Raw genomic sequence first — 57,671 nt, forward strand, 5'->3', positions numbered from 1 at the left:
TTCGGATCTGGGCCGGGGAATTCAGAACAATATGTCCGCAGAGGGAAAGAATCTCGTCAAACTCTTCCTCCCGGTAAGCAGGGGAGAAGATGTGGTTTTCCTTCCCCATCTCCTCCGCCCCCAGTCTGGCCTCATAAAGCCCGCTGGCCGTCGTCCCGTCCAGATATTCCCCGATGAGCGGGTACAGTGAATACATGGAAAATGCCTTCTGGGCCAGCAGGATCCGGCACCCGGTCTCCTCGCGAAGCTGCTTTAATACCCGCAGATTCGCTTCCAGCTTTTCTTTCTGTACAATATAGCACGGCGTGCGAAGTTCTTCTTTTCTCATGGCCGCGCCCTAATCTACCAGTTCCGGGTTCTCACAGATCTTCCACGGCAGTCCCCATTTGTTCAGTGCATCCATGAACGGATCCGGATCAAACTCTTCCATATTGAAGACGCCCGGTTTCTGCCAGGTACCGTTCATCACAAGCATCGCACCGATCATGGCCGGAACACCTGTCGTGTAGGCAACCGCCTGGGAACCTACTTCCTTGTAGCATTCCTGATGATCGCACGTATTGTAAATGTAAAGTTTCTTCTCTTTTCCATCCTTCTTGCCGATAAAGATGCATCCGATATTGGTCTTTCCTTTTGTTCTCGGTCCCAGAGTGGATGGGTCCGGAAGGACAGCCTTTAAGAACTGAAGCGGTACGATCTCTTTTCCTTCGTACATGATCGGCTCGATGGATGTCATTCCTACATTTTCCAGACATTTCAGGTGAGTCAGGTAGCTCTGTCCGAATGTCATGAAGAAACGGATTCTCTTGATACCCGGGATGTTGAGTGCCAGAGACTCGATCTCTTCATGGTGCAGAAGGTACATATCCTTCTTTCCTACTTCCGGGAAATCATACTCTCTTTTGATTTCCATCGGCTCGGTTTCTACCCAGTGTCCATCCTCCCAGTAGGAGCCTTTTGCGGACACTTCCCGGATATTGATCTCCGGGTTAAAGTTGGTTGCGAACGGGTATCCATGATCTCCGCCGTTGCAGTCCAGAATATCAATGTAGTTGATTTCGTCAAAATAGTGTTTCAGCGCATAAGCGGAAAATACACTTGTCACGCCCGGATCGAATCCACTTCCAAGAAGGGCCGTGATTCCTGCTTTTTCGTATTTCTCGCGGTACGCCCACTGCCATTTATATTCAAACTTTGCCGTATCTTCCGGCTCATAGTTTGCTGTGTCCACATAGTGTACGCCGGTTTCCAGGCAGGCATCCATGATTGTCAGATCCTGATACGGAAGCGCCAGGTTCAGCACGACGTCCGGCTGTACCTTCTTGATCAGCTCCACAAGTTCCGGCACGTTGTCCGCGTCCACCTGCGCGGTTGTGATTTTTGCTTTTGTCTTTCCTTCCAGTTTTTCTTTCAGCGCGTCACACTTGGATACTGTACGGCTTGCAATGCAGATCTCGTCAAACACCGCGTCATTCTGCGCACATTTCTGAATTGCTACTCCTGCGACACCGCCGCATCCGATTACAAGTACTTTTCCCATGATAAGTTCCTCCTTCTACTTTTACCTGCCGATTGCCAGCAGCATTTCTCTGATAATTTTACATGCCACGGCTGTGGACACCCCGCTTGCATCATACGGCGGGCACAGCTCATTGACGTCACACCCTACAAGGTTCACATTGCTGCAGACAGCGGTCACTGCCCTCTGCAGCGTTATATAATCGACTCCGCCCGGTTCCGGCGTTCCTGTCCCCGGAAATACCGACGGATCCAGGACATCCAGGTCCACCGTAAAATAAACCGGCTTCCCTTTCAGGTTTTCGATCGTTTCTTCCAGCCCTTCCAGATCAAAGGGATGCAGGTTTGTATGTCCCTCTGCCGCCCAGGAAAACTCTTCCTTTTCCCCGGAGCGGATTCCGAACTGATGGATCCTTCCGTCTCCCAAAATCTCCCAGCAGCGCCGGATGACGCAGGCGTGGGAAAGTTTCACACCCAGATAGTCCTCTCTCAGATCCGTGTGGGCATCCAGATGGATGATATGAAGATCCGGGTACTGCCCTGCCACGGCCCGGATGCTTCCAAGGGTCACAAGATGCTCTCCTCCGATCAGAAACGGAAGTTTTCCGTCCTTTAAAATTTCACCTGCACGCTCCTCAATGGCAGCAAGCACCTTTTCGGAATCCCCGATGGCAAGTTCCAGATCACCGCTGTCAAAGACATGGCAGTCCAGAAGATCTTTGTCCTGATACGGACTGTATGTCTCAAGTCCGTAAGACTCATTCCGGATGGCCTGTCCTGCAAATCTTGTTCCAGGACGGTAGGATGTGGTAGAGTCAAACGGCGCACCGTAGAGGACGACCTTGGCATCCTCATACTCTGCATCACATCCGATAAAATTAATTACGTTTTTCTTCAACATCTTTTAACAGTTCCTCCACATACACCGGAAGGGCAAACACACCCGCGTGAAGCCTCGGTGCATAATATCTCGTACTGATTCCCCGAAGTTTCCATGCTACGCCGTTTAAGTCATCCAGCGGATGATACCGTTTTGACGCAAATCCGAAAAGCCAGTGTCCGGACGGGTAGGATGGAATGTGTGCCTGGTACACCCGGCAGATCGGAAAGGTTTCCACAATCCGCTTGTGCATCCGCTGGCACTGGTACGCTTCTTCTGCATAGAACGGACTCTCGTTCTGATTGATCATGATTCCGTCTTCATGAAGGGCATTATAACAGTTTCCGTAAAATTCCTTTGTAAACAATCCTTCGCCCGGTCCGAACGGATTCGGGGAATCGATGATAATCAGATCGTATTCATCGGTCCGGGAGCGGATAAACCGCAGACCGTCCTCATGGTAGATTGCCACCCTCGGGTCCGTCAGGCTGCAGGCGATCTCCGGGATATATTTCCGGCAGACCTCTACAAGAAGCGGATCAATCTCCACCACATCGATGGTCTCGATCGTCTCGTATTTAATCAGCTCCCGGACAACGCCTCCGTCGCCTCCGCCGATAACGAGCACCTTTTTCACATCCGGGTGGACTGCCATCGGTACATGGGTAATCATCTCATGATAGATGAATTCGTCCTTTTCCGTCAGCATCAGATCTCCGTCCACCACAAGAACCTTGCCGAATTCCGTCGATTCCAGCACATCGATCCGCTGGAATTCGCTCTCGGCGCTGAACAGCTGCCGTTCCACACGAAGGGACAGTCTGGCATGGTCCGTATGTTCATCTGAAAACCACATTTCCATTTTTTATTCCTCCTTCAGTACGTTGAGCCGCTCGATCTTCTCATCCTCCGGCCCGGTCATGGAACATCCTTTTTCCTTGGCATAGACAATATAGTCAATAATCTCATCGGTGATCTCCTCGCCCGGTGCGAGAATCGGGATTCCTGGAGGGTAGCACATCACAAACTCGCTGCAGATCCGTCCTCTCGTCTCTTCCAGAGGGAGGGATTCTTTCTCTGCATAGAAGGATTCCTGCGGAGTCATCACAACTTTCGGCGGAATATATTCCTGTGAAAGCATTCCTGTCTTGTCTTTCTGATACCGTCTCTTAATGTCCGCAAGGGCGCTGACAAGCCGCTCCACTTCCTGCTTCCTGTCTCCGATGGAAAGGTATGCCAGAATATTTCCAAGATCCCCGAATTCAATCTGAATATCATATTCATCCCGCAGAATATCGTACACCTCGATCCCCGCAAGGCCGATGTCCAGCGTATGTACCGAAAGTTTGGTCGGATCGAAATCAAACACACTGCTTCCGTTTTTCATCTCTCCTGCAAACGCATAGTATCCTCCGACCTGGTTGATCTCTTTTCTCGCATACTCGGCAAGTTCCGCCACCTTTGCGAATGCTTCTTTCCCGCGAAGCGCCAGATTCCTCCTGGAAATATCGAGGCTTGAAAGAAGCAGATAGGACGCACTTGTCGTCTGGGTCAGATTGATGATCTGGCGCACATATCCTGCATTGACATTCGGTCCTGTCAAAAGGAAGGAACTCTGCGTCAGGCTTCCGCCGGATTTATGCATACTGACCGAAGCCATATCCGCTCCCGCTTCCATGGCAGAAACCGGAAGTCCGTCTCCAAAATAAAAATGGGTTCCATGTGCCTCGTCGGCAAGTACGAGCATATTGTATTCATGGGCAAGCTTTACGATCGTGCGCAGATCCGAACAGATACCGTAGTAGGTCGGATTATTCACAAACACTGCCACCGCGTCCGGATTCTCCCGGATAACCTTTTCCACCTGGGATACCTTCATTCCAAGAGAAATCCCCAGATGATGATCCACATCCGGATTCACATATACCGGCTTTGCTCCGCAGAGCACAAGCGCATTGATGACGCTGCGGTGGACATTCCTCGGCAGAATAATCTTGTCGCCCTTTTTACAGCAGGACAGCACCATGCTCTGCACTGCCGATGTCGTCCCGCCAACCATCAGAAAGGCATGCGCCGCTCCAAATGCATCCGCTGCCAGCTCTTCCGCCTCCTTGATGACAGAAACCGGGTGGCAGAGATTGTCAAGCGGCTTCATCGAATTGACGTCAATACCGACACACTTGCTTCCCAAAAGCTCCACCAGTTCCGGGTTCCCACGTCCGTGTTTGTGGCCCGGAACATCAAACGGCACGATTCTCATTTTCCGGAACCGTTCCAGCGCCTCGTAGATCGGCGCTCTCTTCTGTGATAACATCTCCATTTCCACTTACTCCCTTACGTATTGATATGCCTGCCCTGATCCAGGCCGGAACTCCTTCTGAGAGAAAGTTTTCCGCAAAACAAAAAGACACAGGCAGACGGCATACATACCATTTACTTGTGTCTTCTCTATCTTCTTTCCACACAGTCAAAGAAACTGTGCGGATACATATACAGTTTTATCGCATATTCAGACAGATATTGGCGTAGAGTCTATATAGCAAATATTTTTACTTTTACTACTCTTATTGACCGTTTCACAAGTTGTGTATGCTGTTGCACACCGGTTATAAAGTAACCAACTTATAAAATTTGAGCTTCTAACTCAATCAATAATGCAGCCTCCGGCCGCTAAGAAAATATTTGCATGGAGAACTTTACGAATATCTGCTTTCCATACGCGTTTATTCTAACACGCTAAATCTGAATATACAATAGTTATTTTTATAAATTTTCACTGTTCTGTCTCATGTTTTTGTATTCGGCCACGGAGCGGTCAAATCCCTTGATATGGCGGAACAGCCAGTCTGTCACGGTCTCATTGAGCGCTTTGACAAACGCATCTGTCGGGCCTTCCTCTTCTTCCAGCATTTCATGCAGATCTTCTACCGCATGCTTGAATTCCTCGTGTTTTGCCTTGTGCTCTTCCAGCCCCGGATAAGCAATCTCTTCCTGAAGCTTTTCTTCCGCTGCAAAGTGGAAATCTGTGTAGTCAGCAAGGTAATTAAGAAGCTTCACTGCTGTCGCCTTGTCTCTGTGTGTCTCGCAGGCTTCTTCCAGGTCTGCGATCTTTCCGATCAGTTCCTTGTGCTGAGCGTCAATCATCTCATTTCCGGTTACAAGAGTTTCATCAAATACTGCATACATCTTTTTTTCCTCCTTTTTGATTAATCCAGTTTGGACTCTCTTCTTTCTACATCCATGATCATATCGACTCTTCTCTGGTGGCGGCCGCCTTCGAATTCAGCGCCAAGAAATTCGTCGATAATCATCTTAGCAAGTTCAATTCCAATTACACGGGAACCAAACGCAAGAATATTTGCGTTGTTATGCTGTCTTGACAGTCTGGCGGTGTACGGTTCGCTGCAGACGGCAGCCCGGATTCCGTGGACCTTGTTTGCCGCAAGGGAAATTCCAAGTCCGGTACCGCAGATCGCGATTCCAAAATCCACTTCCCCGGATGCCACCGCATGTCCGATTTTCTCACCATAGACCGGATAATCACAGCTCTCAGTGGAGTCCGTGCCATAATTTACTACATCATATCCTTTTTCTTTTAAATATGCCACAACCTGCTGTTTCATCTCTACAGATGCGTGGTCATTTGCAATTCCTATTTTCATACTCGTTCCTTTCTGTTCTGGTGATTTTCCTCACTCTGGTTCTATTATACTTGTTTTGTATTTTTTTGACAACTGTACCGTCCTATCTTTTCTTCCTAAAACTCGAAATTTCATAACTCTCCCGAAACCCGACAAGAGCCGCACGTATCTTTTCCGTGCAGCTCTTGTCTTCATGAAGCTTTATTGTGCCAGTCTGTAGATTGCCTCCAGATAGATTTTCATCCACAGATCCAGTTTGTCCAGTTCCAGATATTCATTTTTCTGATGCATCAGATCCGGCTGTCCAGGAAGAATAGCCCCAAACGCTACACAGTTTTCCAGTGCTCTCGCATAGGAGCACGCTCCGTCCACCTGTGGTTCTGCGTCATAATCCTGTGTTATCTCCCGGTAAACATCCATCAGTGTGGTTACAAGGAAGCTGTCTTTTGGCACATAGATTGCTTCTGTAATCTGAGGATTTTCAAACCGGAACCGGCTTCCTTCCAGATTCTTTTCCAGCAGATCCTGCACTTCTTTACATTTGTATGTAACCGGAACCCGGTTATCAATGGACAGGATCAGTTTTCCATCAATGACTTCCACTTTCCCCACATTAAAGCTTAGAGCCCCTGAGATCTCGTCGGAAAGAGCGATTCCAAGACCTTTTCCCTGAAGGTCAAATCCAATATTCTTCATATACCACCGGGCAATCTCTGAAAGTTCCCCTTCCAGTCCCAGATCGGCAATCATGTACATCATCCCGCTGACCGCATTGATCCCTTTAGCCGGGCTGGCCGCATGGGCCGCAAATCCCCGGACAGACAGCCTCACACCCTGCTTTTCTGTCTCACAGCTGATTTTACAGCTGGTTGCTTCTTCCCACTTTGGCATCCGCTCCCGCACCGTTTCTTCCAAACCTGCCGGAAGGAGAGCCGATGCTGATTCCGCTACCGAGTTGTATGCATTGCCTCCGGAAAGTTCGATCTTTTCCTTCAGGTCTGTCACAAGCTGGTACTGGAACACCCCTTTTTCCGCATGATTCAAAGGGAACTCCGCATCCGGCGTGAATGAAATCTGCGGAGGAGTCATTTTCTTTACTCCAAAATAATAATCCATGCATTTCCAGTCTGTCTCTTCGTTCGCTCCTACAATCAGACGGATCTTTTTGCTCAAAGGAATCCCCATTTCCTTTAGAATTTTTACTGCATGGAGACATACCACCATTGGTCCTTTATTATCCAGCACACCTCTTCCATATAGTTTTCCATCTATAATCCGAGGCCGGAAGGGATCACAGATCCATCCTTCCCCGCACGGGACAACATCCACATGTCCCAGAATTCCGACTGTTTCTTCCCCGTTTCCATAATCCGCATGTCCTGCATAATTATCAAAATTTTCTGTCTGAAGACCTGCTGCCTCCGCCAGGCCGAGATAACATTGAAGTGCCTTTGCAGGACCTTCTCCAAACGGCATTCCCTCCGCCTGTTTACTTTCCACACTGTCTATGGAAACAAGCTTCATAATATCCCGGATCAGACTTTCTCTGTCATCTTTGATCTTTTTTTCAAAATCCATCTTGTCCTCCCTATTCCATCAGGGGACACTCTTGCTGTCCCCTGACTTGGTCATCCGCTACAGGAACAGCTGAATTACAAGCATTACCGCACTGAATCCTGCCATGATTCCCATCAGCGGCATAATAAATTTCAGCCATTTATCGTATGTTACATCTACCATGGCAAGAGAAGCCAGAATCAGTCCGGCCGGCGTAATAAAGGAAATCAGTCCGAGCCCGTATGCATAAGCAGAAACAATCGCCGCTCTGGATACACCCACCGTGTCCGCAAGCGGTGCCATAATCGGCACAGAAAGCACTGCCAGTCCCGATGAAGAGGAAATGAAAAATCCAAGCACGATAAATACAAGCATCATCAGGATAATAAACAGAACCGGATTTATTCCGCTGATTGCTCCGGAGAAGAATGCCAGAATTGTATCCGACACCATCCCATTTTCCAGAATGATATTAATTCCGCGGGCAACACCGACAACGAGTGCCACGCTCATCAGGTCGGCTGCTCCGCCGATGAACTGATCCATGAAGTTCTTTTCTCCGATTCCGGAGGTGAAGGCAAGAATGATCGCGCACGCCAGAAAGAGTGCGGTCATGCTGTCAAACCACCACTGCTTTGCAACCAGTCCCCATACAAGCACTCCAAAAGTAATTCCAAACACGGCCAGAGAAAGTTTCATGCGTCCTGTAAATTCCGGAACCTCCCCCTGATGCCCGAACTTTTTCATATGATATTCGTACTGATCATAGCAGATGGATTTTGTCGGATCCGCTTTTACCTTTTTCGCATAGCGCAGAATATAAACCAGTGTAATAATCACACCGATGATCAATGCCGCGAAACGGAATCCCATTCCGTCCGCCAGGCTGATTCCCGCCGCATTGGATGCGTTTCCTACTGAAAACGGATTAATCGTCGGGAACATGGTTCCGATCGATGATCCCATATAGATCGCTGCGATACACACGATGACATCATACCCCGCCGCCAAAAAGACGGGAACCAGAATCGGATACAGAGCGATCGTCTCCTCCGCAAGTCCGAACGTTGTTCCTCCTGCCGCAATAATAATCGTAATCAGGACAATCAGAATGTATTCCTTTCCCTTTGTAATCTTTGACAGAACCGCAATCGCCGAATTGAATGCTCCCATATAATTCAGGACACCGATACATCCACCAAGAACAAAGATAAAAAGAATGATATCAATCGAATCATATACCCCGCTGATTGGTGCCAGAAGAATTTCAAAAACTCCCTGCGGGTTTTGTTCTACTGTTTCATAAGTTCCCGGAATCGCAACCGGTTTGCTGATGGTTCCATCCAGAAATTTGTCCAGATTTCCGGTAACTCCCAGTTCATCCAGCGTCTCCTGGGTAGGATCCATTTCCGTGATTTCGCCCTCCGGGTTTGTAACTTCAAACATTTCCGTCTGTGCGTTATAAGCCAGCTTGGAATACAGACCCGCAGGCACAACCGCTGTCAGGATCGCCGCAAAAATCAAAACAATAAACAACACGGTTAATGCTGACGGGAACGACAGCTTTTTCTTTTTCTTTTCCATATCCTGTTTTCCTCTACTTTTCTGCAAATATTTTTACAAGTTCTACAATAATCTGTACCGCTTTTTCCATTCCTTCTACCGATACATGCTCCAGCGGTCCATGATATCCATGTCCTCCTGTTCCAAGATTCGGACAAGGAAGCCCTTTAAAAGAAAGCTTGCATCCATCCGTACCTCCCCTGATCGGGCAGATGACAGGCACGGCTCCTGCCAGCTCACATGCTTTTTTTGCATTTTCGATCAGATAAAAATGATCTTTTACAATACATTCCATGTTTTTATATTCATCTTTCAGTTCAAGGGAAACAGTTCCTTCACCCCAGATTTCATTCATGGATTTTTCAATATGCCGGAGTGTTTCCTTTCTTGCACGGAAACTTGTCTCATCATGGTCACGTACAATATACTCCATTACCGCATGGCTTTCATCTCCGTGAATGGTCAGAAGATGATAAAAGCCTTCATATCCTTCTGTATATCTCGGCGTTTCATATTTCGGGAGCATCTGATTGATTTCTGCTGCCAGAAGTACCGCATTGATCATCACGTTCTTGGCTGATCCCGGATGGACGCTTTTCCCTTCTACTGAAAATCTTGCTTCACAGGCATTGAAATTCTGGTACTGAATTTCTCCCTCGCCATCTCCATCCAGAGTATAAGCCACTTCGGCATCAAAGGCGTCAAAATCAAAGTATGCCGCCCCTGCTCCGCACTCCTCATCCGGAGTAAAGGCCACACTGATCTGTCCGTGCGGAATCTCCTCCTCAATGATGATTCGGAGCATCTCCATGATCTCAGCAATTCCGGCCTTGTCATCCACCCCAAGAATGGTATGTCCGTCTGAAGTAATCAGGGTTCTTCCCTTCCACTCTTTCAGGTGAGGAAAATCCTCTGTGCTGATTACCCGTCCGCATTCTTTCAGCTTTACGTCTTCCCCATCGTAATTCTCGATACGGACCGGGGTGATTTCTCCTTCACAGAATTCGGATACAGTATCCATATGGGCGATAAACCCGATTTTCTTCCTGTTTTCATATCCGCTCGTTGCCTTTAATGTACCATATACAAAGCAGTGGTCATCCACTTTTGCATCTTCGATTCCGAGCTCTTTCAGTTCCTCAACAAGAATCTTTGCAAGTTCAAACTGACATGTTGTTGTCGGTACACAGTCTGCATTTTCATCACACGGCGTCTTGACTGCAATGTACCTCATAAGCCTCTCTTCTACCTGCATCTTTTTTTCTCCTTCCGTTTTTATCTGGAACTATTTTATAAGCTGAACGTATTTCCTGCAAATCTTCTTCGTTTTCTTGACACGAAAATTTTTCTCGTGATATTATAGGCTCAGTCGAAAAAGCACAAAGATTCCTGCTTAATTTTTTCAGCACCAAGCTCTTTGTGCATTTTTCATAAAATAATCGATTATTATGAAAGGTTTTTGATATGGATGTCAATAAAATCATCGGACAAAATATAAAAAAATATCGTACCGCCTATAATATGACTTTAAAAGAGATGTCCGATAAACTCCATAAAAGCATCTCAACGATTTCCAAATATGAAAAAGGCGAGATTTCCCTGGATATGACAACGTTTCTTGAAACGGCAAAAATTCTCCGTATTTCACCGTCTGCCCTTCTTTCCGGCACCTCGGTTCCTTCTAATGAGCATTCTGAGACTGATCATAATGCCGAGGTTATATATATGTATACATACAGCGGTTCTGAAAAGGAGATTGTCCGCAGCCTTATTGAACAGTATCCTCCGGTTTCTCCTGATGATCCTTACCGCGTTCATCTTTATAATGATGTCCGCGATTTTAAAAATCCCGGAAGCTGCAGCGGCTTTTATACTGGAGACTACTCTGAAAACGGATTCCTCGGAACCTATATCCTTCACAACCAGATTTCTTCTACTGAGCATGTTATGATTTCCTGCGTAAAAAATCTGGTCAACTCGAACCAGCAGCTTGGACTTGTCTCCGGGCTTTCAAACTATACTATGCTCCCTGTTGTTTTTAAAACGGTTCTGTCCCGGAGCGAACTTACGGACAGAAAACATTTAATGGACCTTTTAACATTTTCCAGAGAAGACTTCCGGGAACTGAAGCAGTCACACTGTCTTGTGGTCCGTAATGTCAGATAAGGAGGAATTTGTCATGATACGATTAATCGCCAGCGACCTTGACGGTACGCTTTTGAAAAACGGAGCGCAGGCTCTATCTCCGGAAGTTTTTGAACTGCTTCCTGCCCTCAGGAAAAAAGGCATTCATTTTGTCGCTGCAAGCGGCCGCCAGTACGCCAATATCCGCCGTCTCTTTGCGCCGCTTCAGGATGAAATTTCCTATGTTGCGGAAAACGGTTCTCTTTGTATGCATGAGGGAAAAATGGTTGCTTCCGGCCAGATTGACCGGGATCTTGCCAACGAAATTATTCTGGCAGCACGCCGTCAGCCGGACTGCTCGCTTCTTTATTCCAGCCCGGAAAAGTGCTACGTTGAAAAAGGAAATGACCGTCTTTACGACCATATTAAAAATCATGTCCACTATGATGTGGAGCTTGCAGATGATCTGACACAGCTGGATGCTCTGTGCCTGAAAGTTGCAATCTGTAACTTTGACGGTGCAGACCGTTCGTTCGGATATTTCCGCGAAAAGTATCAGGATCGTATTAAAATTGTCACCTCCGGAAATATCTGGTTTGATTTTATTGCACCGAATGCAGATAAGGGAACCGGACTTGCGGCTATCGCCTCTGCTCTTGAAATCCGTCCGGAGGAATGTATGACGTTCGGCGATCAGTATAATGATATTGAGATGCTTGCATTCACTCCAAACAGCTATGCGATGGATACCTGTGCAAAAGGGGTGGAGCGCTACGCCGCACATCAGACTTCTTCGGTAGAAGAGGTCATCCGAACCCTTTTATAAACCTGTCTGCACAGTTACCGGAATTTGCAAAAAAGAGAGGAATATATTATGACGACTGTACCGCATCCATCCTCCGGGATGGATTTGAAGCTCATGTATCAGGACTGCACGCTCTGTCCCCGAATGTGCCATGCCGACCGGACCAGCAAGACCGGTTTCTGCAGATGTACCGATGAAATCACGGCAGCCAGAGCCGCCCTTCATTTCTGGGAAGAGCCATGTATCAGCGGATCCGGAGGAAGCGGAACTGTATTTTTCAGCGGCTGTACATTAAAATGCTGCTTTTGCCAGAATTATCAGATCAGTCAGGAGGGATTTGGGAAAAAGATTTCCACGGAAGAACTTGCCCGGATTTTTCTGGATCTTCAGGAACAGGGGGCAGAAAATATCAGTCTGGTCACTGCAGACCAGTACCTGCCGTCTGTCGTTTCTGCATTAGATCTGGTTAAAGGCCGGATCCGGGTTCCTGTTGTCTATAACTGCAGCGGCTATGAACGGTTGGAAAGCCTTCAGCTTCTCTCCGGTTATATTGATATTTTTCTTCCGGATCTGAAATACTATGATACAGGCATTGCGCAGAAATATTCCCGTGCAGGAGATTATTTTTTCTATGCATCCAGGGCCATTCCGGAAATGATCCGCCAGACCGGCATTCCCCGGTTTAACCAGCAGGGAGTTCTGGAGAAAGGCGTCATTGTGCGCCATATGGTTCTTCCGGGACAAAAAGCTGATTCGATCCGTCTTCTGCACTGGATGGCGGACCATCTGGAAAAGGGCAGCTTCCTTTTAAGCCTGATGAGCCAGTATACACCTTTTTACCACGCATCCGATTATCCGGAAATCAACCGGCGGATCACAACATACGAATACGAAAAGGTTCTGGACGAGGCCGTCCGCCTCGGACTGACTGATGGATATATGCAGGAAAAATCCAGCGCAAAGGAGGAGTACACTCCTGCTTTTAATCTGGAAGGAATAGAAAGGAGAATCTAAATGAAATATAAACATTCCGGAGACGAGTATACGCTCCATTTCAGCCACAACATACTGGCGTTTCTCTATGTTGTACTTGGAATTGTACTTTTGATCAAGCCAACCGAACTGACCCGTCTGTTCTGCATCTTTCTCGGCATTGCAGCTCTGCTTTACGGCGGAATCAGACTGTTCTCCTATCTGCGCAGAAAAGAATATGAATCCGCCTTTCAGATGGATCTGATTCTTGGCGTGATTCTGATTGTCGTCGGAGTCGTCTGCCTGGTACAGCCGCGGATTATTCTTTCCATTCTGCCATTTGTCCTTGGGATCATTATTCTGCTGGATGCCATCGGAATCCTTCAGCGGTCACTTCGACTGCGGAGACTTGACTATGACGGATGGTGGATTTCCCTGATTCTGGCACTGGTGCTGGCACTTTTCGGACTTATTCTGATTGCCAATCCGTTTGAGACGACGATTCTCTTTGTCCGTTTTCTCGGATTTACACTGCTGGCAGACGGATGCTTCGATCTGTGGGGAATTTATCTGTATCGAAAATATCTCTAATTTGAAATATTCTGAAACTTTAGAACGATTTGAAATTCGGGACAGTTTCTCATCACAATAGAAAAACAGAGGTGCGGACTTCTTCGTACGGGTATTACGTACAGAAAAGCTCCGGCACCTCTGTTTTCTATTTTTGATTTGCTGAGTTTATTGTTCTATTTTGCGGTTTATCCTACTGTGATCGTGTAGGATTTCTCAAAGATTCTGCCCGGTTCCAGCATATTTCCCCATTCTCTTTCTTCCAGCTTCTTACTGAAGTCCGCCCGGTCGCATCTTCCGTACCACGGTTCTATGCAGACAAACGGAGCCTTGCCGCCTTTCGGGGCCCAGATTCCAAAGAGCGGTGCGTCAAACTCAACTGTCACATAGGCATTTCCTTCCGGATCTACAAGAGCTACGTTGTGTGCCTGGTCGTTTTCAATAACCAGCGCGTCTCTTGAAAACAGGTCTTCTGCGATCTGCATTTCTCCATTTTCCAGCTGATATTCGGCCTTTTCCTCTGTCAGAAGGCTGCCCTCTCCGATGAGGCTGGAGACCACCGGACCTTCCGCGTCAAAACGCAGCCGGTAATCCGTCTGTTTTCCCTTCCCGGAAATCGGGCAGACAAACGCCGGATGGCCGCCGATGGAAAAATACATTGTCTTCTCATTTGTATTTTCCACTTTCCACATCACTTTCACACTTCTGCCTTCCAGTCTGTAACCAATGGACAGGCAGAAATCAAACGGATACTTTTCCTTTGTTTCCGGCGTTTCATGCAGCTCAAACCAGATTTCATTTTCCGCTTCTTCCGTCACAGTAAAATCCATATCCCTGGCAAAGCCATGCTGCGACATCGAATACGTCTTTCCCTCATAGATACTCTCCTTATCCCGGTAGTTTCCAACCAGAGGGAAAAGCACCGGGGACGTCCGTTTCCAGAAAGCCGGATCCGCATCCCACAGATACTCCTGTCCGGTCTGATTGTCCTTTAAAGACCTCATCTCCGCTCCATGAGAAGCGATTTCCAGTGTCAGTTCTTCATTTTTCAAACAAAACATAGACTGTTCCTCCTTTTACCGGTCACGACAGACCTGAAAAATATAAAACTTCAGGCTGATGCCCTGCATCCCCCGTCTAGCAAGGCATTTCCATATACTGTGCCCCTTAATACACCACTACTACACCACTTTTCCTATCAACGCCATCTCTTCCTTTAAGGTATGCTCTTCCACATGACAATACAGATCCATTGTCATCTGCAGGGAATTATGCCCCAGAATCTTCTGTAATGTTTTGGGACGCATGCCTTTTTCAATAGCTTTCGTAGCGAACGTGTGCCGTAAACCATGCGGGGTGAAGGGTTCAAAATTCAGATCCGGATACTTTCTGTTTATTTTTTTAATCAGATAACGAAGAGCTCCTCTGATATTTGCCTCATTGATAGGATTGTTTGTCTTGCTGCAAAACACAAGGTTTTCCATTCCGATGCGGGGATTATGGCGAACGGCAATACGCTCTTTTCGCAATTTCATTTCCTGAAAAACATCCCGGACTTCTACTGTCATCGGAATCATTCTCTTCCCGGCTTTTGTTTTCGGCTGATGAAATTCATATATAGCTTTCCCGTCTTCCGGCAGATAACACAGTGTTTTATCTACCAGTATTGTGCCATTTTCCATATCAATACAATCCCAGGTTAGTCCGAGGATTTCTCCCATACGCATTCCGGTTCCCAGAGCGACCACAAAAAACGGATACAGCTGCCCGCCTTTAGACTCTTCCAGGATAATATTTATTTCCGCATCGCTGAGAATTCGCTTTTCTTCTTTATATTCATTTTCGATAATCGGATTTATGCCGACTGCAATATTTTTATGTAGAAGATCCGCTTCCACAGCCCTGTTGAGCATATCTACAAGAAGCGCTTTGCAATCGCACCGCATGGCGTCTGTAGCCAGCTGATTAAATGCATCCTGAAGTATGATCAGATTTAATCTGGTCAGCTTTCTCCAGCCCAGGCTCTCACGAAGGCGGTTGTATTGGATTGCATAGGTCCTTTTTGTTGTATCTCTGCAATGTTTCTTACATGTTGTGATCCATTTTTCATACCATTCATCCAGGGTCATACCGGTCGAAATTACGTTGAGCTGTTTATCATCGTTGAACTGCTCTTCCCGCAACTTCTTTGTGATTTCTGTCACTGTAGAGGCGTACAGCGTCTGGCGCTTTCCGAATCTGTTCGTAAATCTGGCCTGATATATTCCATCCTTCCTTTGTGTGATTCCTTTTCCAAGTTCTTTCCCGTTCAATGATTTTCCCATAAATATTTCCTTTCTTCACATTGAACAGGAACCTGTTTACCCATACTTTACTATACCACAGGTTCCTGTTTATTTGTTTAAATCCGCGATATTTATGCCGTATTTTTTTCAAGCCATCTGTCCAGTTCTTTTTTATTAGCATACCATCTGTTCCCGATCTGAACGCCAAAGCCATTATTCCCTCTTACCAGTTCCCTGGCTTTCGTCTGCCCGATTCCAAGATAAAGACAAATTTCCTTAATATTCAATAATTGCTTTTCTATTTTTCTTTCCCTTACTGGGATATTGGTCATAAATATATCTCCTTCCCTCCTGAAAAATACCTGACAGGAAGAAGCCGTCTTAATACATTATACTTTCAGACACTTCCCAGGCAGTCTTCAGGCAATTTACAAACTTCAATTTTGCTTTATTTTTCAGGGTTTAGGCAGTTCAGGCGGTTTATTTTCACTCTTTAGAGAAAAATAAATTATAAAATAAAAAGTAATTCCTTTTTACCCACCTGGAATGCCTGAAACGCCTGGATTATTTTTCACTACTCTGTACGGATTGCCACATGGATCCCACGGAACCCGCGTACTGTCTTCCCGTTGTTCCCGGGAAGATTCTTATCATAAGTCAGCCCCAGCGGCTGTGCATTCTCATTCAGATACTTCTTAAAGGTATTCTCTGCCCTGGGTCTTTCCAGATTATCTTCGCACCACTTGCGATAGGCAAAATAGAGCTGTCTGGAGCTGGCATAGGTTCCTTCTGCCCTTCTCACGTATCCGGAAGAATTCAGAAACGAAATGATGTTATTCTCATTTTCCATTAGATCCTTCAGGTTCTTCTTTGCCCGGTCGCTGATGCTGAATTCAAATCCGTTCCGAATCAGCCTGTGAAGCCCTTCCAGACACCACAGCGCGATTCCTTCTGCCTCCCGGATCAGTTTGTCCCCCAGATACCGGTCGTCCTTCCGGTCAGCAGGACGCTCTTTCGTCGTCAGGAGAATTTGTCTGCGGTAGAATCCATAGGACTGATCATGGAGGGATTTCAGTGAACCATTACCAAAGCAGATAATGCGCACATACAAAATCCCCTGTACACTCTGTTTCCCTTTTCTTTCCAGATCAATCTTATCCTCCATCGTGACGATGCTTTTAATATTGTTTGTGGAAGGCAGGGCTTCTGTCCTCATATCATCATCCATGAACAGAAGTTTTCCTTCCTGGTCGGCACGGTTAAACCGGTCATTCTCTAGTTTTTGAATGCTCCCTGTATTCATGTTGTCTCCTAGAATAGCCCGCAGCACCCGTCCGATCCGGCTTTTCCCTTCACCGCCTTTTCCAATCATAAGAAGCATTTTCTGACCGCGGTTGCTGGGGATCATCACATAACCCATGAATTCCTGAAGTACCGGAATATCCTCTTTTTCCAACAGGTCATCCAGAAAAGCCAGCCATTTCTCCGGCGCCGGAGCGCCCGGATTATATCTGACAGGGAGCCGGTTCATTGTCCATTCTTTTTCTTCTGAAAAATATCCTGCCAGATGATACGTCCCGTTGTGGAAATGAATCCTGTCTTCCCTGATTGGCGGCCTTTCACACTGACACATTAATTTCAGCGTGTTTAGGATACGCTCTACAGTTTTGGCAACATTGGTTTTCTGATAAGGCCGGATCTCATCTAAAATTTCTTTTCGGGCGGTTTCATCTTCAATCTCACCATCCAGATCATAAAGCCTGCCGTGAATACATTTCCGTTCTTTCTTCCGGAGCAGATATTCACAGAGAGCAATCTCATCAATCTTATTTCCATCGAACCAGTCCGCAAATTCGGATGACTCCGCAGTGTCCGTTTTACCTAGAAGTGTTTTCAGAGCTTCCAGCTGTTCCGGTTTCAGGCTTTTGAAGTCTTCCTGCATACCCCGTAATCTCCTTTCCGGCGGACAACAGCAGTTCCACCCGTTTTTCCAGCGGTGAATACAACAGGACATCCATCAGATACTCAACTCTGGTCAGCCTGTCCAGAGCTTCACAGAATCTGGAAACCCATTCTTCATCCGGTCTCTTTGGTGCATAAAGTTCTTTCCAAAACTGAAGCTGCTCCCGATACTGCCCGAGAATAGAAAAACAGATCCGTTCCAGTTTCCCGTAATTCCGCTCCAGTGATGCTGTTGTCACAATCCTTTTGCATTTTCCTCTGTCCGGCGGACGCTGTACCTCATACCGGACTCCGAAATCCTTTGCCAATTTCTCGGCAGCTTGCCGGACAGATAATCCAAAATATGCAGCTGTAAAATCAATCACATCTCCGTCCGCCTGGCAACCAAAACAATGAAACCTCTGATCCAGTTTCATACTGGGATGTCTGTCTCTGTGGAACGGACAGCATGCCATTCCATTTTTCGTCACCTTGATCCCGTAATATTCAGCTGCCTGCCTTGCCGTTACAGTGTTTTTGACTGCTTCAAATACGTTCATTTCATATCCCTTCCTTTCATTTATCGACAGTCTCTGAAAGGAAAAAAATATTTTTCCCTTCACTTAACCCAACGGGGAGGGGGAATTTTACAAGGTGAACTCAAATTTCTTAATTATTTTTTTACGATACAGGAATCAAATATGATCCTCGCTTTTGTCACCCAAATATTTTTCCCTTCACTTATAAGGGAAGAGGATGGGCGTTTTACAAACGAAAAGAATAATTTTTTAAAAATCTATATAGAATTGCAGGAGTAAATTTACGCATATTAAAAGCCGGGCAGTTTCGTGCCGCCCGGCTCATATAGAATATTACTTTCAACATATTTTAACTATTCCAGCATATTTTTGAGAAGATTTTCAAACCGTTCTTCTTTAAAACATAATTCATTTCCTCAAACCGAAAGTTGAGAACTAAAACTCATACCTTGTTCCATGCGAGAGTAACAGCCCGTCTGTTAATTCTATGCATAAAATTATTGTATTCTCATCATCAAAATTATTATGTCCATTGTCAATCCACTCAGAAAATACATTTTTCAATTTCTCGGCAATTTGATAATTTTCCTCTTTCCCAAAATATCCCAAATTGATACTCTTTCCATGTGCTGTAAACCATTCCCCGGCTATTGCAACAGCAGGGTTGTTTTTTATATGCTTCATTTTATTTGAAAGTGCATATGTAATAATATAAAACGCGCCATTCTCATAATAGGCATTTACATAACGCACAAAAGGCACCGCATTTTCTATTGTTGCCAATGCAATAATGGTATCTTTTCCAAAACGTTCCCTCATTATTTTTTCAGCATCTTCACTCAATTTTTTCACAAGACCATCTCCTTTTCTTATTTATTCAGTTTCATAAACTGGACTTTACAGGTTTCTCATATCATCTAACTGTTTTGCTCTTTGATATGCACAAACTAAAAATTCCTGAATAGATAAATCTTCATAATCCCAATTCATAGGTTCCAGAGTTGTCGCACCTTGATAGCCTGTGAGCGTTATTTTCCTCATGACTTCTTGTCAATCAATATTACCATCAAAAGGAAGCTGATGCTGATTATGCTTTCCTCCATTATCCTGCAAATGTAACGCCATTAAACGTTTACCATACTTGTTCAGCAAATCAATATCAGATGCATGGTTTTGATGATGACAACTGTCATAACAGTAGCCTACAAATTTTGACTGAAAAGTATTCAACACACGATCCAGATTATTTATATTTGCTAAATTTTCAAAGGCAATTTGAATCTCTTCATTTTCTGCCTTATGAATAATATTCTGCAATCTATTTAACCCCAGTTCGTTAACCGGATATTGATCATCGGGTAGATGAATCACCATTGTAGGGATATGAAAGTCGACGCAATCTTCTACACACTGGAGATATGTTTGGTAGACGCTTTCTCCATTCAAATCATCTGATGATAAATGATTCTGTTCATGGACTGGTGTGTGCATATTCTCTATTTCCAATCCAGCATTTTGGGCAAGGCGAACGTCCTCCTGATATCCCGTCCCCCTTCCGAACTTGTCGCTCCACCATAACATCACGCAATCAAATCCAGCCCATTTTATTAATTTGTATCTATCTTCAAAAGACACATCAAAACTACCACCATAACCGAAACAATCATAGATTCCTACCATAGTCAGTCCCCTTTATAAATCCGAATTCGTTAATTTGATTATACTTTATTTTTTCATAAATCACTATAATTTTCAAACTGTTCTGATACTTGGATACATCTTTTTATTTTTTCTCAAGCATTCCCCGAATTTTTTCTGCCTTTAGTTATATTAAATGAGAGAGCTTGCAGTTTTATAAGGGCAAGATCCACCCCGGTAATACAAAAACAGATTTTCTGTCTTTTGTATGATCCGTGGTCGGCATCTTGTTGGGGATTACGATTTCCCCAAGCCCTCGTTGATCAGCTACACTTATAACTGATAGCGTCCGCAATAACTTACCCCGGTAACTATATTCAGAAACGACACCGAAATGCTACAAAATCATCAGTTAAAGCAATCGGCAGAATAATCCTAAGCTGACTATACCCGCCGTCAAAAAAGCTCATGTAAACCTACGAAAATTTCAAAAAATGATACCGAAACATGACCCAAATTCCTGCCCTGTCAAGAAACCGACCATCCAAAGAGCGCAAGTGAAACTGATTTGATATTCCTATTTTTTTGCTTTCCTCATCCGACATATTACCCATGCATTTACATGGTTTATTACAATAAGTCCACCGATCAAAATCATCACTTCCCATATCGGCCAGCTGAACACAAAATAGGAAAGCCTCTGTTCCATATAATATCGAACCGGAATCAGCACAGCCATCCCCATAGTCAGTAACAGACCGGCAGTGAACAGACAGTAATAACTACCTTCAGCTATGATCAGTTTTCTTTTCTGTCTTTCTGTCATACCTACACTCTCCATCACAGACAGTTCCCTTTTCCTTGTAAGAAAACCTGTGACCATGATATTGAAATAATTTGTAAAACCTGCCAGCAGAAGAACAACACTTATACTGCCAAGAATCATCCTGTTCCCTTGAATATACGATGCCGCTTCGCTCATGAGATCCGATTTACTGATACAGAAGATTCCGGCTTCTCCGCTTCCCCTGTCATAAGAAGTCTCTGTCATCAAGCTCCGGCGCTGATTCTCTTCTGAAATAATCTTCTGGATTTCAGCATTTACCGCTGATTCTTTTTCCCGGTCAATCTCCAGCTCCATGTACAATGTTTTCTTTTCTGTAGGTATTTTTTCAAACCCCTGTTCGCTAATCAGAAAGTACAGATTTCCTTCTGAACCATGCCAGGTCTGGCGAATATCAGGGAAATCATCCGCCTGGTTATCCAGATAGCCGCACAGGCTGAATTCTTCAGACTGTCTTGTCTGAAAATTACCTTCTTCCCCTTGTTCCATTCGTTCTGTATCGGTCATACTGCTCCACCAGATCTGGTCTGCTCTTGACCGCAAGGTTTCAAAATATACAGGCTCTCCCACGCTTTCCTGCGCAAACTGTTCCTGTCCCTTAGACAACGCATGATCGTGAAGAATCAACACTCCAGTACCACTTGCAAAGGACTCCATATCAACCGCAAGATCTTTGTCATTCACGTATTTTGTAAGTAATTCGATTTCATCGTCCCCGAGGATCTGAACCACGTCTTCAGACCATCCTTCGAGCATTTCCTGATCTTCCTTGTCACCGGCAGAAGATTCGTTCAGAGGTTTAATTCCCTTTCTCGAAATAACCGTATCGAGATAAGCGCCTTCCATAATATACGATTCTTCCAGATTCAAACCATCGATACCCATCAATTTTTTTCTGACATCCGAAGATATCGGTGAAAATTCATCATATTCATTATCATACAACAGAGCAAAGAAACTCCCTTCGGTCAGCATAGGGTCCTGGCCGGCGTCCCGGGTCTGATATTCTTCCCCGTATCCCCTCTCTCGCCCCCATGCACTGAATTGCCCTGCGATCAGAAAATCCGGCCGTTTTTCAATTACATGTTCATAATCGCTTCCGGACGTGATCACAACTGCCCAGATAAACGTTTCCAATCCAAGAAAAAGGGAAAGTACCGTCATGATAAACCGTTTCCTGTAACCGGCAATATTTCTTCCAGCCAGATAACGGATTTCCCCGGCTGGACTGCGTTTCTTTTTTCCGAAAACAGAATTCCTTTTCTGTTGATACCGGGATCCCGGCCGTTTCCCGGCCGATACTTCTGTGTAGCGGATACTTTCCGCGCAGGACATTTTCACTGTTCTCCTGATTACTCCGGCCGACGCAGCCAGAACAATTCCGTCTGTAAAGAAAATCGCCAGTAATAAAATTACCGGATGAAAAATGCGGAGTCCCTCCCCGCCGCCAATCTTCCGAAGATACTCACTGCTCAGGACCGTCGGGATAATTCTTGCCAGCAAAACCGCCGATAATGCAGCGCCGGTCGCTGTCCCGGGGACAAGAATCTGCAAAATCTGATGGGAATAAATTTTTGAAACCTGCTTCTGTGTTGCTCCGATCGTGTTTAAAAGCCCCAGCTGCCGAATGTCTCCCGCCATGGAAATCTGCAGTACATTGTGGCACAGAAAAAAGATGCCGCACAGAACGATCACTGTCCCAAGAACTGCTATTTCATAACCGCCCATAATACCTTCTACAGCCTGATGTACCGCAGTGTCGCTTACAGTAATCTTCTGTTCCTGATTTCTCATCTGCAGATCTTCATATAAACGCGTTTCTGTCTCCTGCCATCCCAGGCGGTCTGACTGGCGGAAAATCAGATCCGCCTCTTCCTTTGACCGAATTCCCCAGTCGGCCAGTTTCTTCTCCGAAATGTACCCCGGCGCATTCTCAATACCATGATCGGCAAACCATCCGCTCAGGATAAAGGTTTCATCTGAAGTTTGAAATAATCCATAAGAAACCGTAAGTTGTATTTCCATCCCTTTCTGTGGATTCCTTATTCCAAAAGCTACCAGAACCTTTTCTGAAAGCATAATCTCCTGTTCCTTTTCAGGATAACTTCCATAGATTTTTGTATAAGCCGGACAGATCAGCTTTTCCCAGGCATCTGTATCCACCCATTTTATTGTACAGACCGACTTTTCTGTATTCTCCTGAACAGTATCTGTTTTTGCTGGCTCTGCCGGTCCTACCGTCATGCATCTTCCTGCCTGCTCTATATAACTCAAGGATTTTAAACGGGTATACTGGGATGTACTTCCTTTTTCCACTGTCCCGGATGCCGCCGTGCCGGCTGTCCGGATTGTGCGCATCTCCTCCGCACGGATCTTTCCGCGGGTGATGCCAAATACCATGGTCAGCGTAACGACAGATAGAACTACAGCCAGAAAAAGAATCCTGTTTCTTCCTTTGGTCGATCCGGCGTACCGGACAGAGAGCATACGAATCACATTCCGGTTATCATTCGGGGTATAATTTTTTCTTTCCATAAGCTACCCCTCCTGTGTGAACTTCCCGCAGTTCTCACAGATCCGTCCATCTGACATCCGGAGGATCCGGTCTGCCATCTGGGCCACCGCCTCCTGATGCGTCACAACGATCATGGTCTGATGGAATCTGGAAGCGCAGGATTTCAGAAGTCCCGTCACTTCCATGCCGGTAACAGAATCCAGATTTCCCGTAGGTTCATCCGCCAACAGAACCGCCGGTTTCGTAAGAAGCGCCCTTGCGATTGCCGTTCTCTGCTGCTGGCCTCCGGAGAGAGTGCCTGGCAGCCGGTCTAATTTATCCGAAAGACCCAAAAGACCAGTAATCTCTTCAAAAAAACCTTCATCCACGCCCTGACCGTCCAGCCTGAGGGGAAGTACAATATTTTCATAAACACTGAGAGACGGAATCAGATTATACTGCTGAAAAACAAATCCAATATTCCGTCTCCGAAAGACTGTGCGCTCCTCCCGGTCCATATCCTTCAGACTGCTGCCCCGGATCCAGACTCCCCCGGAATCGGGTACATCCAAACCACCCAGCATATTCAGAAGTGTTGTCTTTCCGCTGCCCGAGGTTCCGACCACCGCAAGGAATTCGCCGTCCTCAGCCGTCAGCGAGACTCCATCCAAAGCATGAACTTCATAAGTATCTGTAACATAATATTTTTTCAGATTTACTGCATTTATCATATCCATATCAAATCTCCTGTTTTTGTTTTTTCAGTATATACAGTAAATCTTACAAATTACTGACAAAATCCATGATTAATCTTATAAAGGAAGATTTACTTCCATGATCAGTCCAAAATCCGCCCTCTTTGCCGTCAGAAATCCTCCGTGCAAATGGATGATCTCTCTTGCAAGGTAAAGCCCAATCCCAAATCCTTCCTGGATGGTAACACGCCGTCCCCGATAAAATCTACGAAAAATCAGATTTTCTTCCCCCTCTTCAATTCCAATTCCGTGATCCCGGACCTGTAACTTAAAATACAGTTCATTCTGCGCCAATATAACTTCGACAATCCCCCGCTGTCCACTGTATTTCACCGCATTGTCCAGAATATTATAGATCGCTTCACCCAACCAGTTAGGGTCGTGGCTGCAGACTGCCCGTTCCGGCATGTCAATGTGAAATTGAATTTCTTTTTCCTCCGCCCTGTTCTGGATCTGGCCAAAGGTGTTCTGGATCGTCCTGCACAGATCACATTCATTTTTACGGATCTGAATGACATGGTGTTCCAAGCGGGCCATCTTCACGAAACTGTCTACCAGAAAATGCAATTTCTTTTCACTTTCTTCCAGGGAAGATATGTACTGCCCGCTGATCTGTTCCATCTCTTTCTCCCCCGTCAGCACATCCTCGACTGCATTCCCCAAAAGACAGGTATAACTTTCAATATTTGCCAACGGCGTCCTCATCTGGTGGGCAACCTCGGAGATCAGTTTCTGGATTTCATCCCGGCTCTTTTCCGCTTCTTTTCTCCTACCCTCTAACATCTCCTGAATGCGTACCAGCTGATTTTCGATCCTGGATAGCATAAGTTCATCACCCGGAGAAGACACAAAAAGTTTTCTGCCTGCCAGAATATCCTCCGTCATAGACGCTGCTTTTTTCAGTTCCTCCATGCGCAGTTTCTTCTGGCGGATATATACGGCACATCCGCCCATGATGATTCCGATCAAAAAAGAAAGCAATGTTGTCAAATACATTTTTTTATTCCCCCATGCGGTAACCTAGACCAAAAACATTCTTTATATGCGACCGATCGCCGCCCAGCTTTTTCTTCAGCCGGCTGATCGTGACACTTACAGTATTCTCTTCTATAAACGCTCCGTCAAGTCCCCAGATCCTGTCCAGAATATTTTCCTTTGTCAATACCTGTCCCTGATTTTCCATAAAGAGAGTCAGCAGATGATATTCTTTTGCTGTCAGGATAATTTCTTCGTTTCCTGAAAACACTTTCTTTTTTTCCGGATATAAAGTAATGTCGCCGCAGGTAAGCATGCTGCCCTCTTTATGCCTCTTAAGAACCGCTTCTATTCGTTTCAGAAGCACCCTCATAGAAAATGGTTTTACGACATAATCATCCGCTCCGCTTTCAAAGGCCTCGATCATATCCTTTTCTTCGTCTCTAGCCGTCAGAAAAATCGCCGGAATTCTTCTCTCAGAAGTCAGTTCACGATATAAACTGATTCCATTCCCATCCGGAAGTCCAATATCTATTACAAACAAGTCCATGTCTTCAACAGATATATCCAATGCTTCTTTTTTGCAATGAACAGAAACAGTGGAATATCCATTATCTGTCAAATACTGATTCAATGCCTGATTCAGAAGGCGGTCATCTTCTATAATTCCAATCATCATACTTATAAACCTCTTATTTTATCTGCCAGTCAATCTGATTATACTTCTCTGCCCGTTAAATGACCACTCATTTTTCTTCTCACATATTTCCAAAAAGCTGAAAAATACCCTGTCAGGCATCCTGTGCTTCAAAGACCTGTCAGGGTATTTCTATATGTTCTTTTACGATGAATTATCAGGTTTCAGGTTCCTGTCAATGTACTACACCATTTTCATTTTTACATTCTGGCACTACACCATTTACTACACCATTTTTCTAAAAAATTGCACCATCCGACAACAGGTTACGATATTTTTTCTCCATTGCCACATTACCTTAAATCCTTATAAATCAAGGATTTCCGGATGCCTCTGCACCCTATTTCTCATCGCATACCTGGAAGATGTAAAACTTCAAATAATACGATTCATCCGCCGCCCACAGGATCGGATGATCCGGAGACTGCGTCCTGAATTCCACCTGACGAAGCCTTACATGCACATTTTTCGCAGCCTGAGCGATTGTCTTCGTAAACAGCTCATAGTCCATGAAATGAGAACAGGAACAGGTTGCAAGAAAACCACCGTCTTTTACCAGCTTCATGCCACGCAGGTTGATTTCCCGGTAGCCTTTCACCGCATTTTTAATCGAACTTCTGGACTTCGTAAACGCCGGCGGATCCAGAATCACAACATCATACTTTTCTCCCTGCTTCTCCAGCTCCGGAAGCAGTTCAAACACGTCCCGGCTGATAAATTTCACCCGGTCAGAAAGCCCGTTCAGATCCGCATTCTCCCTGGCCTGATTTACCGCCAGATCCGACGCATCCACACCAAGCACACTCTCCGCGCCCGCAATTCCCGCATTCAGTGCAAACGATCCGGTATGTGTAAAACAATCCAGCACCTTTGCATTCTTGCAGAGCTTCTGAATCGCCAGACGATTATACTTCTGATCCAGGAAAAATCCGGTCTTCTGGCCATCCTTCACATCCACAATATAACGGACACCATTCTCCACGATCTCAACATTCGTATCAAATTCCTCTCCGAGGAATCCTTTCACCTTTTTCAGTCCTTCCTTCTCTCTCTCCTTCGCGTCACTGCGCTCATACACACCGCGGATCCTGATACCATCCTCCAAAAGAATCTCCCGGAGCAGCTCAATCAACAGTTCCTTATATCGGTCAATTCCCAGAGCAAGCGCCTGAAACACCAGCACATCCGAGAACTTATCAATCACCATGCCCGGAAGAAAATCCGCCTCGCCAAACACAATCCGGCAGCTCGATGTATCCACCGTTTTTTTCCTGTACTCCCATGCATCTTTCAGGCGCATACAGAAAAACTCCTCATCAATCTCCTGATCAATATTCCTCGTCAGCATCCGCACACGAATCTTTGAATGCCGGTTAATAAATCCCCTGCCCATCGGATACCCGTCAAAATCATGGACAAGCACGATATCCCCATCATCAAACTCACCCAATACACTATCGATCTCATTATCAAAAATCCAGGCACCACCGGACTTCAACATCCGGCCCTCCCCCTTTTTCAACGTCACAACAGCAAAACTCATATCTCAATCTCCCATCTTTCACTTTCAATTCTCCCTTATCATATCACATCCCCCTGATCCCGTCTCCCATTTCCATATATTCCGAATCTTCTGAAAATTCACCATCGGGGACAGGTCAAAATCCATTAAAAACCACCCCAATCCCAGAAAACACAACACTTTCAAAAACATTCTACAATTTCGCCAACGGGGACGTGTTCCGATGCATCGGAACACGTCCCCGTTAATGAAAAATTATATAATTTCTACTACTTCGTAGCCTGCTTTTTTGACGGCGTTCCGGATGTCGTCGTCTGAGATCTGGCGGTCGTAGGATACGATGGCCTGTGATTTTTTGAAGCTTACTTTGGCGGCTGCGCCGTCGATTCTGTTGATGGATCTGGTCACGTTTTCTGCGCAGTGTTCGCAGTGCATGCCGGAGATTTTTACTGTTTTTTCTCCGATTTTTGGATGCTGCAGTTTCTTTTCTTCGGTTTTGATCAGTCCTTTGCTTCCTCCTCCGCAGCAGGCTCCTTCGCCTTTGAAGTGTTTAATAGTTCCTTTGACTGCGAAAATGATGATAACTAATACGATGAGTAAGATAATGATGTCTACCATATTTTTACTCCTTTATTTCTTCTTTTACATTTTGGGAAAAAATCTCCGTAATAACTTTAAATATCCGTACTGAATATCTGTAATCTGCTGTCTGTTCTATCGGTTTTCCGTTTTTTTCTGATCCAGAGAACCAGCTGGTAAATTCCCATCGCAATGAGATAGATGAGAATGAATGCGCCGATGGCATAGAGCATGGAGTTTGTATCGCCCATTTTTCTACCTTCTTTCCTGAACAATCGGGCTGTTTTCATTCGGCTGTTTATTTCTTTTTCTGATAGAGGGAAGCGCTGCAGCCCGCGCAGGAACCGGAGCAGCCGCTGCATCCTGCGCAGCCTCCTTTCCCGCTCTTTTTATCCTGATGTTTTCTGTAAATAATGTATCCGCAATATCCAAGTACCAGTGCAAGGATAATGATATCGGCAATACCTGCTATCATGGTTTTGTTCCCTCCTTCTATTCATATGTGTTTGTATGTTCTTTCTGAATTGTTTAATAATAATTTCTTGAAATGTTCATGAAAGCCGGCCATGGTAAATCATAGCCAGCTTTCTTTATTATACCTCTTATCTTGCTGCCTGAACAGAAGTTTTGGTATAGACTTTCTGGTTTTTGTACGGATCCGGTCTGAACAGTAAAACCAGGAAAATGATTGCTACGATAAATCCGGCTGCTGTTCCGATTCCGAATGCTCCACCCATTACAAAGCTTCCGATCTGGTATACGCTTAAGCATACAAGGTATGCGAATATATTCTGGAATGCGATTGCAAACCAGAACCATTTTCTGGACTGCATCTGCTGCGCCATTGTGGCAATCGCTGCAAGGCACGGAGAGTCAAGCAGGTTGAACAGCAGGAAAGAGAATGCCGCGATGGTTGTCGGGAACCATGCTGCCACGCCCTGTGCAACGTTAACTGCATCTTCGGTATCCCCTGCTACGTTCGCAAGAACACCCATCGTGGATACGATCGCTTCTTTTGCTGTGAATCCGGACAGGGATGCTGCCACCGGCTGCCATTCCCCAAAGCCGAGTGGTGCAAAAAGCGGAGCGATCACGCCGCCGATTACCGCAAGGAGACTGTTGTTGCTGTCCTCTACCATTCCGAATCCTCCGTCTGCAAATCCGAATCCTCCGAGGAACCACATCACTACACATGCGAGGAAGAGAATCGTTCCGGCTTTAATAATGAAGCCTTTCAGTCTTTCCCATACATGCATCAGTACTGTCTTTGCAGACGGAATGTGGTACTGTGGAAGCTCCATTACGAACGGAGCCGGCTTTCCGGAAAATGGTTTTGTCTTCTTTAAAATGATTGCGGATACAAGTACCGCCAGAATTCCGATGAAGTACATCAGCGGAGCAACAAATCCGCCTGCCACATAGCTTCCTGTCGCATAGCTTGCCATAACCCCTCCCATAAGGGCAATAACCGGAAGTTTTGCTCCGCATGGGATGAAGGTTGCTGTCATAATAGTAAGTCGTCTGTCATTATCCTGCTCGATAGTCTTGGAGGCCATGATTCCCGGGATACCGCATCCTGAAGAGATCAGAAGAGGAATAAAGCTCTTTCCCGAAAGCCCGAAGTGACGGAAAATACGGTCCATAACGAACGCGATACGAACCATGTATCCGCAGTCCTCAAGGAGAGACAGGAACAGGAAGAGAATTGCCATCTGCGGTACAAATCCGAGTACCGCGCCGACACCGCCGATAATGCCGTCTACAACAAGCCCTGTCACAAGATCCCCTGCGCCGATCGCGCCAAGCCCGGATGAAACCGCATCCTGAATTGCCACTACAAAAACGTCATTCGTCCAGTCTGTTACAATCGTACCGATTGTCGTAACGGAAATGTAGTACACAACCGCCATAACTATAAGGAAAATCGGAATACCGAGAATACGGTTTGTCACAATCCGGTCGATCTTGTCAGAGACGGTAAGCTGTCCTTTTGCCTTTTTCACAGTAGATGCTACAAGCTTCTGTATGTAATTATAGCGTCCATCGGTAATGATACTTTCCATATCATCATCGTGTACTTTTTCCAGTTCTTTTGCCTCTGTCTCTGCCTGATTTAATACTGCATGTGGAAACTTCTTGCTTTCTTTGACTTTGCTGTCGCGCTCCAGAAGTTTCACCGCGTACCATCTTTTCTTGTTTTCACTGATAGAATCCGGCAGCATTCCCTGCACGTCAGAAACCGCTTTTTCAATATCTTCTTCAAAGATTTCTCCCGGAAGCTTGTGTTCGGACTTTTTCGCAACTTTCACGGCTTCGTCAATCACTTCATTCAATCCTGTGCCTTTTAAGGCGGATGTTTCAATAATCGGGCAGCCAATCAGCATGCTCAGTCTTTTTACGTCGATTTTAATATTGTTCTTTGCCAGAAGATCGCTCATGTTTAACGCGATTACAACCGGAATTCCTGTCTCGATGAGCTGTGTTGTCAGATACAGGTTTCTCTCAATGTTTGTCGCGTCTACCAGATCAATAATGACATCCGGATCTTCATTCAGAAGATAATCACGGCTGACAACTTCCTCCAGTGTATATGGTGAAAGAGAATAGATTCCAGGAAGGTCTGTTACGATCACTTCCTCCTTCCCTTTTCTGCTCTTCACCTTTCCTTCTTTTTTCTCAACGGTAACGCCAGGCCAGTTCCCAACGTATTGATTCGCTCCCGTCAAGGCATTGAACATCGTCGTCTTACCACAGTTCGGGTTTCCGGCGAGCGCAATTTTTACTGCCATAAATCCTACCTCCTAAAGTTAGTTTATGTTAACTCATGTTTAAAAAAATATTGTTAGTTTTACTTAACCTGTACACACTCTGCATCATTTTTTCTTACAGAGAGTTCGTATCCCCTCACGGTAATTTCTACCGGGTCTCCAAGAGGCGCTACTTTTCTGATATAAATTTCGCTCCCTTTTGTAATTCCCATATCCATGATCCGGCGCTTATATGCCCCGTCTCCTTCAATTCTGGTTACTACTACTGTTGAACCAACTTCAGCGTCTTTTAATGTCATATTTCTTCTCCTTCCTATAGGTTAAAAACAGCCGGTGTTTTCCGTCAGACTATACCATTATGCGTTTGGCCATATCTTCATTGATCGCGACTCTGGAATCCTTGATATTTACAATCAGGTTCCCGTTCAATTTGGAAATCACACTGACTTCCGCGTTTTCAACAAATCCGAGTCCCGCAAGAAAGCGTTTTGTTTCCTCAGCTCCGCCCACGCGTTTAATCCAGGCCTTATCACCCTGCTGTAAAAAAATCAATGGCTGCATAGAATCCCCTCCGCTTATTAGAATCTTTTTCCTTCCGGAAAATGGTTAGCATTTTCTAACTGTTATCAAGTTTACTACCACTAACTTCCTTTGTCAAGCATGTGTTTATACTTTTTTAATAATTTAAGAATTTTATGTTTCCTGTTCAATCGGTCATGAATCCGCTTTCTCTTCGGGGCTGTCAAATACATGGTATTTATCAAAAAGACGCTGTAATTACAGACTCCTGTCCATGATTACAACGCCTTTTCCACTGTGTCTGTTTTCTTTGCGGTATCTATCCTACCAAAACGTGGATCGCTTTTTCCAGATCATAAAATTCGGACTGTACTTCCAGATTCTCCACAATCTTAACCTGTGCTTCCTCTGTCAGTGCCAGCACCTGATGCCAGATCCCTTTCTTCAGGCATACCGGCTTGTCCAGTATAAATGCTTCGTATTCTTCCGGATTTTCATGCGTTGCTACCACAAGAACTGTCAGCCCATGCAGCGGTTCAAAACTTTCCCGGGATGTCGGGTGACACTCCATCCGTTGGATTTCTTTGTTTGTATACCGGAACACGGCAAGCCGCCATGGTTCCTTCTCTTCTGTAGTAATAATACAGAATGTTTCTTCTATGCCGGCCGGAAATTCCAGGACCTCTCCATATGGTAAAAATGTTTCTCTTTGAACATACTGTAATGTTTTCATTCTTCTCCTCCTTCTATTTCAAGGTCATTTTCCGGTACATCCGTGCATTTTGATGATTGGCATCGTATGACAGCGCCTTGTCAAAAAATCCTTCTGCCTTTTGAAGTTCGCCCAGTCCCAGAGAAGAAAGCCCCATTAAATACCAGCAGTGAGCCTTGTTTTTCCTGTTCAGGTCATCTTCAAAAATCAGAAAATCCGGAAGGGAAACCGCAAAATACTCAATCCGCATTTCATCATTCAGATGTTGTTCCCCGTAATCAAGCAGCTTAAAGAACCGTGATCTGGCTTCCTTTTCCTTACCCAGCTCCCGTTTTGCCAGTCCTTGATACAAAATCATATCCGCCGGCTGATCATAGTAATACATTACTCCGGCAGGTTCGATGTCTCCTAGAGAAGCCCGTTCAAAGTATCCGTGCGCCTCCTGCTCTTTTCCAAGCGCCTTATTGCAAATTCCCAGATAATAGTAAATATGATTATCTTTCGTTCCCTCCAGACGTCCTTCTCCAAGATTTTCAGGATACCTGAGCGCCTTCTCAAGATAGTCCTTTGCCTGTCCGTATTCTTTTACATCAATACATTCTTTTGCCATCTCAAGAAGTGCAATCTTATACTGAGTCGTAATTTTTCCTTCTGCTCCTTCCCATGGACGAAATGTGTGGGACATAATTGATTCATATGCTTTCTTGTAGTTTCCGAGCAGATTTTGTAATGTAATATATTCAATCCGTACGTCATCTCTTTCTTCTATGACTTCCGGATGCTTTTCATAATTCTGGATCCGCTGTTCAAACGGGACTTCCAGCTTTTTATATAACTGATCCAGTTCCAGGAACACCCGTGCATCTGTCTCGTCCAGTTCATATGCCCGCTCCAGCTCTTCCTGTGCTCTCGCCGGATCCTTTTTCTTATTATAATAAGCAATCGCCAGATTTCTATGAACCGTCGGGAAACTGTCATCCCGCTTTTCTGATTCCTCCCATAAAGCAACAGCCCGATCAAACTGCAGCTTGTCATAATAAAGATTTCCCAGATAATAGTATGCTTTTGCTCCATCACTGCAGGCTGCGATCGCATCCTTCAATACTGCAATATCTTCCAGCTTGTTCGGGAAACAGTAAAGCGGACTGCACGTTTCAGCTGTTTCATAAACCGCTTTCGCTTCCGTGGTACTGCCCATGCAGTGCAGATAATACCCTTTGTAATAGTAAAGCATCGGCTTTTCTTCCGTACATTGTGCCAGAATCGCAACCGCTTCCTCATAATTTCCGGATTCTGCATAGTCTCTGGCTGCCTGCAAATAGGATTCCCCAAAGTTTCTCATCCGCTTATTCATCTCAGCGAGTGCATCCGGACTGTCCTTTTCCAATAAAGCATTCTCAAACATAGACACAAAGTCGAACGGATCCACCTTCAGATTTTCTTCGATCTGCCGCTTTGCTTCTTCCTGTTTCCCAAGCTTTCGCAATATCACTGCTTTCAGACCTCTTGCTTTGATATTATGCACATTTTTCACCAGCCCCTTGTTGACGAACTCCAACGCAGCCTCATAATGCCCTCTTCCCGACTCAATCGCCGCCAGATAATAAAAGGACATTTCCTGCTGTTCATTTGACCAGGTTGCCTTATAAAATGCGTCAAAAGCTTTTTCCATTTTCCCCTGATAAAACAATGCCAGTCCCAGATTATAGTACGGCTCACTGTCATATGGATTCGGATTTTTCCAGGTCAACCTCTGCAACGCCTTCCGGAAACAGGATTCAGCCTCCTCAAAACATCCTCTTCGCATCAGCAGAAGTCCATATGCGTTATTGATTCGTATATCACCCGGATCCCTTTTTAATCCTTCCAGATAGTATGGATCCGGCAGATACGTCGCATGCCGGTACTGCTCAATGTGCTGTCCGGTGAGGAACAGTTCCTCATTTGTCATAATCTCTTCCGGATCTTTTGCCGCCTCCGCCGGCTTTGCAAGCTCCGGAATTCCAGCATCTTCCGGCCGGTACTCAACAAGCAGCTCTTCTCCTGAAAATACCTGTACTTTGAGATCTGATTCTTTTTCCACCGTAATGTCCAGCACCTTCTCATAAATATCTACCGGCGAGATCATACAACGTTCCGAATAGATTCTTTCTCCTTGTTTTGTCACCACAATTTCCGCGTCATCATATGGCTGTGTACCATATACGCAGACATACAGGCCCTCTTTTCGTACTTCCATATTTAAAGCTGCATGAATCGACGCATTTTTTACCGGTCCGACCTTCTTGTACGGCATGAAATACTGGCAGAATGTCTTCTCTTCAAACGGCTTTAACCATGTAAAATCCGGCTGATTGTCCGTATATACTCCCGTCATCAGTTCAATATACGGTCCATCCTCGTCCGTCAGATTCCGGTCCCATGCTTTTCCGAATTCCCCGCATCCCCAGGTCCACTGCTTCTTGCCCGGCGAAATGTGGTGGTCTGCCACATGCAGAATTCCAGCCTCTTTCTGATAATCATAGCCTCCCACGAAATCATAGTCAGACTTTTCTGCCATATAAGAAGTTGGCACAGGAATATTTTTATATCGTGAAATGTCAACTCCCTCACTGTAATCGTGTTTATAATACACCCCGTTGGCAATCGGGAAACGGGAAACATCTCTTTTTCCATGATCCATTACCGAATGTACATCCGGCGGAAAGATTGACTGCGTGTAGTCGTTAACCGCAACGGCCGGATTTGCCCACCACAGAAAGGTCTGCGGCAGCGCGGTCCGATTGTAAAGCTGTCCTCTGATTTCAATGTACGCCTTATCCGGATACAGCGTAAATCCTGCAATTCCTTTTGTCCCATACATCTGATCCACATCATTGACAAGAAGCGTCTTACTTCCATCTTCATGTTCCTGAATCAGATAATCTACCGGCATGAATGTCGTCGGCCGGTGATGCTGCGGCCAGTTGAATTCAATTCCTCCGGATATCCATGGTCCCAGAAGTCCGACTAGCGCCGGCTTAATGACACGGTTATAATATACAAAATCATATTCGTTCGTCTTATCATAGGCCCTCTGGATCCGTCCGCCAAGTTCCGGAAGAATCATCACTTTAATATACTGATTCTCAAGAAATACTGCCTTGTAAACTTTATCTGTCTTTTCCTGACTGATCTTTTCTATCGTCGGATAAGGATACACCTTTCCACTGCTGCCCTGATAGACTCTCTTTTCCAGAAACATCGGGTTTTTATCCGGTTCCCCAATCTCGTAGGTAGGAATGACTACCTCTTCTTCCCAGATCTTTACTTCCTCCATATTGATACTCCTCGTCTGCATTTATTATTTTAAGCATATTGTAATATGCATTTTCCGCGAAATCATTATTGTTTCTTGTTCATCTATTTAAAAAAATTGCTGTTTCTTTTGCGTTTTACAGATAATTGCTTTACAATAGCATTAAAAGAAATGGAGGTATCATATGCGTTCTACCGAATTCAAAGTTTCACCTCAGTCAGACTACTATGTCTACACCCCAAGCGCCCTTGCCCGAAAGCTCTACCTCTATCCGCTCCTGACCGGATATTTTATCTATGAGCCGGGTTATTTCATAGAAAGAAATCATTTTGACAATTTTCTGATCATGTATATTTCAAAAGGAACCTGCACTGTTTCGGCTGGCTCACAATCCTATACCGCCTCAGCCGGACAGTTTGTTCTGCTGGACTGCTACCACCCTCACAGCTATGGCAGTGAGGATTCCTGGGAGGCTGTCTGGCTGCATTTTGACGGTCCTCTCGCCCGCGCTTACCATGATGAAATTCTGTCTGAATGCGGTCCTGTTATTGCCCCTGCGCATCCGGAAGTTCCAGGCGGCCTGCTCTCCCGGATTTATGAAATATTCTGCACTTCTTCTCCGCTGGAAGAACATGCTCTCTCCGATTATATTACCCGTATTTTAAACAGTCTTCTCTTTTCCGGGCAGAGCAAAAAGAGAAGCGCCCTTCGCACTTCCTCTATTACGGATACCATCACCTATATAAATGAACACTTTCATGAATCCCTCACGCTGACTACACTTGCAAAACAGGCGAATGTCAGTCCATACCATTTCACAAGGATCTTCGCAAAAGAAACCGGGATGACACCCCACCATTATCTGATCGCCACCCGGATTTCCGCAGCAAAATTTCTTTTAAAATCTTCCGGCACTTCCATAAAAGAAATTGCGTTTCGTACAGGATTTCAGAGCGAAACCAGTTTTTGTAATACCTTCAAAAAATGGGAAGGATGCACTCCAAGCCAGTATCGCTCAAGCGGCACCCTCTCCCCTTCCGCCTTCTGAACATAAAAATCGGGAATGATTCCAATAAACCATTCCCGATTTAATAAAGTTTCTTTATTTTATTCTGCCTGAGGCACCTTTTGTTCCCCTGCTTTCTTTTTCCACAGGTTCACGACAATAATTCCCGTACATACCAGCAACAGTGCCAGCAGATTTTTTGCGGAAAATGCCTGGCCACCTTCTCCAAGAAGCAACGCTGATAAGAGTACCCCGATTACCGGATTGGTGAAGCCGTAAATCGCTACGCGGGACACCGGATTGTATTTCAGAAGAATACCCCAGAGTGCGTAAGCCATGGCGGATAAAAATCCGAGATACAAAAGCAGAAGGGATGACTGCAAGGTAAATCCTGACAGACGTCCGCCTGTTGCAAATCCAAGCACGGAAAGGATCAGTCCTCCCACAAGGAACTGATAGCCGCTTAACATGACCGGATCATCCTGCTGCGAATATTTCTTCAGATAGATAGATGAGATCGCATAAAATAATGCCGCAATAAAGACAAATCCCTCTCCATTAAGGTGCATCTGTGTTCCGATGGAACCCCCTCCAAGATTTGCTACAACGACACCGGCAAGACCGACCACACACCCAATCATGGTCGGAAGCGTCATTTTTTCCTGGCGGAAGATGAAGCAGGCAATCAGAATCGTCAGAAGACTGTTTGTTCCCGTGATGATCGATCCGGTCACCCCGCTTGAGTGTGCCAGTCCAACATAGAAGAAGAGGTACTGGATGACCGTCTGCATCATACACAGCTTCAGAATATTTCCAATGGAACTTTTTTTCGGAAGCAGTACTCTTCTTTCTATGATGCTTTCAAATACAATGCTCAGCACGCCGGCAAGTGTAAATCTCACCCCCGCAAATAAAATCTGTGTGCTGACATCATCCGCGGCGATATTCAACAGCTTATATCCGATTTTAATGCACGGAAAAGCACTTCCCCACAACGCACAGCTGATGATGGCCCCGATGGCCACCACCCATCCGTTGGTCAAAAGCTTTTCTTTTTTCATGTTGTTTTTTCCTCATTCCTATTTCTTTTTCTTCAGCATTTCCTGTACCTGCTTTAACGCTTCGGCATATCTCTTCGATACCGTATTCGGATTTCGGTGCAGCAGTCTTGCGGAACGTCTTGCCGCCCGGTTCGTCAGCGATCCGATGTTCTTAAATTCCTGCTCGATCTGTGTTTTAATTTTCTGAAGCTCTTCCCGCTTCTCCAGACCGGCATCTATGGACTCGTTGACTCTGTCAATAAGCTCCACAAGCATCATACGACGGTTTTCTCTCTGCCGTTCGATCATTCCTTCCAGGAATTCTTTCCGGGACATCTTTCGTTCTTCCCGTTTCATCTGATACTGCATCAGTCCATCCTCCGCAAATGCGGAAACAACTTCGAGACGCTTCTGCAGTCTTTGGATCTTTTCGTTGCTGTCGCTTAACCGGATCAGCATATCCCGCAGGTCCATTGCCTCGCTGAAGGACAGAGTAAAGTCCACAGCAAACGCGGAGGAACAGACAACAGATACTACTTCTGCAATCCGTTCCGGAATCTGGAGAACCAGATTTTCAATCGGTACATGGATCACCCGCACAAGAAGCACAGAAAACACACCCCAGCCAAGCGAAACCGGGAGACAGATATAGCCCTTCAGATTCAGCGGCATATGGTTGTAGTCCCAGTACCGTACCCGGAAAAGCCGCTCCATGCAGGCCCCTGTCACGTATTCCAGAATGGTTGCCCCTGTCATTCCGAAAATAAATATCAGAATCACCTGATCTCTCACTCCAATTGTACATAAAAGCACGATAATCGCACCGCTTCCATAAATGGGCAGCATCGGTCCGTGCAGGAATCCTCTGTTAATCCATTCCCTCTTCTTTATGGAAACATAGCAGCTCTCCCATACCCATCCGAGAAAACAGTAAATGAAGAAAAACAGCAGCCACTGAATAAAGGTATATTGATAGGTCAATCGCATTTTCCTCCTTATTAATTGTCAACCCCGTTTTTTCCGCACAGATCACTTAAACAGCATTTGTCACAGTACGGCTTTGTTCTTGCTGTACAGACATCCCGCCCATGGTAAACAAGACGGTGGCAGAAACTGCTCCCCTCTTCCGGCGGCACCAGTTTCCAGAGCTCCATCTCTACTTTTTTCGGCTCCTTGATGCCATCCACAATACCGATTCTGTTTACCAGACGAATACAATGCGTGTCGGTCACAATGGCAGGTTTTCCGAAGACGTCTCCCATAATCAGGTTTGCACTTTTTCTGCCGACACCCGGGAGTTTCAACAGGGCGTCAAAATCGTCCGGAACCTGTCCGCCGTACTCGTCTCTCAGGATCTTCATACAGGCGCTGATATCTCTTGCCTTACTCTTTCCTAATCCACACGGACACACAATTTCTTCAATCTTTTCCACAGGTGCATCCGCCACTGCGTTGATATCCGGATATTGGGCATACAGATCCTGCACCACCACATTGACTCTCGCATCGGTGCACTGTGCCGCCAGCCGGACACTGATCAGAAGCTTCCACGCCTCATTGTAATCCAGCGTGCAGTCCGCGTCCGGATATTCTTTTCTCAATCTTTCAATTACTTCTAATGTCAGCTCTTTTTTGGTCATTTTTTCACTCCATTTTATTCTTCTGTCGTTGAAAAAAGAAGAGAGAGATGTTCCGGATTTTCATAATCCTTGCTGTATCCGTCATCATGATAATATTCATAAGATGCCATCTCATTTTGCACAAATTTCAAAAGCTCCAGATGCTCAAAATCAATGTCCTGCGTACACTGTGCCGGTTTTGCCAGCGGAATCAGCGTATCCGGACGCATGAAAAATACAACATCTGTCAGTTCCACATCGATGTACTGATGTCCTGCCGGACGGATCTCTGTCTCCATCGTTCCGTCCTCCTTAAAGCGTACCATCTTCATCGTCTCAGGCAGGTAAACATAACGCCCTCTCGCGTTCTGCTCATAGACCGGGGCAAGCATCAGCTCATTGCCAAGAAGCAGCTGATCCTCCACCTGAGCGGCATACTTATCGTCCGGATAATCAAAGGCCAGCGGGCGGAACATCATTTCGCCGCGGAGCGCCGCTTTCATATATTCACTGTAAAGATACGGGATAAGCCGGTATCTCAGTCCGATCACATGCTGGAATCCTGCTGTATTTCCAAACCGGTAGACTTCCTGCTCCCTTGTTCCCGCGGCGGAATGGTTCCGCATGAGCGGCGTGAAAATGCCGAACTCCAGCCAGCGCATCAGAAGTTCCTCTGTCGTATCTGCGCCGAATCCGCCCAGATCCGCTCCTGTATAGAGGAAACCGCACATATTCAAAGACGGCATCATCTTGATATTTAAAAGCAGGTGGGACCACCAGGACTTGTTGTCACCCTGCCAGATTCCGCCATACCGGTGCATACCGATATAGGAAGAACGAGAAAACATGAGAATTCTCTTGTCCGGTTCCAGACGTTCAAACGCTTCTCCTGCCGCCTTTGTCATATTGTATCCAAACAGGTTGTGCACCCGGTCATGGCGCACCCGGACACCGTCCATATCATGGTAAAATGCTTTATAGTCTTCCGGATTGTTGGAAAGGCCTCCCACAAGCCCCTGGAATTCAGAGAAACTGTCCAGATCCAGATTTTTTCCTTTATAGGTATCGATTTTTTCCATGACCGCCTTCAGGCTGTCCTCCGTATAAAAGATGGACGGCTCATTCATGTCGTTCCAGAAGCCCTCGATCCCCTGATCCAGAAGAAAACGGTATTGATCTCCAAACCAGTTACGCGCCTCGGTATTGAGCATATCCGGGAATAAGGCTCTGCCCGGCCAGACTGCTGCCACAAACGGAGTCCCGTCTTCTTTTTTGCAGAAGTATCCCTTCTCGATTCCCTCTTCATATACCGGATATCCCTTTTCTTCCTTCACGCCGGCATCGATAATCGGTACCAGGTGAATGTTTTCCTTCTTCATTTCTTCTACAAAGTCCGGAAAATCCGGAAATGTTTCCTGATTGAGGGTAAAATCCTTATACCGCTCCATATAATCGATATCCAGATATACGCTGTCCAACGGAATCTGAAGATCCCGGTACGCTTTCACCACTTCCCGGACATCATCCTCACTCCGGTATCCCCAGCGGCTCTGTCCATATCCAAATGCCCACAGCGGCGGAATGTAACTGCGTCCGATCATTTTCCGGAACTGCTTTACAATATCTTTCACATCCATGCCTGTAATCACGTAAACATCCAGATTCCAGTCCGATGCCTGAATTTTCAGTTCCTCCATCTTCGTATATCCAATATCAAAACTTACAATTCCCGGATAGTCCACGAAAACGCCAAACGTCTCCGAACCGTCCACTACAAAAAAGTTATGGGCAGCATAAAGAGAACGCTTTTCTTCCATATGATTCGGGTCATCCGTACATTTGCTTTCATAGATCCATCCACGCTTGTTGATTCCGCGCAGATTTTCCCCCAGTCCGTATACCCGGTCGTGTTCCGCCATCCGGTATGTCAAAGTCATCTGTTCTTCATCTACCACAAAAAAAGGAAGCGCTCCCGCCTCGATCTCTGGCTTTTCCGGCACCGCACCGGTTTCAATGCAACTTCCATATGTATATCTGCTGATCATACTCTTTCTTCCTTTCTTCTCATAATTGCATACTCCTATCTAATCACTGTTTTTTCCTGTTGTCAAACGAAACCTGAAAAAAAATTCAAGCTGTATATATCTAATATTGACAGTAGTGTCAGTTCGTGCTAAACTGTACTTATCAAACAAGTACAGTATTAACAAAAAAGGAGTAAGCTTATGAACAACGAATATATTTCCTTTCGCCATCTATCCAAAAAGTTTCAGAATGACCTCGTTCTGAAAGATATCAGCGCCGTCCTTCACCGAGGCGAAATTCTCGGTTTTCTTGGCCCTAGCGGTGCTGGGAAGACCACAACCATCAAAATCCTGACCGGACAGCTTCTCCCTACTTCCGGGGAAGCCAAAGTGCTTGGAAAACGTTGTCAGGACATTGATGAGTCCATCTATGAACAGATCGGAATTGTTACGGATCAAAGCGGAATCTATGAGCGGCTGTCCGTCTATGACAATCTGAAATATTTTGCAAGGCTTCTGAATGTACCGCTCAAGGATATTGACCCTCTTCTGAGGCGGATCGGGCTGTATGATCACCGGAAGAAACCTGCCGGCAGGCTTTCCAAAGGCCAGACACAGCGCCTCATCCTTGCACGGGCCATCCTTCACCGCCCCAAAGTACTCTTTCTGGATGAGCCGACCAGCGGACTGGACCCGACGACCGCTCTGGAAATCCACCGGATGCTTCTTGAGTTGAAAGAATCCGGTATGGCCATTTTCCTGACCACTCACAATATGGAAGAGGCCTCCAAACTCTGCGACCACGTTGCCCTGCTAAACGAAGGCACCATCGTAGAGTACGGCACACCGGAATCCATCTGCCTGAAATATAATACCCTCAAGAGGTACCGGGTCCGTTTACAGGACGGAAGCCGGCATGAGCTGGAACAAAGTGAAGAAACCAGCCGGAAACTCGCCGGCTGGATTTCGCAGAACGTGATTGAGACGATTCACTCCTGCGAACCGACACTGGAAACTGTATTTTTAACTGTGACAGGGAGGACATTATCATGAAAACCATTCATCTTAGAAAACTGACCGCAATTATGGAAGTAAAAGGCCGCACACTTTTCAGCAAAAACCTGATTATCATGCCGGCATTTTCTCTGGCCTTTACCTATCTGATCAAAATGATATACGGAAATATGGACATCGGCGTTGACACAAGCGGCTATGCACTGTCCATGGGTGTACTGATGAATATCTGTATGACCGGCATCTACTGCGTTGCCGCTCTGCTTGCCGAAGAGAAAGAAAAACATACACTCCGCACCCTGATGACCTCCTCCGTAAACGGACTGGAATTTTCCATCGGAAGTCTTCTACCGTCACTGGCTCTGCTTATCATCGTCAATGTGCTTTGTGTCTTCCTTTCCGGAATGACCTTTGACGCTTCCGAATGGATGGCTTTCCTGGCTGTTTCGACAGCTGCTTCTATGATCAGCTGTATCATCGGCATGATTTTCGGAATCTTTGCACCAAACCAGATGACCGCCGGCACCATCACCACTCCGGTTCTGATTGTACTGATGCTCATCCCGATGCTCTCCGGTCTGAACGAAACGATCGAACGGATTTCCGGCTTTCTGTTTACCGGAACGCTTAACACGGCCATCACCAATCTGGATCTCGGAGCGTCTGTGATCGATACGAAAGGAATTCTGGTACTTGTCCTGGAGGCCCTGCTTTCCATCCTGCTGTTTCTCATCCTTTACCGGAAAAACGGCTTTGAGTCAAATTGATTTTGACTCCTGCCTTTTTATCAGGTAAACTGTACAAAGACAGTGAAACAGATGGAAAGAAAGGTGATTATGTGGAGATCATACTGAGCAGCTCCAGCGACAAACCAATATATGAACAGATTACATCTCAGATCAAGGAGATGATTATGAAAGGCGAGCTGAAACCCGGCGAGGCTATGCCCTCCATGCGCAAGCTCGCCAAAAGCCTGCACGTCAGCGTCATCACGACGCAGCGTGCCTACGACGATCTGCAAAGAGACGGATTTATCATCACAGTTCCTGCAAAGGGGACTTTTGTATCAACCCAGAATCAGGATTTCATCCGTGAAGAAAATCTGCGCAGAATCGAAGAGCTCCTGACGGACGCCGCCACCCTCGGAAGAGAGAACGGACTTTCCCTCGAGGAGCTTCAGACTACACTTGAACTTGTTTACAAGGAGGACTAATTCCATGCAGCAGGCACTGGTAATTGAAAATCTGACAAAACGCTATAAAGACTTTACCTTGGACCATATCTCCTTTTCTCTTCCTCAGGGTACGATTCTCGGTATCATCGGTGAAAATGGTTCCGGAAAATCAACTCTGATCAATGCACTCCTCGGCCTCATCCCAGCTGATTACAGCCGGCTGGAGCTGCTGGGAAAAAACATCGCCGCACATCCGAATCTGATCAAGCAGGATCTGGCCGTCATTTTTGATGATGCAGGGTATGATGAAAACTTTACCCCTCTTCAGATCGGGAAGTTTCTTTCTCATGTATACAAAAACTGGGATGCGGACAGTTACCGTTCCTATCTGAAACGCTTCGATCTTCCCGCAAAGAAACGCCTGAAAACATTTTCCAGGGGAATGAAAACCAAGCTGGAGTTTGCCATCGCGTTCAGTCATTCTCCCAAATTTCTGATCATGGATGAAGCGACCAACGGCCTGGATCCAGTATTCCGGGATGAAATCCTCGACCTTCTCCGGGAATTCAGCGAGGAAGAAAATCATACGGTCCTGATCGCCTCCCATATTACAAGCGACCTGGATAAAATCGCCGACTATGTTGCCTATATTCATCATGGCAGGCTGCTCTTTTTCCAGTCCTATGATGAGCTTCAGAATGAGTACGGCATTATCAACTGCAAAAAATCCTTTCTCGATAACCTGAATCCGGAAGACGTTGTCTATTACCGGAAAGAGGACTACAGTTACCGTGTCCTTGTCAAAAACAGATACAGTCTCAAACAGATTTTCCAGGATGTGGAAATCCATTCTGCCGATCTGGAGGAAATCATGCTATTTTACGCAAAGGGGGAGAAACTGGAATGAAAGGAATTATATTAAAAGATTTTTATGAGAGCATTATCATACGTAAGAACCTGCTGAACTGGATTTTTGCCACGGTCATGATCGTGGCACTGACCCTCGTATTCCAGACCAGATATGTATTTGTTCTTTTCTGCGGCGTGGCGATTCCGATTCTTGGCACTTCCATGCTTCAGTTTTCCATGGAGCAGGATGAGATCGCACACTTTTATAAATTACAGCGTACATTTCCGCTGACTGTGAGGCAGATTGTTCTTGCCAAATATATCCTGGCACTGCTCTGTACAGGATTTTTCCTGCTGGTCTCCCTTGGATTTTCACTGATTTATATTTCTGTCTACAAGGTGGCCTCTTTTACAGAAGGGATGCAGATCTGTGCCATGGGAATCCCGCTTTCCCTCACCTTTATGGCAGTTACCTACTTTGGTTATTTTCTCTTTGGCGCCAAGCTCGGAACAATCCTGTATGTCATTGCCACCTGTATTACCGCAATGACATATGCCGTGTCGGCATTAAATTTCAACATTCTGGACCTGTTATTCCTCAACAGAACCCTGTTGTTTGTGATCGGGCTTCTGATTTCCATTGTTCTTCTGGTCATCAGCTTCTTCTTATCCGTCCATTTCTATGAAAGAAAACTGAAATAAGACACTATTGCAAGAGGCACAGGATCTGACATCCTGTGCCTCAATTTGTCTTTTCAGAATCTTAATGAAAATCTTATTCTTCCGGAACTACGATCAGATCTTTTGTGAAGTGGTTCAGTACTTCGCATCCGTCCTCTGTTACGATAACAAGGTCTTCGATACGAACACCGATTCCTTCGTCCATCAGGTAGATACCCGGTTCGATGGAGAATACCTGTCCAACCTGGATGATGTCTTCGTTTACAGAAGAAACATCGCCGTATTCATGGTCTTCCATACCGATGGAATGTCCTGTTCTGTGTGTGAAGTATTCGCCATATCCTTTTTCTGTGATGTAGTTACGGCAGGCAAGGTCAACGTCACACATTCTTGCGCCCGGTTTTACAGCATCGATACCTCTCTGCTGAGCTTCTTTTACGATCTCGTATACTTCTCTTGCTTTGTCAGATACTTCTCCGATGAAGACTGTTCTTGTCATATCTGAGCAGTAATCATTTAAGATACCGCCGATATCAAGTACAACGCTGTCTCCACGTTTTCCTTTTGTATCATCTGTTACATGATGCGGATCTGCACCGGATTTTCCGTATGCTGTGATCGGGTCAAAGGAAACTCCTGAATGACCTGTAGCCGCATACATTTCGCGAACTTTTGCGTTCAGTTCGTTTTCTGTGTATCCTTTTACTACAAGCGGAATCAGCTCTTCCATAATCTTGTCGTTTGCAAGGGAAGCTTCTCTCATCAGCTGCTGCTCATGCTCGTCTTTTACCATTCTCACATAGTCAACGATCATAGAACCGTTAAGGAATTTGCTTCCTGCGCCTAATTCCTGAAGTCTGAGAAGGAATCTTGCCGGCCATACTTTATCAATTCCGATCGGTTTGTCTTTTTCAACAAACTGGCTTAAGATTTCAACTGCATCCTCTACATCATCATACCAAACAAGCTCAACACCAAGATCTTTTTCCTGTGGGAATAACTTATTAATTACAAGTTTGTGGTTTCCGTTTACATTCAGGTAAAGAGCTAACATTCTTTCGCCCGGATGAATCCACTTACCTGTTAAGTAATAAATTGTCGGAGGATCGGAAATGATCATCTGCGGCATTCCCTGCTCTTCCATCTTTGTTAAGATTCTTCCTAATTTTGCTTGATCCATTGCTAATACCCCACTTTCAATATGTTTTTATCTAGCTGATATTATTATAATCTTGTCATATATAAAAGTCAATCATGGGGATGTCCTGAAAGCACTTTCAGAACAACAAAAGCGTTACTCTTTAAAGAGCTCCACTCCGTTTGTCCGGATTACATTCTGGTACCAGTAGAAGCTGTCTTTTTTATAGCGGTTTAAGGTACCGCCTTCCTCTTCTTCCCGGTCCACATAGACGAATCCATATCTCTTCTGATATCCGTTCAGCCAGCTTAAGAGGTCGGTGAAGGACCAGGTGCAGTATGCAAGAACCTGACATCCCTCTTCAATCGCTTCTCCCAGTGCCTTGATATGTTCTTTCAGATAGCAGATCCGGTACTCATCGTGAATCTCATTTTCTTCTGTTTTCTTGTCAAATGCGCCAAGTCCGTTTTCGGAAATGATAATCGGAAGTCCATAGCGGCTTGTAATTTCACGGCAGCAGAACCACAGTCCCGATGGATCAATGCTCCAGTCCCAGTCGGTTGTCAGAAGATATGGATTTGCCGGATTCTTATAGATTCCCTGAATTCCCACTTCCTGAGCTGATCCTTTGACACCGCTTGTATTCATCGTTCCGTACGGTGTTACACCGTCTATCGGATTGTATTCACAGACACAGCTCTGATAATAATTTACGCCCATGAAGGTGATCTCTTTAGCCGCCTTTCTTAAGATCTCCTCATCGCCTTCAGCCATGTCCGGTGCGAATCCTTTCTTTTTTAAATAAGTAAGAGCAGCAATCGGATAACGTCCATATGCATAAACATCCATCCACCAGTAATTTTTCAGATCATCATAATTTGCTTTTGCCATGGCATTGATTGGTTTACAGTCCAGCGCATAGGACGGGGTGTATGCAAAACTTGCACCGATCTCGCCTTTTCCGCCCATCTCCCGGTAGGCAAGCACAGTTTTTGCATGAGCCATAAAAGCATGGTGATTCACCTGATAAAACATTTTCTGGTCATCAAATTTTCCAGGCGGATGCTGTGCAGTAAGCCATCCAAGGGAAGTGAAAATATTCTGCTCATTCAGTGTAATCCAGTATTTCACTTTATCTCCAAATCGTGTGAACAGTGTCTTTGCATAATTGACAAAGTCTTCAATAATCTGCGGACTTTCCCATCCCTGATAAGCGTCCACAAGTGCCTGAGGAAGATCCCAGTGGTAGATCGTCACCATTGGTTCGATCCGGTATTTCAGACATTCATCAATGATATTCTGGTAAAAGGCAACGCCTTCCTCATTAACTTTCCCTTTTCCTTCCGGGTAGATTCTTGCCCAGGAGATGGAAAAGCGGTAGGTCTTCAGTCCCATTTCTGCCATCAATGCAATATCCTCTTTGTATCTGTGATAATGATCAACCGCCACATCGCCTGTCGTCGCTTTAAATGTCTTTCCAGGAATACGTACGAATGTATCCCAGTTTGTTACGCCTTTGCCGCCTTCCTGCCAGCCGCCTTCAATCTGGTATGCGGCAGATGCGCTGCCCCATAAAAATCCTTCCGGAAATCCGGCTGCTTTCATCTGTTCCATTGCCTTTCCTCCTGCTTTCTTTTCTTATTTAATTACTAAAATCTCATCCAGTTCTTTCACCGGCCCGGTCACGTCAGCCTCCACGTCTTTGAATTTATCTGTGTTGGAGACGATAATCGGAGTCGTAATGTCATATCCCGCCTTGACAATTTCATCTTTGTCAAATTCCAGAATCACTTCTCCTTTTTTCACCTTGTCTCCGGATGACTTTTTCGGGTAGAAATATTTTCCTTCCAGATTTACAGTATCCATTCCAACGTGAATCAGAAGTTCTACCCCGTCTTCACTTGTCATTCCAACTGCATGTCCAGTCTCAAACATCACGTCAATCCGACCGTCGAACGGCGCTCTCACTTCCCCTTTTTCCGGGATCACCGCTGTTCCTTTTCCGAGGATTCCCTGTGAAAATGTCGCATCTTTTACCTCTTCCAGCGGAATACATTCTCCCTGCATCGGGCTGGATACGTGAATTTCTTCTCCTTCTTTAAGGAGTTTCTCTTCCAGTGCTTCCTCTTTTACATCCGCTTCCATTGTCACTTCATCCAGATCATCGTCCTCATCCACAATATCCTCAAATCCGATAATCATTGTTGCAATAAATGTCACTACAACTGTCAGAAGAATCGTAAGTGCTGCGATCAGAAGGCTGGATGCCCGGTCTTCCTCTACATACTGTACAATCGTTACAATCGCCGGTGTTGCAATACCAAAGCATTTCATCTGGAAGAATCCGCCGAACAGTCCTCCTATAGCCGCTCCAATACATGCGCCAAGCATCGGCCGTTTCAGACGAAGTGTTACACCGTAAAGAGCAGGCTCCGTAATTCCGGCAAACAGTGCGGAAAATGCGGAAGAACCGGCAATCTGTTTGAAATCTTTGTTTTTACTTTTGATGGATACTGCAAGCGCCGCCGCACCCTGTGCCATGTTGGAGCAGAGTTCTCCGATACAGATAAAGTTTTCATATCCTGTTGTCGCGATCATTCCAAGCTTGATCGGTGTAAATGCATGGTGCATTCCTGCCATCACGACAAACGGATAGATACCGGCTACAATACCGATTGCGATAAATCCAAGCTTGTCGTGAACAAAGTATACCGCGTCAGACAATACATTTCCGAAAATAGCCCCAAGAGGTCCTAACACGATCAGTGCAATCGGTGCTTCAATCAGTACGACCAGCATCGGTTTTAAGAAGTTCTTTGTCACCACAGGAGTAATCTTGTCTACCAGTTTTTCCACATATTTCAGCGACCACACCGCAAGGATAATCGGAATAACCGAGTAGGAATAAGATGCATACGTTACCGGGATGAATCCCAGAAATTTTACTATTTCGCCTGCTTCATTTGCCTCGCTCATCAGAGAAATAAAATTCGGATGCAGCATAATCAGTGCGATACTTGCCGCATAATACATATTGGTGCCGAATTTCTTGGATGCGGAAATCGCAATCAGCACCGGCATAAAGAAGAATGCACCGTCACCCATTACACTTAACAGATTGTAGGTATCTCCTTCAGTACTCAGCACTCCAATCATCGGAAGGAGCGTTAAAAGTACCTTGATCATTGCCGCACCGATGATGGCCGGAATAACCGGAGCCATAATGCCGGAAATCGTATCCATCAGCATGGAAACCACATTCTTTTTCTCTTTCTTCTCCGGCGCCTTTTTCGGAGCCTCACTTGAGAAATTGCCAAGCTTATTGAGCTCTGCATATACATTGGCTACATCATTTCCAATAATGATCTGATACTGGCCCGCCTTCTTCATGACGCCCATAACGCCTTTTGTCTTTTTTACCGCCTCATCATCTACGATGGACTCATCTTTCAGTGTGAATCGAAGTCTTGTCATACAATGTACAAGACTGATTACATTTTCTTTTCCCCCTACACGCTGCAGGATTTTTTTGGCTACACTTGCGTAATCCATGTCTTCACCTCTTCATAAAATATTTATTTCTCCGGCATTTCCCGGAAAATACAAAGACCTGACCACAAAAGCACGTACATTCCCGGGATGTACGCTCTTTTTGCGGTCAGGTCTTGCTTAACTGAATAATAACAAACCTGTGAACTACTCTTGTTGTTCATCCAATATTCTTTTTATATGAATCAGCAGATACAGCTCTTCATCAATACTAAGCCTGTACCCGTACTGCTTTTCGATAAACTGTGCCACTTTTTCCACGCCGGTATATGCCCGGCTGTTCTGCACTACCATGGCACGGTAGATTTCCTCCATGCTGTCCTGATACACTTCGCCGTCCATAACCCGGGCGGAAAAGAACTTCAAATGTGTCAGAAATCTCTGATAGGATACGGAATCCTCATCGAAATCAATCTTAAAATGCATTTTTACAATCTTGATAATTGCATTGATCAGTTCTGTAATCTTCTGCACATCTGAAACTTCACTTGTCTCGAACTCGGAAGATACGATATGCATGGCAATAAATGCCGCCTCATCTTCTCCAAGATCAATCCCTGTCTTTTTCTCAATCCATTCGATTGCCTGACAGCCGATCCGGTACTCCTGAGGGTAAAACTTCCTGATCTCATGACGCATCATGTTTTTCAGGCTGATCCCGTTCTGATAACGCTCGACTGCGGAATTGATATGATCAGTCAGCGTTACATACAAAGTATCCCGGACTTTCAATCCCGCATTTCTCGCCGAAACCACGACTTTCCCGGCCGTCTCCAGATACTTCTCCGAAATCTCCCGAACCACCTGCTGAAGCCGGTGATTATCTTCTTCACTTTGCAGGCAGTAAATCTTCTCTACAAGAGATTTATCCAGTTCCTCGCCTTTTTTCTTTTTAAATCCAATACCGGCACCGGTGATGATGATTTCCTTTCCCTGCCGGTCTGTCGATACGACCGCGTTCGTGTTTAGAACTCTGACAATTTTCACTTGCTCTCATCCCTTCCGGTAAGCGGCGAAACAGCGAAGTACTTTGATGCAAAATAAAAAACTGCCTACAATACCAGTCCATCAGTATTATAAACAGTCTTGCTTACCATTACGTAATAACAAACTTCATTCACACATCTATATTATCAGCTTCAGCTTCATTTGTCCACTATAAATTTTCTTTTCATCATTTATTATAATTTTATTTCTTTATTTTTAGGCAAAACATCCAAAAAAATTTCCCACAATCTTTTTGGATTTTTCCTATAATATCTAGTATAATCATAAATAACCGACTAAGGAGGATAAACACATTATGAAACTGCTTGCACTTGACATGGACGGAACCTGTCTGAATTCCTACAGTAAAATCAGTCCGACGACAATGGATGCGTTATACCTTGCCCGGACATCGGGGATTGAGATTGTCCCTACTACCGGACGCGCGCTCTCCTGTATTCCGCATCAGCTCAGGAAAACGGGGCTGTTCCGCTATGTCATCTCCTCCAACGGCGCTGTTGCCGTAGATCTGAAAGAACGAAAGACTCTCTTCCGTGCTCTCATGCCTTACGAAGCAGCGGCGACAATTATTGAATCCTGCCAGGGGCCGGATCTGAAAATGGCGGCACATATCCGCCATGATTATCTATTGCAGGGTCAGCTTCTGCCTTTCTTCGGACATCTGATCTATGGCCGTGACGCCTCCCAGGCAAAGGCGGTGCCGGATCTTGCAGAATTTATCCGAAGCCGGCACGCGGACGTGGAGGAGCTGCAGTTTTTCCTTCTCACAAAAAAAGCCAGGGAACGTACCAGACGCATCGTGTCTGAGTTCCCTGAGCTTTCTTCTGCCCGCACATCGTATTATGCGGAAATTTATTCCTCCAATGCCACCAAGGGCACTGCCCTTTCAGCCGTGGCAGACTATCTTTCTGTCTCAAAGGACGAGATTGCCTGCATCGGTGACGGTGAAAATGATATCACCATGTTTCAGGCATCCGGACTGCGCTTTGCGATGGGGAATGCCGTACCGGCCTTAAGATCCATGGCCGATGTTGTTGTTTCCTCCAACAACCACGACGGTGTTGCCGAGGCTGTGCGTTCCCTGCTTACAGCTTTTTTATGAACAGTGCCCGGATCGCATTCAGCACTGCAAGAATCATAACCCCGACATCCGCAAAAATAGCCAGCCACATATTTGCGATTCCTACCGCTCCCAGAAGCAGGCAGATCAGCTTAATACCGATGGCAAATACAATATTCTGGTAAACAATCCGCAGGCATTTCCGGGATATCCGGATCGCCTTTGCAATCTTCATCGGATCATCATCCATCAGCACTACATCCGCCGCCTCGATCGCTGCATCCGATCCCATGGCTCCCATGGCGATTCCGATATCCGCACGTCCCAGAACCGGGGCGTCATTGATTCCGTCGCCCACAAATACCAATGCCGATTTTTCCGGTTTTTCCTTTAAAAGCTTTTCCACTATTTTTACCTTATCCGCAGGAAGCAGTTCACTGTAAACCATATCGATTCCAAGCTCTGCAGCCACTTTATCCGCCACTTTTGCAGCATCTCCGGTCAGCATCACTGTTTTTGTGACCCCTGCTTTTTTCAATGTCTGTACAGCCTCTTTGGCATGCGGCTTCACAATATCCGAAATCACGATATGACCTGCATACGCGCCGTCTACCGCCATATGGATAATCGTTCCGGCCAGATGGCAGTTCTGATAAGGAATTCCCAGATGCTCCATGAGCTTGTCATTTCCCGCCGCCACTTCCACACCGTCCACACGGGCCGTCACACCGTTTCCACTGATCTCCTGAATGCCCTCTACTCGGGACCGGTCGATCGGTTTCCCGTAAGCATTCTGCAGACTCCTGCTGATCGGGTGGGAAGACGCACTCTCCGCAAGAGCCGCATATTCGAGCAGTTTTTCCTCCCCCATGGAATTGTGATGAATGGCATTGACTTCAAAGACACCTTTCGTCAGTGTCCCGGTCTTGTCAAAGACCACGGTCTTTGTCCGGGAAAGTGTTTCCAGATAATTGGAACCCTTTACGAGAACCCCTGCATTACCTGCCCCTCCGATTCCTGCGAAGAAGCTAAGTGGAATACTGATCACAAGGGCACACGGACAGCTGATGACGAGGAAGGTAAGCGCCCGGTAGATCCAGGTTCCCCAGTCCGCCGGAAGCCCCATGAAAAGCATCCGGACAAGCGGCGGCAGGAACGCAAGTGCCAGTGCCGCATAGCAGACCGCAGGCGTATAGACCCGGGCAAATCTGGAGATAAAATCTTCCGAACGGGATTTCCGGGAACTTGCATTCTCCACCAGATCCAGAATCTTCGATACTGTAGATTCGCCAAATTCTTTTGTGGTACGTACCTTCAGAACACCTGTCATGTTAATACATCCGCTGATAATTTCATCTCCGGCTTCCGCATCTTTTGGAAGACTTTCTCCTGTCAGCGCACTGGTATTTAAAGTGGAGGTTCCTTCCACAATGATACCATCGAGAGGTACCTTTTCCCCCGGCTGAACTACAATCGTACTTCCGATTTCCACATCATACGGATCTACTTTTTCGAGTTTTCCATCTTTTTCGATATTGGCATAATCCGGCCGGATATCCATCAATTCACTGATATTGCGGCGGCTTTTTCCGACCGCATAACTCTGGAACCATTCTCCAATCTGGTAGAAGAGCATGACGGCGATTGCCTCCGTATAATCTCCGCTCCTTTCATAAAGTGCCAGAGCAATGGCTCCGATCGTTGCCACTGCCATCAGGAAACACTCGTCAAACACCTGGCCGTTCCGGATCCCTTTGAATGCCTTCAGTAAAATATCATAACCGATCACAAGATACGGGATCAGGTACAGTACAAACCGGAGCCAGCCTTCTGCCGGGACAAAATTCAGTCCGACAAGAAGCAGGGCCGCAATCAAAATCCGCACCAGCATGATTTTCTGTTTTTTTGTCATAGTAATTCCCTTCTTTCATTTTTATATATGCTCATATATTCATATATTATTCTTAAGAAATGCACCGCAGAATTTTTCTTGTAAATCTACGGTGCACTTATTCAAAAACGAACATTTTAAAGAAAGATCTCACAGTCTGCCTCTACCTTTTTGCAGTTTTTGAGGACTTCCTGCATCACTTCCTTCGGATTCTGTCCATCTTCAAACTCAACATTCATCTTCAGCAGCATAAAATTAACAACAGCATCTTTTACACCCGGAGTCTTCTTTGCCGCAGCTTCCATTTTATTTGCGCAGTTCGCACAGTCTACTTCGATCTTATAACTTCTTTTCATGATTCTACATCCTTTCTGTTACTCTTGCTTAATTAAACAACTGTTTAATCGTTTGTCTTTATGATAGCATATCTTCCTTTCAGGTCAATAATCATCTCAAATTCCCTTCCAAACCGGCTAAATCTATTTCCTTTTGGGCAAATTCCTTCTTCTTCACGGAAATTTCTTCTGCCTTGTTTTCTTTCGTTCATGCTGTTATAGTAAAAATAGCATCAAAGGAGGAATCGCTTATGAAAACTTTACCACATGATCACGGCCAGACATTTGAACACATGCCGGATCAGATTCCAAATCCGGAAGACTTTCAGATTGTCGCGGATCTGTTCAAACAGATGAGCGATCAGAGCCGGATCCGGATTTTCTGGCTTTTATGCCACTGCGAGGAATGTGTCATCAATATCTCCTCGCTTGTAGAAATGAGCAGCCCGGCAGTCTCCCACCATCTGAAACAGTTAAAAATCACCGGACTGATTGTCAGCCGGCGGGAAGGAAAAGAAGTCTATTATAAAGCAGCCGACACGGTACAGGCTCAACTGCTTCATCACATGATCGAGCAGGTGATCCAGATTTCCTGTCCTTCTTCCTCACCCAGTCATAAAGAGGGGAAATAGAATATGAAACATGAGCCATTCATTCAGATCGAATCTATTTTATGCGATATTCCAAACGGTTCCCTTGTTCTTGAACAGCACACGGATGATCATCAGGGAAGCAACCTGTTTACAGAGCAGTTCGAATCACAGACGTCCGGAAAAGGGAAACTGGAGATCTATCCTGTATTTCCCGGCATCCTGCTTTCTCTCGACTGGTTTCTGGCAGATCAGGTCTCTTTCCGGCACGGTGCCAACCGTCATATTCTTGAGATTACCCACTGCCGCTTCGGCCGAATCGGCTGGAATTTCAAAAGCGGAACCTCCGTCTACCTCGGAAGCGGGGATCTGTCCCTGCACAGTACAGACTGCTGTGCAGATTCTGTTATGACATTTCCGCTTGGTTACTGCGAAGGGATCAGTATTTTTATCAATCTGAAAGAACTTTCTTTGCACATGCCTCCGATTTTACGGGACATAATGCTGGATCCGGACCTTCTATATCGATGGTTCTGTCTGCCGGAGACCCCGGCCGTTCTTCCGTCCGGGCCGGATATTGACGTCATTTTCCGCCCATTATACGGACTTCCGGAACAGCTCCGCATGCCATATTTTAAATTGAAAGTTCAGGAACTGCTTCTCTATTTATACCGCCTGTCCCCGGAGATCTCGGCCCCTGCCCAGGTCCAGTCCCGGCAGGCCGCACTGATGCAGGAGATCCATCATCAGCTTACGGAACACCTGGACCGCCGGTATACGATTGAAGAGCTGTCCCGCCAGTATCTGATCAACACTTCCTCGCTCAAAGAAATTTTTAAAGGCGTTTACGGAATGCCCATTGCAACTTATATGAAAGAATTCCGGATCCGTAAGGCGATGGAACTTCTGCAGCAGACAGACGATAGCATTGCCGAGATTGCCGCAAAAGTAGGATACGAAACACAGGGGAAATTCGCCAAGACATTTAAAGAATTCACCAATCTGACACCGAGCAGTTATCGAAAAAAATACAGAGAAGGAAATTTTATCCAGCAGAAGCGGACAGACGTATGAAAACGTCTGTCCGTTTTTCTACTTCTTCCATTTGGACTAATTTTATTTCTGATTGGGCAAGTCAAACTTTTTGTTTTGGATTATACTAAAGCCACATAGATACTCATACCCCGTATATGTGTATCTGTTTCCTCATAAAATATACATGGTCATGATACGCCGGTTTTCTTCCGGCCGTACAGCCAGAAAGGAGAATAGATATGCAGGAAAAATACAATGTGACCGGCATGAGCTGTGCTGCCTGCTCTTCCCGTGTGGAAAAAGCAGTCTCGGCTCTTCCCGGCATGAAAGAGTGTTCGGTCAACCTCTTAAAAAACAGCATGGTCGTCAACTACGATGACCAGACTTTGACCGGAGCCGATATTATTCAGGCAGTCGAGAAGGCCGGATACGGTGCTTCCTTACAGACTGGAGGGCAGAAGAAAGCATCTTCCGCAACAGCGCAGTCCGCATCTGCCATTGCCGCGAAAAAAGAATATGAGAGCATGAAACGAAGAGTGATCTGGTCCTTTGTCTTCACTGTCCCGCTGTTTTATCTTTCCATGGGACATATGATGGGCTGGCCGCTGCCGGATATTTTCCTTGGCACGGAAAATTCCATGATCTACGCCTTTACCCTGTTTCTGCTCCTGATTCCGGTCGTATTGATCAACTTCAAATACTACCGTGTCGGGTTTAAGACACTGATTCACAGATCCCCGAACATGGATTCCCTGATCGCTCTCGGATCCGGCGCTTCTCTCGCATACGGCATCTACGCATTGTACAAGATCTCATTCGGTCTCGGACACGGGGATATCGCGATGGTGCATCAATTTTCCCACGACCTGTACTTTGAGGGTGCAGGCACGATCCTGACGCTGATCACCCTCGGCAAGTTTTTCGAGGCACGTGCAAAAGGCAGGACTTCCGATGCCATCAACAAGCTTCTGAACCTTGCCCCGAAGACCGCAACCGTCATCCGTGACGGTGTGGAATCCACAATTCCGGTGGAAGAACTGGAAAAAGGTGATATACTGATTGTAAAGGCCGGCGAATCCATCCCGGTAGACGGAATCCTGATGGAAGGCTCTGCCTCCATTGATGAATCTGCGATAACAGGCGAAAGTATTCCTGTTGACAAGCAGGCCGGAGATAAAGTTATCGGCGCAACTGTCAATAAGAGTGGATATTTCAAAATGCAGGCAACCAAAGTCGGGGACGAAACCGCTCTTGCACAGATTATCCGTCTCGTGGATGAAGCGACCAGTTCCAAGGCTCCGATCGCAAAGCTTGCAGATAAGGTAGCCGGCGTTTTCGTCCCGATTGTCATTACCATTGCCATTGTTTCCGCTGTTGTCTGGATGATCCTGGGAGCATCCTTTGAATTTGCGCTGACCATCGCCGTTTCCGTTCTGGTTGTCTCCTGTCCATGTGCGCTTGGACTTGCGACTCCGACCGCAATCATGGTCGGCACCGGCCGCGGCGCCACAAACGGAATTCTGATCAAGTCCGCAGAGGCGCTGGAAACCGCCCACTCGATCCAGACGGTTGTCATGGATAAGACGGGTACAATCACCCAGGGAAAACCGATGGTGACCGATATTGTCTGCGAGCCAAAAGTGTCGGAAGCCCGACTTCTTCAAGTGGCTGCATCTCTGGAAAAGCTCTCTGAGCATCCACTTGGACATGCGATTGTCGAGGAAGCAGAAAACCACCAGATCGCGTATCTTGCAGTACAGAACTTTCAGCAGATACCGGGGCAGGGCATCAAGGGAACAATCGACGGCGTAGAATATCTGGCCGGCAACCAGAAGATGATGGACGCCTTTTCCATCCATGATCCGGCACTGGAGCAGTTACAGGATAAAATGGCATCCGACGGGAAGACGCCATTATACTTTGCCGAAGGCGGACGGCTTCTTGGCATGATCGCAGTAGCCGATGTCGTAAAACCGACAAGCCGTCAGGCTGTCAAAGAGCTTCAGGCCATGGGAATTGAAGTCGTCATGCTGACCGGAGACCACAAAAAGACTGCCGAAGCAATCCGCCGGCAGGTCGGTGTGGACCGGGTCATTGCCGAAGTGCTCCCTCAGGATAAGGAAGAAGAAATCCGCCGGATTCAGGAAAACGGCAAAAAGACCGCCATGGTGGGTGATGGTATCAATGATGCTCCGGCCCTTGCCAGAGCGGATGTCGGAATCGCCATCGGTGCAGGCACCGACATTGCCATGGAATCTGCCGACATTGTCCTGATGAAAAATGACCTGCTGGATGTAGCAGGCGCCATTGAGCTGAGCAAAGCGACCATCCGCAACATCAAGGAAAACCTGTTCTGGGCTTTTTTCTACAATGCAATCTGTATTCCGGTTGCAGCCGGATGCTTCTACACCGCCTTTGGGCTGAAGATGAATCCGATGGTTGCGGCTCTCGCCATGAGCTTC

54 protein-coding genes (2 of these 54 running past the window's edge) are annotated in these 57,671 nt (G+C 45.9%); 14 read left to right on the forward strand and 40 right to left on the reverse strand.

What is annotated here, in order from left to right:
• The 10 genes from nspC to pepT form a co-directional block, all read right to left on the reverse strand.
• Positions 1-328, reverse strand: the 5' end (the start) of a protein-coding gene (gene nspC, locus B5G11_RS03730) for a carboxynorspermidine decarboxylase (RefSeq protein ID WP_087252224.1). 794 nt of this gene lie to the left of the window's left edge; the window shows 328 of its 1,122 coding nt (coding positions 1-328); its start codon is at positions 326-328; its stop codon lies beyond the left edge, outside the window.
• Between the two features lie 9 nt (positions 329-337).
• Complete coding sequence (locus B5G11_RS03735; protein ID WP_087166825.1) at positions 338-1,540, reverse strand: saccharopine dehydrogenase family protein; 1,203 nt, start codon at positions 1,538-1,540, stop codon at positions 338-340.
• Between the two features lie 21 nt (positions 1,541-1,561).
• On the reverse strand, positions 1,562-2,419 hold the full coding sequence (gene speB, locus B5G11_RS03740; protein WP_087166824.1) for an agmatinase: 858 nt from the start codon (positions 2,417-2,419) through the stop codon (positions 1,562-1,564).
• Positions 2,397-3,260 (reverse strand): polyamine aminopropyltransferase, encoded by an 864-nt coding sequence (gene speE / locus B5G11_RS03745; protein ID WP_087166935.1) that lies wholly within the window; start codon positions 3,258-3,260, stop codon positions 2,397-2,399. Before speE ends, speB begins: the two co-directional genes overlap by 23 nt.
• A 3-nt stretch (positions 3,261-3,263) precedes the next feature.
• The gene (locus B5G11_RS03750) at positions 3,264-4,718 is read right to left on the reverse strand and encodes an aminotransferase class I/II-fold pyridoxal phosphate-dependent enzyme (protein ID WP_087166823.1); all 1,455 of its coding nucleotides are present in this window, start codon (positions 4,716-4,718) and stop codon (positions 3,264-3,266) included.
• Positions 4,719-5,161: 443 nt separating this feature from the next.
• Complete coding sequence (locus B5G11_RS03755) at positions 5,162-5,584, reverse strand: hemerythrin family protein (protein WP_087166822.1); 423 nt, start codon at positions 5,582-5,584, stop codon at positions 5,162-5,164.
• Positions 5,585-5,604: 20 nt separating this feature from the next.
• The gene (gene rpiB / locus B5G11_RS03760) at positions 5,605-6,060 is read right to left on the reverse strand and encodes a ribose 5-phosphate isomerase B (RefSeq protein ID WP_087252225.1); all 456 of its coding nucleotides are present in this window, start codon (positions 6,058-6,060) and stop codon (positions 5,605-5,607) included.
• A gap of 180 nt (positions 6,061-6,240) precedes the next feature.
• Positions 6,241-7,617 carry a dipeptidase PepV gene (gene pepV, locus B5G11_RS03765; protein ID WP_087252226.1) on the reverse strand — a complete coding sequence of 459 codons (1,377 nt, stop codon included), beginning with the start codon at positions 7,615-7,617 and terminating at the stop codon, positions 6,241-6,243.
• A 57-nt stretch (positions 7,618-7,674) separates the two neighbouring features.
• The gene (locus B5G11_RS03770; RefSeq protein WP_087252227.1) at positions 7,675-9,180 is read right to left on the reverse strand and encodes a YfcC family protein; all 1,506 of its coding nucleotides are present in this window, start codon (positions 9,178-9,180) and stop codon (positions 7,675-7,677) included.
• A gap of 13 nt (positions 9,181-9,193) precedes the next feature.
• Entirely contained in the window at positions 9,194-10,414 is a 1,221-nt protein-coding gene (pepT, locus tag B5G11_RS03775) for a peptidase T (RefSeq protein ID WP_087166818.1), read from the reverse strand.
• Positions 10,415-10,623: 209 nt separating this feature from the next.
• On the opposite strand from pepT, the gene B5G11_RS03780 reads away from it, so the two are divergent.
• The 4 genes from B5G11_RS03780 to B5G11_RS03795 are packed head-to-tail and all read left to right on the forward strand — an operon-like array spanning position 10,624 to position 13,651.
• A complete protein-coding gene (locus tag B5G11_RS03780) occupies positions 10,624-11,325 on the forward strand; it encodes a helix-turn-helix transcriptional regulator (protein ID WP_087252228.1) in 702 nt (233 codons plus the stop codon).
• Positions 11,326-11,338: 13 nt separating this feature from the next.
• A complete protein-coding gene (locus tag B5G11_RS03785; RefSeq protein ID WP_087252229.1) occupies positions 11,339-12,109 on the forward strand; it encodes an HAD family hydrolase in 771 nt (256 codons plus the stop codon).
• A 48-nt stretch (positions 12,110-12,157) separates the two neighbouring features.
• A complete protein-coding gene (locus B5G11_RS03790; protein WP_242958907.1) occupies positions 12,158-13,102 on the forward strand; it encodes a radical SAM protein in 945 nt (314 codons plus the stop codon).
• Positions 13,103-13,651, forward strand: a complete 549-nt coding sequence (locus B5G11_RS03795; protein ID WP_087166815.1) for a DUF308 domain-containing protein — start codon at positions 13,103-13,105, stop codon at positions 13,649-13,651.
• A 167-nt stretch (positions 13,652-13,818) separates the two neighbouring features.
• On the opposite strand, the gene B5G11_RS03800 is transcribed toward B5G11_RS03795, so the two are convergent.
• The 20 genes from B5G11_RS03800 to B5G11_RS03890 form a co-directional block, all read right to left on the reverse strand.
• Complete coding sequence (locus tag B5G11_RS03800; protein ID WP_087252230.1) at positions 13,819-14,691, reverse strand: aldose 1-epimerase family protein; 873 nt, start codon at positions 14,689-14,691, stop codon at positions 13,819-13,821.
• Between the two features lie 120 nt (positions 14,692-14,811).
• On the reverse strand, positions 14,812-15,954 hold the full coding sequence (locus B5G11_RS03805; protein ID WP_087200728.1) for a tyrosine-type recombinase/integrase: 1,143 nt from the start codon (positions 15,952-15,954) through the stop codon (positions 14,812-14,814).
• 92 nt (positions 15,955-16,046) lie between these two features.
• Positions 16,047-16,247 (reverse strand): helix-turn-helix domain-containing protein, encoded by a 201-nt coding sequence (locus tag B5G11_RS03810; protein WP_144018242.1) that lies wholly within the window; start codon positions 16,245-16,247, stop codon positions 16,047-16,049.
• Positions 16,248-16,489: 242 nt separating this feature from the next.
• Positions 16,490-17,857, reverse strand: a complete 1,368-nt coding sequence (locus tag B5G11_RS03815) for a phage/plasmid primase, P4 family (protein ID WP_087252231.1) — start codon at positions 17,855-17,857, stop codon at positions 16,490-16,492.
• The gene (locus tag B5G11_RS03820) at positions 17,793-18,416 is read right to left on the reverse strand and encodes a CHC2 zinc finger domain-containing protein (protein ID WP_087200723.1); all 624 of its coding nucleotides are present in this window, start codon (positions 18,414-18,416) and stop codon (positions 17,793-17,795) included. The genes B5G11_RS03815 and B5G11_RS03820 overlap by 65 nt, the downstream gene beginning before the upstream one ends.
• A gap of 414 nt (positions 18,417-18,830) precedes the next feature.
• The gene (locus B5G11_RS03825; RefSeq protein WP_087200721.1) at positions 18,831-19,247 is read right to left on the reverse strand and encodes a pyridoxamine 5'-phosphate oxidase family protein; all 417 of its coding nucleotides are present in this window, start codon (positions 19,245-19,247) and stop codon (positions 18,831-18,833) included.
• 198 nt (positions 19,248-19,445) lie between these two features.
• On the reverse strand, positions 19,446-20,075 hold the full coding sequence (locus B5G11_RS03830) for a TIM barrel protein (RefSeq protein WP_242958909.1): 630 nt from the start codon (positions 20,073-20,075) through the stop codon (positions 19,446-19,448).
• A gap of 535 nt (positions 20,076-20,610) precedes the next feature.
• Positions 20,611-23,412: an ABC transporter permease gene (locus B5G11_RS03835; protein ID WP_087252232.1), complete on the reverse strand. Its 2,802-nt coding sequence runs from the start codon at positions 23,410-23,412 to the stop codon at positions 20,611-20,613.
• 3 nt (positions 23,413-23,415) lie between these two features.
• On the reverse strand, positions 23,416-24,108 hold the full coding sequence (locus B5G11_RS03840; protein WP_087200717.1) for an ABC transporter ATP-binding protein: 693 nt from the start codon (positions 24,106-24,108) through the stop codon (positions 23,416-23,418).
• Positions 24,109-24,183: 75 nt separating this feature from the next.
• Positions 24,184-25,122, reverse strand: coding sequence for a HAMP domain-containing sensor histidine kinase (locus tag B5G11_RS03845; protein ID WP_087200715.1), 939 nt, complete (start codon positions 25,120-25,122; stop codon positions 24,184-24,186).
• Between the two features lie 4 nt (positions 25,123-25,126).
• Positions 25,127-25,780, reverse strand: coding sequence for a response regulator transcription factor (locus B5G11_RS03850; protein WP_087200714.1), 654 nt, complete (start codon positions 25,778-25,780; stop codon positions 25,127-25,129).
• Between the two features lie 358 nt (positions 25,781-26,138).
• Positions 26,139-27,341, reverse strand: coding sequence for a class I SAM-dependent rRNA methyltransferase (locus B5G11_RS03855; RefSeq protein ID WP_087252233.1), 1,203 nt, complete (start codon positions 27,339-27,341; stop codon positions 26,139-26,141).
• A gap of 234 nt (positions 27,342-27,575) precedes the next feature.
• Complete coding sequence (locus tag B5G11_RS03860) at positions 27,576-27,938, reverse strand: heavy-metal-associated domain-containing protein (RefSeq protein ID WP_087166805.1); 363 nt, start codon at positions 27,936-27,938, stop codon at positions 27,576-27,578.
• A gap of 56 nt (positions 27,939-27,994) precedes the next feature.
• Positions 27,995-28,150: a hypothetical protein gene (locus tag B5G11_RS16495; RefSeq protein ID WP_204229565.1), complete on the reverse strand. Its 156-nt coding sequence runs from the start codon at positions 28,148-28,150 to the stop codon at positions 27,995-27,997.
• Positions 28,151-28,197: 47 nt separating this feature from the next.
• Entirely contained in the window at positions 28,198-28,374 is a 177-nt protein-coding gene (locus tag B5G11_RS03865; RefSeq protein WP_087166804.1) for a FeoB-associated Cys-rich membrane protein, read from the reverse strand.
• A 127-nt stretch (positions 28,375-28,501) separates the two neighbouring features.
• The gene (feoB, locus tag B5G11_RS03870; RefSeq protein ID WP_087252234.1) at positions 28,502-30,688 is read right to left on the reverse strand and encodes a ferrous iron transport protein B; all 2,187 of its coding nucleotides are present in this window, start codon (positions 30,686-30,688) and stop codon (positions 28,502-28,504) included.
• A 59-nt stretch (positions 30,689-30,747) separates the two neighbouring features.
• On the reverse strand, positions 30,748-30,966 hold the full coding sequence (locus B5G11_RS03875; RefSeq protein ID WP_087252235.1) for a ferrous iron transport protein A: 219 nt from the start codon (positions 30,964-30,966) through the stop codon (positions 30,748-30,750).
• A 49-nt stretch (positions 30,967-31,015) separates the two neighbouring features.
• Entirely contained in the window at positions 31,016-31,228 is a 213-nt protein-coding gene (locus tag B5G11_RS03880; RefSeq protein WP_087166801.1) for a FeoA family protein, read from the reverse strand.
• A gap of 277 nt (positions 31,229-31,505) precedes the next feature.
• Positions 31,506-31,919 carry an ureidoglycolate lyase gene (locus B5G11_RS03885; RefSeq protein WP_087166800.1) on the reverse strand — a complete coding sequence of 138 codons (414 nt, stop codon included), beginning with the start codon at positions 31,917-31,919 and terminating at the stop codon, positions 31,506-31,508.
• Between the two features lie 13 nt (positions 31,920-31,932).
• Positions 31,933-35,217 (reverse strand): DUF5107 domain-containing protein, encoded by a 3,285-nt coding sequence (locus B5G11_RS03890; protein ID WP_087252236.1) that lies wholly within the window; start codon positions 35,215-35,217, stop codon positions 31,933-31,935.
• A 163-nt stretch (positions 35,218-35,380) separates the two neighbouring features.
• Between B5G11_RS03890 and B5G11_RS03895 the strand changes: the two genes are divergently transcribed.
• Positions 35,381-36,244, forward strand: a complete 864-nt coding sequence (locus tag B5G11_RS03895; protein ID WP_087252237.1) for an AraC family transcriptional regulator — start codon at positions 35,381-35,383, stop codon at positions 36,242-36,244.
• A gap of 59 nt (positions 36,245-36,303) precedes the next feature.
• Here the strand turns inward: B5G11_RS03895 and B5G11_RS03900 are convergent, their stop codons facing one another.
• The 4 genes from B5G11_RS03900 to B5G11_RS03915 are packed head-to-tail and all read right to left on the reverse strand — an operon-like array spanning position 36,304 to position 40,906.
• Positions 36,304-37,263 (reverse strand): DMT family transporter, encoded by a 960-nt coding sequence (locus B5G11_RS03900; RefSeq protein WP_087252238.1) that lies wholly within the window; start codon positions 37,261-37,263, stop codon positions 36,304-36,306.
• Positions 37,264-37,281: 18 nt separating this feature from the next.
• On the reverse strand, positions 37,282-38,223 hold the full coding sequence (locus B5G11_RS03905; protein ID WP_242958911.1) for a putative ABC transporter permease: 942 nt from the start codon (positions 38,221-38,223) through the stop codon (positions 37,282-37,284).
• Between the two features lie 17 nt (positions 38,224-38,240).
• Entirely contained in the window at positions 38,241-38,882 is a 642-nt protein-coding gene (gene nth, locus B5G11_RS03910; protein ID WP_087252240.1) for an endonuclease III, read from the reverse strand.
• 14 nt (positions 38,883-38,896) lie between these two features.
• Positions 38,897-40,906: a TIM-barrel domain-containing protein gene (locus B5G11_RS03915; RefSeq protein ID WP_087252241.1), complete on the reverse strand. Its 2,010-nt coding sequence runs from the start codon at positions 40,904-40,906 to the stop codon at positions 38,897-38,899.
• Positions 40,907-41,086: 180 nt separating this feature from the next.
• Here B5G11_RS03915 and B5G11_RS03920 point away from each other — a divergent pair, with 180 nt between their 5' ends.
• The 5 genes from B5G11_RS03920 to B5G11_RS03940 all read left to right on the forward strand — a co-directional run bounded on the left by B5G11_RS03920 (position 41,087) and on the right by B5G11_RS03940 (position 44,624).
• Positions 41,087-41,938, forward strand: coding sequence for an ABC transporter ATP-binding protein (locus tag B5G11_RS03920; protein WP_087252242.1), 852 nt, complete (start codon positions 41,087-41,089; stop codon positions 41,936-41,938).
• On the forward strand, positions 41,935-42,666 hold the full coding sequence (locus B5G11_RS03925) for an ABC transporter permease (RefSeq protein WP_242958913.1): 732 nt from the start codon (positions 41,935-41,937) through the stop codon (positions 42,664-42,666). Before B5G11_RS03920 ends, B5G11_RS03925 begins: the two co-directional genes overlap by 4 nt.
• 71 nt (positions 42,667-42,737) lie before the next feature.
• The gene (locus tag B5G11_RS03930) at positions 42,738-43,112 is read left to right on the forward strand and encodes a GntR family transcriptional regulator (RefSeq protein ID WP_087166930.1); all 375 of its coding nucleotides are present in this window, start codon (positions 42,738-42,740) and stop codon (positions 43,110-43,112) included.
• Positions 43,113-43,116: 4 nt separating this feature from the next.
• Complete coding sequence (locus B5G11_RS03935) at positions 43,117-43,980, forward strand: ABC transporter ATP-binding protein (protein ID WP_087252243.1); 864 nt, start codon at positions 43,117-43,119, stop codon at positions 43,978-43,980.
• Positions 43,977-44,624, forward strand: coding sequence for an ABC-2 transporter permease (locus tag B5G11_RS03940; RefSeq protein ID WP_087252244.1), 648 nt, complete (start codon positions 43,977-43,979; stop codon positions 44,622-44,624). The genes B5G11_RS03935 and B5G11_RS03940 overlap by 4 nt, the downstream gene beginning before the upstream one ends.
• A gap of 73 nt (positions 44,625-44,697) precedes the next feature.
• On the opposite strand, the gene B5G11_RS03945 is transcribed toward B5G11_RS03940, so the two are convergent.
• The 4 genes from B5G11_RS03945 to B5G11_RS03960 form a co-directional block, all read right to left on the reverse strand.
• A complete protein-coding gene (locus B5G11_RS03945; protein ID WP_087166789.1) occupies positions 44,698-45,783 on the reverse strand; it encodes a Xaa-Pro peptidase family protein in 1,086 nt (361 codons plus the stop codon).
• A 114-nt stretch (positions 45,784-45,897) separates the two neighbouring features.
• Complete coding sequence (locus B5G11_RS03950; RefSeq protein ID WP_087252245.1) at positions 45,898-47,355, reverse strand: glycoside hydrolase family 1 protein; 1,458 nt, start codon at positions 47,353-47,355, stop codon at positions 45,898-45,900.
• Between the two features lie 24 nt (positions 47,356-47,379).
• Positions 47,380-49,293, reverse strand: a complete 1,914-nt coding sequence (locus tag B5G11_RS03955; RefSeq protein WP_087252246.1) for a beta-glucoside-specific PTS transporter subunit IIABC — start codon at positions 49,291-49,293, stop codon at positions 47,380-47,382.
• A gap of 144 nt (positions 49,294-49,437) precedes the next feature.
• Positions 49,438-50,277, reverse strand: a complete 840-nt coding sequence (locus B5G11_RS03960) for a PRD domain-containing protein (RefSeq protein ID WP_087252247.1) — start codon at positions 50,275-50,277, stop codon at positions 49,438-49,440.
• 316 nt (positions 50,278-50,593) lie between these two features.
• Here B5G11_RS03960 and B5G11_RS03965 point away from each other — a divergent pair, with 316 nt between their 5' ends.
• Positions 50,594-51,400 (forward strand): Cof-type HAD-IIB family hydrolase, encoded by an 807-nt coding sequence (locus tag B5G11_RS03965; RefSeq protein ID WP_242958915.1) that lies wholly within the window; start codon positions 50,594-50,596, stop codon positions 51,398-51,400.
• On the opposite strand, the gene B5G11_RS03970 is transcribed toward B5G11_RS03965, so the two are convergent.
• Together B5G11_RS03970 and B5G11_RS03975 are read right to left on the reverse strand one after the other, a co-directional pair.
• A complete protein-coding gene (locus B5G11_RS03970) occupies positions 51,384-53,270 on the reverse strand; it encodes a heavy metal translocating P-type ATPase (protein ID WP_087252249.1) in 1,887 nt (628 codons plus the stop codon). The genes B5G11_RS03965 and B5G11_RS03970 overlap by 17 nt on opposite strands.
• Positions 53,271-53,386: 116 nt before the next feature.
• Positions 53,387-53,605: a cation transporter gene (locus tag B5G11_RS03975; protein WP_087166782.1), complete on the reverse strand. Its 219-nt coding sequence runs from the start codon at positions 53,603-53,605 to the stop codon at positions 53,387-53,389.
• Between the two features lie 230 nt (positions 53,606-53,835).
• Here B5G11_RS03975 and B5G11_RS03980 point away from each other — a divergent pair, with 230 nt between their 5' ends.
• The 3 genes from B5G11_RS03980 to B5G11_RS03990 all read left to right on the forward strand — a co-directional run.
• Positions 53,836-54,216 carry a metalloregulator ArsR/SmtB family transcription factor gene (locus B5G11_RS03980; protein ID WP_087166781.1) on the forward strand — a complete coding sequence of 127 codons (381 nt, stop codon included), beginning with the start codon at positions 53,836-53,838 and terminating at the stop codon, positions 54,214-54,216.
• A gap of 3 nt (positions 54,217-54,219) precedes the next feature.
• Positions 54,220-55,248 carry an AraC family transcriptional regulator gene (locus B5G11_RS03985; RefSeq protein ID WP_087252250.1) on the forward strand — a complete coding sequence of 343 codons (1,029 nt, stop codon included), beginning with the start codon at positions 54,220-54,222 and terminating at the stop codon, positions 55,246-55,248.
• A 200-nt stretch (positions 55,249-55,448) separates the two neighbouring features.
• A protein-coding gene (locus tag B5G11_RS03990; RefSeq protein ID WP_087252251.1) for a heavy metal translocating P-type ATPase crosses the window boundary here: on the forward strand, positions 55,449-57,671 show its 5' portion. Its footprint extends 444 nt past the window's final position; only the first 2,223 of its 2,667 coding nucleotides appear in the window; it begins with the start codon at positions 55,449-55,451; the stop codon falls past the right edge of the window.

The organism is Drancourtella sp. An57, assembly GCF_002161525.1.
GTDB classification, from domain to species: domain Bacteria; phylum Bacillota; class Clostridia; order Lachnospirales; family Lachnospiraceae; genus Sellimonas; species Sellimonas catena.

Coding starts and splice junctions, on each gene's coding strand:
- B5G11_RS03735 (WP_087166825.1), bottom strand. CDS start 1,540: ATGGGAAAAGTACTTGTAATCGGATGCGGCGGTGTCGCAGGAGTAGCA.
- speB (WP_087166824.1), bottom strand. CDS start 2,419: ATGTTGAAGAAAAACGTAATTAATTTTATCGGATGTGATGCAGAGTAT.
- speE (WP_087166935.1), bottom strand. CDS start 3,260: ATGGAAATGTGGTTTTCAGATGAACATACGGACCATGCCAGACTGTCC.
- B5G11_RS03750 (WP_087166823.1), bottom strand. CDS start 4,718: ATGGAGATGTTATCACAGAAGAGAGCGCCGATCTACGAGGCGCTGGAA.
- B5G11_RS03755 (WP_087166822.1), bottom strand. CDS start 5,584: ATGTATGCAGTATTTGATGAAACTCTTGTAACCGGAAATGAGATGATT.
- rpiB (WP_087252225.1), bottom strand. CDS start 6,060: ATGAAAATAGGAATTGCAAATGACCACGCATCTGTAGAGATGAAACAG.
- pepV (WP_087252226.1), bottom strand. CDS start 7,617: ATGGATTTTGAAAAAAAGATCAAAGATGACAGAGAAAGTCTGATCCGG.
- B5G11_RS03770 (WP_087252227.1), bottom strand. CDS start 9,180: ATGGAAAAGAAAAAGAAAAAGCTGTCGTTCCCGTCAGCATTAACCGTG.
- pepT (WP_087166818.1), bottom strand. CDS start 10,414: ATGCAGGTAGAAGAGAGGCTTATGAGGTACATTGCAGTCAAGACGCCG.
- B5G11_RS03780 (WP_087252228.1), top strand. CDS start 10,624: ATGGATGTCAATAAAATCATCGGACAAAATATAAAAAAATATCGTACC.
- B5G11_RS03785 (WP_087252229.1), top strand. CDS start 11,339: ATGATACGATTAATCGCCAGCGACCTTGACGGTACGCTTTTGAAAAAC.
- B5G11_RS03790 (WP_242958907.1), top strand. CDS start 12,158: ATGACGACTGTACCGCATCCATCCTCCGGGATGGATTTGAAGCTCATG.
- B5G11_RS03795 (WP_087166815.1), top strand. CDS start 13,103: ATGAAATATAAACATTCCGGAGACGAGTATACGCTCCATTTCAGCCAC.
- B5G11_RS03800 (WP_087252230.1), bottom strand. CDS start 14,691: ATGTTTTGTTTGAAAAATGAAGAACTGACACTGGAAATCGCTTCTCAT.
- B5G11_RS03805 (WP_087200728.1), bottom strand. CDS start 15,954: ATGGGAAAATCATTGAACGGGAAAGAACTTGGAAAAGGAATCACACAA.
- B5G11_RS03810 (WP_144018242.1), bottom strand. CDS start 16,247: ATGACCAATATCCCAGTAAGGGAAAGAAAAATAGAAAAGCAATTATTG.
- B5G11_RS03815 (WP_087252231.1), bottom strand. CDS start 17,857: ATGCAGGAAGACTTCAAAAGCCTGAAACCGGAACAGCTGGAAGCTCTG.
- B5G11_RS03820 (WP_087200723.1), bottom strand. CDS start 18,416: ATGAACGTATTTGAAGCAGTCAAAAACACTGTAACGGCAAGGCAGGCA.
- B5G11_RS03830 (WP_242958909.1), bottom strand. CDS start 20,075: ATGGTAGGAATCTATGATTGTTTCGGTTATGGTGGTAGTTTTGATGTG.
- B5G11_RS03835 (WP_087252232.1), bottom strand. CDS start 23,412: ATGGAAAGAAAAAATTATACCCCGAATGATAACCGGAATGTGATTCGT.
- B5G11_RS03840 (WP_087200717.1), bottom strand. CDS start 24,108: ATGGATATGATAAATGCAGTAAATCTGAAAAAATATTATGTTACAGAT.
- B5G11_RS03845 (WP_087200715.1), bottom strand. CDS start 25,122: ATGTATTTGACAACATTGCTTTCTTTTTTGATCGGAATCATCATGGGC.
- B5G11_RS03850 (WP_087200714.1), bottom strand. CDS start 25,780: ATGATGATTGGAATTATAGAAGATGACCGCCTTCTGAATCAGGCATTG.
- B5G11_RS03855 (WP_087252233.1), bottom strand. CDS start 27,341: ATGAGTTTTGCTGTTGTGACGTTGAAAAAGGGGGAGGGCCGGATGTTG.
- B5G11_RS03860 (WP_087166805.1), bottom strand. CDS start 27,938: ATGGTAGACATCATTATCTTACTCATCGTATTAGTTATCATCATTTTC.
- B5G11_RS16495 (WP_204229565.1), bottom strand. CDS start 28,150: ATGGGCGATACAAACTCCATGCTCTATGCCATCGGCGCATTCATTCTC.
- B5G11_RS03865 (WP_087166804.1), bottom strand. CDS start 28,374: ATGATAGCAGGTATTGCCGATATCATTATCCTTGCACTGGTACTTGGA.
- feoB (WP_087252234.1), bottom strand. CDS start 30,688: ATGGCAGTAAAAATTGCGCTCGCCGGAAACCCGAACTGTGGTAAGACG.
- B5G11_RS03875 (WP_087252235.1), bottom strand. CDS start 30,966: ATGACATTAAAAGACGCTGAAGTTGGTTCAACAGTAGTAGTAACCAGA.
- B5G11_RS03880 (WP_087166801.1), bottom strand. CDS start 31,228: ATGCAGCCATTGATTTTTTTACAGCAGGGTGATAAGGCCTGGATTAAA.
- B5G11_RS03885 (WP_087166800.1), bottom strand. CDS start 31,919: ATGAAAACATTACAGTATGTTCAAAGAGAAACATTTTTACCATATGGA.
- B5G11_RS03890 (WP_087252236.1), bottom strand. CDS start 35,217: ATGGAGGAAGTAAAGATCTGGGAAGAAGAGGTAGTCATTCCTACCTAC.
- B5G11_RS03895 (WP_087252237.1), top strand. CDS start 35,381: ATGCGTTCTACCGAATTCAAAGTTTCACCTCAGTCAGACTACTATGTC.
- B5G11_RS03900 (WP_087252238.1), bottom strand. CDS start 37,263: ATGAAAAAAGAAAAGCTTTTGACCAACGGATGGGTGGTGGCCATCGGG.
- nth (WP_087252240.1), bottom strand. CDS start 38,882: ATGACCAAAAAAGAGCTGACATTAGAAGTAATTGAAAGATTGAGAAAA.
- B5G11_RS03915 (WP_087252241.1), bottom strand. CDS start 40,906: ATGATCAGCAGATATACATATGGAAGTTGCATTGAAACCGGTGCGGTG.
- B5G11_RS03920 (WP_087252242.1), top strand. CDS start 41,087: ATGAACAACGAATATATTTCCTTTCGCCATCTATCCAAAAAGTTTCAG.
- B5G11_RS03925 (WP_242958913.1), top strand. CDS start 41,935: ATGAAAACCATTCATCTTAGAAAACTGACCGCAATTATGGAAGTAAAA.
- B5G11_RS03935 (WP_087252243.1), top strand. CDS start 43,117: ATGCAGCAGGCACTGGTAATTGAAAATCTGACAAAACGCTATAAAGAC.
- B5G11_RS03940 (WP_087252244.1), top strand. CDS start 43,977: ATGAAAGGAATTATATTAAAAGATTTTTATGAGAGCATTATCATACGT.
- B5G11_RS03945 (WP_087166789.1), bottom strand. CDS start 45,783: ATGGATCAAGCAAAATTAGGAAGAATCTTAACAAAGATGGAAGAGCAG.
- B5G11_RS03950 (WP_087252245.1), bottom strand. CDS start 47,355: ATGGAACAGATGAAAGCAGCCGGATTTCCGGAAGGATTTTTATGGGGC.
- B5G11_RS03955 (WP_087252246.1), bottom strand. CDS start 49,293: ATGGATTACGCAAGTGTAGCCAAAAAAATCCTGCAGCGTGTAGGGGGA.
- B5G11_RS03965 (WP_242958915.1), top strand. CDS start 50,594: ATGAAACTGCTTGCACTTGACATGGACGGAACCTGTCTGAATTCCTAC.
- B5G11_RS03970 (WP_087252249.1), bottom strand. CDS start 53,270: ATGACAAAAAAACAGAAAATCATGCTGGTGCGGATTTTGATTGCGGCC.
- B5G11_RS03975 (WP_087166782.1), bottom strand. CDS start 53,605: ATGAAAAGAAGTTATAAGATCGAAGTAGACTGTGCGAACTGCGCAAAT.
- B5G11_RS03980 (WP_087166781.1), top strand. CDS start 53,836: ATGAAAACTTTACCACATGATCACGGCCAGACATTTGAACACATGCCG.
- B5G11_RS03985 (WP_087252250.1), top strand. CDS start 54,220: ATGAAACATGAGCCATTCATTCAGATCGAATCTATTTTATGCGATATT.